The sequence below is a fragment of the Streptomyces atratus genome, from assembly GCF_014648655.1.
In the GTDB taxonomy this organism is placed as follows: Bacteria; Actinomycetota; Actinomycetes; order Streptomycetales; family Streptomycetaceae; genus Streptomyces; species Streptomyces atratus.
Genome location: NZ_BMRN01000015.1, coordinates 1,273 through 58,943 on the forward strand (window position 1 = coordinate 1,273; position 57,671 = coordinate 58,943).

Below are 57,671 nucleotides of genomic sequence, written 5' to 3' on the forward strand. Positions count from 1 at the left end.
CACAACCACAACACAACCCACCACCACACCACCCACCACCCAACCCTTCTCCCTCCTCACACCCCACGACCGCAACCACCTCCCCCACCACCTCGACGACGCCTACCCCATGGCCGAACTCCAGATCGGCATGGTCTACGAAATGCAACGCGACCCCGATCGCAACCCCTATCTGAACGTCGAGAACCTTCCGGTCGCCGGCCCGTTCGACGCTCCGGTCTTCCGGCGGGCTCTCGCGCTGGTGGTGAAGCGGCATCCCATTCTGCGTACGTCGTTGGCGCTGACCGGGTACAGCAAGCCGCTCCAGCTGGTGCACACGGACGCCGATGTGCAGCTGACGGTGCTGGATCTGCGAGGTCTCGGGGACGACGCGCAGCGCACTGCTCTGCGGGATTGCGTCCGCACCGAGCGGGCGAAGGTGTTCGACATCGGCGCCGCGCCGTTGTGCCGGATGACCGTCCATGTGCTGTCCGACGATGCTTTCCAGTGGACCGTCACCGACCACCACGCCATCCTCGACGGCTGGAGCCTCGCCTCCACCCTCGCCGAAATCATCGACACGTACCACACCCTCCTCGACGGCAGCACCCCATCACTCCCGCCACTCCGCTCCACCTACCGCGACTACATCGCAGCCGAACAAAACGCACTCACCACCTCCGCACACACCACCTACTGGCTGGACCTCCTCACCGACCGCCCCGACACCCGCCTCCCGCGCGATTCGGCCGAGCTGTCCGACGAGCCGGGCTACCGCAGCGTCACCACACATCTGCCCCCGCAGCTCCTCGCCGCGCTGGAGCACGGTGCCGCGCAGGCGGGTGTTCCGCTCAAGGCAGTGCTGCTGGCCGCCCATCTGCGTGCGTTGAGCCTGGCGACGGGGAGCCCGGATGTCGTCACCGGGCTGACGGCCAACGGGCGGCTGGAGGAGACCGACGGGGCCGAGGTGCGGGGGCTCTTCCTGAACACCGTGCCGTTCAGGCTGCGTCTGCCGGAGGGCAGTTGGGCCGATCTGGCGCGGGCCGTGTTCGACGCCGAGCGCGAGATGCTGCCGCACCGCAGGTATCCGATGGCCGCACTCCGGCGTGAGCTGGGTGGTGCGCCACTCTTCGAGGTCAACTTCACCTACAACAGTTTTCCGCAGTTCGGTGCGCTCGCCGAGGCGGGTGCGCTGGCCAAGGAGGGACCGGGCAGCGACGTTCCGGGCGTGGCCCCCACGAGCTTCCCGTTCAGCGTCACGCTCAGCCGGGAATCGGTGCTCGGCGGGATGTGGATGGAGCTGGAGCACGACACGGCGGAGCTGTCGGACGGCCAGGTCGCCCGGCTGCGGGACTACCACCTGCGGGCACTGGAAGCGGTGGCGGCAGACATCGGAGCAGACGCGTACGGGGCGCCGTTGCTGAGCGAGGCCGAGCAGGCGCTGCTCGACATGCTGAACTACACGACGGACGCCCGGGCGGCCGGCAGGGTTCCGGTGCACGAGCTGCTGCGGCGGCAGGCCGCCCGTACCCCGGACGCGCTCGCGATCGAGGACGGCGGGACACGGATCAGCCTGGCCCGGCTGGACGCGGACAGCGATTGCCTCGCCCGGCGGCTGCGCCGGGACGGGGTGCGTCACGGCGATCTCGTCGGCATCTTCCTGCGGCCCGGACCGGCCGCGCTGACGACCTTCTGGGCGGTGTGGAAGGCGGGGGCCGCGTTCGTCCCGCTCGATCCCGGGCTGCCGGAACACCGCCTGCACTCGATGCTGGCTCAGGCCCGGCCCGTTGTGCTGATCACCGACGACCCGAAGGCCGCCCCGAACGGTCACCGGCTGTTCGATCTTTCGGCCGTCACGCACGAGGCAGGGCAGGAGGAGACCGGTACGCGGTCCGGGGACGGCCCGGACAGTTCCGCGCTGCCGTTCGTGAGCGCCCGCGACCTGGCCTATGTGATGTTCACGTCCGGCACCACGGGCGGTCCCAAGGGCGTCATGATCGAGCACGGCAGCCTTGCCGCCTACGCGGTGGGGACGCCGCTGGCGCGCACCCGTTCGCTGGGCGCCGAGAAGCCGCTGCGGGTGGTGACCGGCACATCGGCGTACATCTCCGACTTCCTGCTGGCCCAGGTCCTCCTGGTGCTCGACGGTCACACACTGTGCGTGCTGAGCGAGGAGCAGCGGCGTGACCCCGGACATCTCGTCGCCCTCGCCCATGACCGTGAGCGGGCCGTGGATGTCATCGACACGACCACCGTCCAGCTTCAACTCCTGGTCGAACAAGGGCTGCTGGATGCGCCGTGGCCGCCCCGGCTGCTCGTCTTCGGCGGCGAGGCCTGCCCGCCCGACCTGTGGGCGGCACTGGGCGAGCGGTCCGGTGTGCGGGCGTTCAACAGTTACGGGCCGGCGGAGGCGACGGTCGAGGCGACCGTCGCACGGGTGGCCGGTGCCGGCGGGCCCGTCATCGGCCGGCCCTGCGCCAACACGCGAATCCATCTCCTGGACGCCGCAGGGCGTGAAGTGCCGCCCGGCACCGCCGGTGAGATCTGCGTCGGCGGCGCCGGGGTGGGCCGGGGCTACCTCGGCCGGCCCGGGGTCACGGCCGAGCGTTTCGTGCCGGACCCCTGGGGCCCGGCGGGCAGCCGTCTCTACCGCACGGGTGACGTCGGCCGTCTCACGGACTCCGGCGATCTCGAGTTTCTGGGGCGGGTGGATCACCAGCTGAAGGTGCTCGGCGAGCGCGTCGAGCCGGAGGAGGTCGAGGCGGTGCTGCGCGCCCATCCGGGCGTGGCCGGCGCGATCGTCGGCCGCCATCCGGACCACGAGGGGCTGCTGGCGAACGTCGTACCGGCCCAGGGCGGTGCCCCGGACCAGCGGGAACTGCGACGGCATGCCGCCTCCAGGCTTTCGTCGGCAGCGGTTCCGGCGCACTTCGTCGTGGTCGACGCGTTGCCGCTCACCCCGGCCGGAAAGCTGGACCGTGGCGCCCTGCTGACCGCCGGCCCCGGCTCGGGTCCCGAAGGAACCGAACCTTCCGAAGGAATCGGGGGTCCGGGCGAACCGGGCCGTGGCGCGGCGGAGTCGGCGTTCTCCCGGACGGAGCGTCGCGTGGCCGAGGTGTGGCAGAGGCTCCTCGGCCTCCGCGCCGGCCGGCAGGACGACTTCTTCGCGATCGGCGGGCACAGTCTGCTGGCCGTACGGCTCGCAGGTGAGCTGGGCGCCGCATTCGGCACCACGGTTCCGCTGCCCCAGCTGTACAGCACTCCCACACTGGCGGGTCAGGCCGCGTATCTCGACGACGCCCGGCACGCGCGGGAGCGCAGGGAACGAAGCGAAGGCCCGCGCAGCATCATCGGCCTCGGCGGCTCTCCCGGGCTCCAGCCGCTGGTGCTGGTGCATCCGCTCGGCGGCACGCTCTTCTGTTACCGGGATCTGACGGCCCGGGTCTCGGGGTCCTTCGAGGTCCTGGGGGTCCAGGGGGACCTGCTGGGCGGCGGGGACACGGCGGACTTCGCCTCGCTGGCATCGGGTTACGCCCGCGAACTGGCACCCCTGCTCCGTGGGCGGCGGCCCGTGATCGCCGGCTGGTCGGCGGGCGGTGTGCTGGCGCACGAGGTCGCCTCACGGCTGGCGGACCGGGGCATCGTGGCCGATCGTGTCGTCATCATCGACGCGGCTCCTCAGCAGGGCCCGGACACGGCGGCGGACGTGGCGGCGCTGGAGCGACTGCGTACCGATGTGGCACGGCTGGGACCGCGCCGGCTCCTCGCGGAGCATGCCGTCGACGATGTGCTGCGGCTGCTCGGCGTGGACGCGGAGGCGCTGGCCGAGCTGAACGGGCCCGTCGCCGCGTCACTCATGGAGTTCTGGCAGGGGATGCTGTCCGGCCTGGCCGGACACCGGCCCTCCCCCTACCCGGGCCCCGTGCACCTCGTGGTGTCCCGCCGGGGTGAGGAGGCGGCCGTCCGTGCCGCGATCACCGGATGGGAGCGGTTCGCCGGAACGCTGCGCGTCTCGTACGCCGACGGCGACCACTACCAGCTCATGCGGGAGCCCTGGATCGGGGATGTGGCCGGGGTGTTCGCCGGCCCTGACGATCCGACAGATCAGACCGCCGGGGGCGTGTCCGGCCGGTCCTGATCCGCCGTACGCATCCGAATCCGGCTGGACCCTTTCGAAAGGAACTCGACGTGCTGGTGCTCGGTGTCAGCGGACTCGACCGATCGTTGTCCGTCAAGAAGAACATGCTGCCCGGTCTGGACTGGCGGGAACAGCGTGTGGTGCAGGGCCTCGACTCGGCCGCGGCCCTGGTCGGGGAGCAGGGTGTGATCGCCGCCTCGGCGCAGGAGCGGCACGACGGGGTGAAGGGCACGGGCGCGTTCCCCGTCGACGCGGTCGAGGCGTGCCTGCGGATGGCAGGAGTGACCCTGGACGACGTCGACTTCGTCGCGCACGGCTTCCGGTACGAGCCGTCCGTCGCGTTCGAACGCGACGAGTTCGCCCGGCGCTGGTACCGGGAGGTGTACAGCGAGGACGTGCAGTACGAGGTGCTGCGCGCGCACTATCCGGACCAGGACTGGGAGCGCAAGTTCGTCCGGGTGGGCCATCATGTCGCCCATGCCGCCAGCAGCTACTACCTGAGCGGGTTCCCCGACGCGACGGTTCTGGTGGCCGATGGTATGGGCGAGGCCGAGTCCACGTCGGTCCTGCGGGGCAGCGGTGACGCGTTGCGAGGTGTGCGCAGCTACTCCATATCCGCGTCGCTGGGCATCCTCTACAGCGTCGTCACCCAGTACCTGGGGTTCCTGCCGGGGATGGACGAGTACAAGGTGATGGGCCTGGCGCCCTACGGGGACGCGAGCCGGTACGCGAATGTGGCGGACGAGCTGGTGCGCAGGGCGCCGGGCGGACGGCTGCTGGTCCCCGTCCTGGCGCACGACAAGTCGCCGACGGAGCGCGAGACGCACCGGGGGGCCATCCGGCGGCTGGAGGAGCTGTTCGGTCCGGCCCGGCATCCGGAGGCGTCGCTCGACCAGCGGCACATGGATGTCGCGGCAACCGTCCAGCGCAAGCTGGAGGAGAGCCTCCTGTATGTCCTGCGCGAGACGGCCGATGGTGCGGGCGGCTCCCGGAATCTGTGCATGGCGGGTGGTGTGGCGCTGAACTGCACTGCCAACGGAGTGATCGCCCGCAGCGGTCTGTTCGACCGGGTGTTCGTGCAGCCGGCTTCGGGGGACGACGGTACGGCCCTCGGCGCGGCTCTGTGGCAGCTCCAGCAGCACGTACCGGCGCCGCCGGCCCCGATGACGATGCCGTACTGGGGCGAGGAGTTCGACGACGCGGACATCGAGGCGCAGCTGCGTGGACTGGGCGCCGGATTCACCGTACGGAAGCTGGCCGAGGACGAGCTGCTGGCCGAGGTGTCGTCGTTGATCGGCGCGGGGAAGGTCGTCTCCTGGTTCCAGGGACGGATGGAGTTCGGCCCGCGTGCGCTGGGCAACCGGAGCATCCTCGCGGACCCGGCATCGCCCGGCATGCGTGCCCATCTGAACACCGTGGTGAAGCAGCGTGAGGAGTTCCGGCCGTTCGCTCCGGCGGTCCTGGCCGAGGAGGCGACCACCTACTTCGAGATCGAGCCGGGGCAGGAGTCGATGTACCGTCACATGCTGTTCGTGGCGCAGGTGCGGCCCGAGTACCGCGACAAGCTGCCGTCGATCACACATGTCGACGGCTCGGCGCGGGTGCAGACCGTCGACCGGGAGAGCGCGCCGAGGTTCTGGCGCCTGATCCGCCGGGTCGGTGACGACCGGGGCATCCCGATGGTGGTCAACACCTCGTTCAATCTGCGCGGCCAGCCGATCGTGCGGACGCCGGACGTCGCGGTCGCCACGTACGCCCGCTCGACGCTGGACGCGCTGGCGATCGGCGACTGGCTGGTGACCCGCGACCAGCCGTCGGCCGCCGGGACCGCAGGTGCGACCGATGAGTGAGCGGCCCACCCCTGCCGGGACACGTTCCGTGGCGGAGCTCCGTGAGGCCGTCGCCGCGATCTGGCGCAACGCCCTCGGCCTGGACGACGTCCGCGACGACTGCAACTTCTTCGACGAGGGCGGCGACTCCGTCCTCTCCGTGGAAGTGGCGATCTCGCTGCGCGAACTCACCGGCCAGGAGTTCGAACTGGACATCCTCTACGAGTACCCGGAGTTCGGCGCGCTGTCGGCGGCGTTGAGCGCAGGCCCCGATGAGGGTGGGCCGGAGACGAGGGAACTGACCGCCGCCGAGGAACGGCTGTGGACCGCCGAACAGCTCCACCCGGGGAGCGCCGTCTACCATCTCGCCGTCCGTTACCGCTTCCCCGGCGGTCTCGACGTCATCAGGCTGCGCGCCGCGCTCGACACGCTGGCGGCCCGGCACGAGGCGCTGCGGCGCGGCTTCGTGAAGCCCGCGCTCTCACTGACCGCGCGGAAGGCCTCCGTGGCCTGCCGGTGGGTGGACGCGCGAGGCGTGTCGGACGAGAGTGTGCGCGAACTCGTCGACACCGAGGTGCGCACACCGTTCGACCTCGGCCGGCCTCCGCTGTTGCGGGCCCTTGCCGTGGACCGGGGCGACGCGGGCAGTGAACTGGTCCTGACCGTGCACCACTTGGTGTGTGACGGGGTCTCGCTGGACCTCCTCGAAACACAGCTCCAGCAGCTCTACGAGGACGGCTCGGGCTCAGAGGGCACGGAGTGGGAGCGGGAGTCCGCCGGCCGGCAGGCCATGTCCGTACGGCCCCGGGATGCCGGGGCGGCGCTGGACCACTGGCGGAATATGCTCGCCGGCTGCCCCGGGGCGCTGTCCCTGCCGCACGATCTGGACCGTCCGGCGCGGCCCGGGGTCAAAGGCGCCGCCCATCGCATCCTGCTCACGGACGAGCAGGTGTCGACGATCCTGTCGTCGGCCGAGGAGGAGCGGCTCAGTCCGTTCATGGCGTGGGTGGCCGTCTATGTGACCGGTCTGATCGCGGTGACGGGCGACCGGGATCTGGTCCTCGCCGTGCCGGCCTCGTCGCGGGGTCCCGCCCAGGCGGGTGAGGTCGGCATGTTCGTCGATACGCTGCCGCTGCGGTTCACCGTCCGGCCGGGGGCCACGGCCCGTGACGTGGTGCGATTGGTGCGTCGTGTGGTGACCGGTGCCCTGGCCCATCAGCAGGTGCCGTTCCAGACGCTCGTCGAGGAGGTGCGGTCCGACGCCGACCGTTCGCGGGCCCCGCTGGCTCAGACCGCCCTCACCTACATGGACACCACACGGTGCGGGCTGCGGTGGGACGGTCACAGCGCCGAGCGTGAGCAGATCGGCACGGGTACCGCGAAGTACGAGGTGCTGTGGCTGGTCACGCGGACCGGTCGCGGAACGGTCTGCGAACTGGAGTACTCCACGGACCTGTTCACCGACGAGGCGGCGGCCGCCCTGCACCGACGCATGGTGGCGGCCGTCGGCGAGGCCTTCGCACAGCCGGACGCCCCGCTGCCGGAGTGCGGTACGGACGCGCTCGACGTGTTCGTACCGATCCACGAAAGGGTGCACCGCCGGGCCGTGGAGCACCCCGGCGCGGTGGCGGTGCGACACGGGCGCACGTCGCTGACGTACGGGGAGCTGGACCGGCGGGCGAGCGTTGTGGCCGCCGGGCTCCGGACGGCCGGGATCGCCCGCGGCGCGGTGGTGGCCGTGCCCATGGAGCGTGGCATCGCGTCGGTCACCACGTGCCTCGGCATCCTCTACGCGGGCGCCGCCTACCTGCCGGTGGACATCGCTCAGCCGGCCGAGCGCACCCGGCACATCGTGCGGACCGCGGCGACGGCGGCCGTGGTCACGGACGACGCCGCGGCCGAGTTGCTCGCGGAGGTGGTGCCCGCCCATCTGCTGGAGAAGCTGCTCGTCACCGACGAGGCCCCGGTGGCCCCGGCGGCGGTGACCGGCGCCGATGTCGCCTACGTGATCTGCACCTCTGGCTCGACGGGCCGCCCGAAGGCGGTGGTGGTGCCGCACCGTGCCGTCGTACGGCTGGTGCCGGACGCTGACTTCGTGACGTTCGACCCCGCCGACCGGGTCGCGCATGTGTCCAATCCCGCCTTCGACGCGGCGACGCTGGAGATCTGGGGAGCGCTGGCCGGCGGCGGCACCCTCGTCGTCGCGGACCGGGACGTCCTGCTGTCACCGCGGCGGATGCGTTCCTTCCTCACCGACGAGCGCATCTCCGTCATGTTCCTCACCGTGACGCTCCTCAACCAGATGGTGGACTTCGCACCGGAAGCCTTCCGGGATCTGCGGGTGCTGCTCTTCGGGGGTGAGAAACACGATGCACGCAGGCTGGGGAAGCTGTTCGCGGCCGCCCCGCCCGCCGCCGTGGTGAACGGCTACGGCCCCACCGAGAACACCACGTTCAGCACCACGCACCGGGTGACCGCCGAGGATCTCGCCGAGGGCGTGGTCCCCCTCGGCCGCCCGCTCCCGCGCAGCACGGCGTACGTCCTCGACGCATCCGGGCAGCGGGTCGGGGCCGGCGGGACCGGGGAACTGTACGTGGGCGGCGAGGGGCTCGCCCACGGCTACCTCGATGCCCCCGCGCAGACCGCCGCTGTCTTCGTCCCCGACCCGTTCGCCGCTCGTCCCGGACAGCGGCTCTACCGCACGGGCGACCAGGTACGGGTCCTGCCCGGTGAGCGGTACGAGTACGTGGGGCGGCTCGACGACCAGGTGAAGGTGCGCGGCCATCGCGTCGAACTCGCCGAGATCGAGGCGGCGGTACGGAGGCAGAACGGGGTGGCCGACGCCGTCGTGCACGCACGACCGACGGACGACGGCATGGAGATCATCGCCTTCGTGGCACCGGACACCGCCGGGGACGAACCGGAGGCGGCCCTGGATGTCACCGCGCTCGGGGACGGACTGCGCAGCGAACTGCCGCAGTACATGCTTCCGACGGTGATCGTCGTCGACCGCATCCCCGTCACCGCCAATGGAAAAGCGGACCGCGAAGCACTCCTGTCGGCGTCGGCCGAGGCCGGGGCCGGTGGTTGCGCTCCGGCGGAGTCCGCCGATCCATCACGCGACGGCGACCCGGTCGACAGCACGGTCACCGCGCTCTGGCAGGAGGTGCTCGGCACCGGGAGCGCCCGGCCGGCGGACAACTTCCTGAACGCGGGCGGACATTCCATCAAGGCCATGCGGCTGCTGGCCCTGCTCGGCGAGGAGCTGGACGTCACGGTCGATCTGGTCGACTTCTTCGAGAACCCCACCCTGCGCGGGCTCACCACCCTCGTACGGCAGGAGCTGACGGGAGGCGGGCTGTGAGCGCCGCTCCTTCTCTGGGCCGCTTCCTGCACTGGGCGCAGGTCCAGCCGGACGCCGTGGCGATCGTCGACGAGAGCGGCGAACTGAGCTACGCGGCACTGGAGTCCGCCGCCCGTGCCCGCGCGGCCAGGCTGTCGGCTGAGGGGGTGCGCCCCGGTACGCGGGTCGCCGTGGAGTGTGGTTACGGCACCGACTATGTGGTCGCCCTGCTGGCGACCTGGCTGCTGGACGCGGTGGCGGTGCCGCTCGATCCGGCCGCGCCGGCCGAGCGCCGCCGCCACCAGGTCCGACAGGCGGGCTGCGAGGCGACCGTTCCCTTTCCGTACGCCGACGGCATCGTCCGCGCCGCCGTCGCCGACGTGGTCTCCGGGCGGGCGGCCGGGACCGCCGGCCCGCCGGACGCGGGCGAGCCTGCCGCGTACATCCTGTTCACCTCGGGCTCGACCGGGCTCCCCAAGGGGGTGGAGATCGAGCACACCGGGCTGCTCACCATGCTGGACCACTTCTCCGGCGCCATGGGGCTGGGGCCGGGCGACCGGATGCTCGCGCACAGCAGCATCGTCTTCGACATGTCGGTGCCGGAGATGCTGGTGCCTCTGACGAGCGGGGGCACGATCGCCGTCGCTCCGTCGCGGTGTGCGCGCAACCCGGAGTTCTTCGCGAAATGGCTGCTCACCCAGGAGCCCGGCGCCGCGTACGCCACACCCAGTCAGCTACGGCTGCTGCTTCCCTTCCTGGCCGGTGAGCGGGCTTTCACCCACCTGGTCAGCGCCGGGGAGGCGCTGCCCGCCGCGCTGGCCGAGGAGTTGGACGGGGTCGTCGGTACCTTGTGGAACGGGTACGGCCCCACCGAGACGACCGTCTGCGGCCTGTGCACCGAGGTGCGTCCCCCCTACCGGGACCCGCTGCCGATAGGCGTACCGATCAACGGCCTGCGCGCCCAGGTGCTGGACGGGGCGCGACAGCCCGTGCCCGAGGGTGAGGTCGGTGAGCTCTGCCTCTACGGAGTCGGCGTGGCCCGCGGTTACGTCGGTGAGCCCGGCCTCACCGCCCGGTCCTTCACCACCGGCCCCGACGGCTCCCGTGCCTATCTGACCGGCGACATGGTGCGGATCGGTGCCGACGGACAGTACTTCTTCCACGGCCGGATCGACGACCAGGTGAAGATCCGGGGACACCGTGTCGAGCTGGGCGAGATCGAGTCGGTCGCCGAGCGCACCCCAGGCGTCTCGCAGGCGGTCGCCCTGCTCACCGAAGCGCTGCGTGGGCGGGCCGAGTTACATCTCGCCGTGGTGTGCCGGGCCGGGGACGGCGAACCCGTCGGACCGGGGGCCGCCGAGGCCGCGCTGCGCGAACGCCTGCGGCGGGACCTGCCGGTCCACATGCGGCCGGGACGCCTGTTGTTCTTCGACGAACTGCCGCGCAACGCCTCGGGGAAGACCGACCGCAACGGGGTGCGGCGAATCGTCGAGGAGCGCCTGAGACACCCCTGAGCAAGGCACACGCATACCGTCACCGGTCGTGCGCCCGAACAGATCCCTCCAGTCGATTCAACCGTCAGTCAGGAAAGGCAGCGGACTCATGAGCGAGCAGACGACCGGTACCCGGTACAGCGTGGTGCACAACGACGAGGAGCAGTACAGCCTCTGGGCCGAAGGGCGGCCGCTCCCGGCCGGCTGGCACCGTACGGACTTCAGCGGCGGGCGCGAGGAGTGCCTGGCCCACATCGACGCGGTCTGGACGGACATGCGCCCCAGGAGCCTGCGGGTGGCCATGGGCGAGAACTAGAACTCACCGACCGAGGGCCGGGGAGGGAACCCGTCGTCGTACGGGTGCCTTGCCCGGCCGTATCCCCAGCCAGCAGTGGAGGTCAGCCGTGTGGGCGCTTCTTCGCCGCAATGCGCAGTTCCGTCGGATGTTCGCCGGCGAGGCGGTCTCCAGTTTCGGGGACAGCGCCATGTTTCTGTCACTCGCCATCTGGGCGAAGGACCTCACCGGCTCGAACGCCGCCGCCGGTCTGGTCATGCTGGCACTCACCGTGCCGGGCCTGTCCGCGCCCTTGCTGGGGCACCTCGTGGACCGGGTGCATCGCAAACCGCTGCTGGTCAGGATGTACGGCGGCATGGCGGTTCTCGTGCTGTCGCTGCTGGCCGTCCGGGGCTCCGGCCAGTTGTGGATCATCTACGTGGTCGCCCTCGCCTACGGGGTGCTGGTCTCCACCCCCGCCCGGCAGGCGCTTCTGAAGGACCTGCTGCCGTCGTCCGATGCCGTCCAGGCCAGGTCGCTCCTCATCGCCACCAGGGAGGGCGTGCGCATCGCCTCCCCGGTGGCCGGAGCCGGGGTGTACGTGGCCTTCGGCGGCGTCGCGCTGGCTGCGCTGGGGGCGCTCACACTGAGCGCGGCCGCGCTGCTGATCGGTTCGGTCAAGGTGGTCGAGTCGGAACCGGACCCCGTCGAGGAGTCCTTCGGTACCTCCCTCTCCGCCGGCCTGCGGTATCTGCGCGGCACACCGCTGCTGTTCCGGTTGACGCTGGCGATGGTCGTCTTCCTCGGCGGCATCGGCATGCTGGAGACCGCGGCCTTCGCCGCCGTCGATCACGGCCTGGGGCGCCCGGCGGCGTTCGTCGGGGTCATGGCGTCGATCCAGGGCGCCGGTTCCGCACTCGGCGGTCTGATCTCCGGGACGGTGATACGGCGTCTGGGTGACGTCGGTACCAGTTGCGTCGGCTACGGGCTCGTCGCGGTGGGGCTGCTGCTGTGTGTCTCGCGCGACGTGGCGCTCTTCCTCGTCGGGACGACACTCATCGGTGCGGGCCTGCCGTTCGTGGCCGTGGTTCTGGGCGCGGCGGTGCACCTGTACGCACCGGCCCGGATGCAGGGGCGCGTCAACGCCACGGTCAACACCGCGAAGGACGGAGCGCAGACCCTGTCGCTCACGGCGGGCGCGGCGCTGATCGGGGTGCTGGACTACCGGGTCATGTACCTGGTGATGACAGTGACCACGGTGGCGTGCGCGGTCAGTCTGCTGGTCCGCTCGATTCCCGCTCCGCAGGTGGTGCCGTCGGTGGCGGACGCCCCGGCCGACGACGCGCCCGCACCGGGCGCGGCCCACGCGCGAGAGCAGGACAGCGCCGCGCCCGCGGGCGAGCCGCGGATGGGCTGAGCTCCGCCGTCCGGGCCCGCAGAACGAGCTGTGCCGAGCGCAGCGTGGAAGGCTTCCACGCCTAAGGGCGTACGGGACGGAGCCTGTGCCCCGGACGCCCGCGGGGCCCGGCGGCCGCCGTGTGGTCACCGCCGACCAGGCGGGCATGTTCGGCGTTGGCCTCAGCAGCAGCCGTAGCCGGACTGTTCCGCCGCTCCCCTACTCCACCGTGATCGCCTGCACCGGGCAGACGCGGGCAGCTTGCTTGGCCATCGGGTCATCCGCGTCCTCCTCGTGACCCGGCAGCAGTTCGCTGAAGCCGTCGTCGTCCTGGGTGAAGATCTTCGGCGCGGTCAGCGCGCACTGGCCGGCGCCGATGCACACATCCCTGTCGATACTGATCCGCATCACCACAGCATCCTTTCCAGGAGGAATCCGGTCACCACGCCACGGGCAGTTCGAGCATGCCCTGGATCGTGTCGCCGGGCTTGAACGGGATCTCGTCGACGGGTGCCGCCAGCCGCAGCTCCGGCAGCCGGTCGAAGAGGGTGCGCAGGGCGATCTCCAGTTCGGCCCGCGCGAGGTTCTGGCCGAGGCACTGATGGACGCCGAAGCCGAAGGCGACATGGTGGCGCGACGGCCGGCCGAGGTCCAGTTCGTCCGGCGACGGGTACGCGGCTTCGTCCCGGTTGATCACCGAAGTGGACAGTACGACGCCCTCACCTGCCCGGATGGTCACCCCACCCACCTCGATGTCCTCCGTCGCCACCCGTGAGATGCCGTCCGCGATGGACAGGAATCGCAGCAACTCCTCGACAGCGGCGGGCATCAGATCCTCGGACGTGCGCAACCTGTCCAGCTGGTCGGGATGCTGAAGGAGAGTGAACGTACCCAGCGAGATCATATTCGCGGTCGTCTCGTGGCCCGCTACCAGCAGGATCTCGGCCAGCTGGACCAGTTCGTCGCGGCTGATGGCCCCGGTGTCGAGCTGCTGGGTGATGAGCTCGTCGAGCAACCCCTCGCCCCGGTCGGACCGCTTGCGTTCGATCAGCGTACGGAAGTACTCGTCGAGCGCCGCCCGCGCGGCCTCGACATCCGCAGCCCCGGGACCGCGCAGCAACCTGCGTGACTGGGACTCGAAGAAGTCGTGGTCGGCGTACGGAACGCCGAGAAGCGCACAGATCACCATGGAGGGAACGGGCAGCGCGAAGGCGCTCACCAGATCGGTGGGCGGGCCCTGCTCGATCATGGCGTCCAGCAGCCGGTCCACGGTCTCCTGGATCCTCGGCCGCAATGCGGCGGTCCGCTTCACGGAGAAGCTCGGGATCAGCATCCGGCGCTGCGCGTTGTGCTCGGGGTCGTCGACACCGATCAGTTCGATACGCCGTTTGGTGCTCCGGGCCACCCGCTCGGTGAACACCGGGAACTCGGGGTTCTCCCGGTCGGCCGACAGTCGCCGGTCGACCAGCAGCGCACGCGCCTCGGCATGCCCGGTCACCAGCCACACCCGGCGGCCGTCGAAGAGTCTGGCGGGAGACAGCGGCTTCTGCCCGTCGTTCTGTGGCCGGTATTCCGCCGGCGGGTGGTACGGGCAGGTGCGGTCCTGCGGGAAGGAGACGGTCTCGGTGTCTGCCATAGCGGGCCTCGCAAAGAGGACGGAGGGGTTCCTACCGGTCTCCCCCACTAGATGCCTCAGTCACCTAACTAGTCTACGCAATGTTCAGCCAACTCGCCGGGTGTTGCGGCCCCCCGGAAGCCTAACGCCGCGACCTGCATCCCGCCCCGCGAACCACCGGCGGACACGGCCGCGCGGGCCGGCAGCCCGACGGCTGCTCCGGCCCGCGCCGCACCCCGCACCGCGCTCGTGCCGGCCGAGCCCGGTGGCGAAGATGTGCAGGTCAAGGTTGCGAGGAAGCGTCACGCTCGTGATCCGCGTGCCCTCCGGGAACCGGGGGCGGCGAGGGTGCCGCGTACCACGACGCCGACAGGGGCAACCGGGAATCCGTGGCCCGTATCAATGAGAGCGTCGACATCTGCGGGCAGGGCGGGCACACGTGCCCGCCGGGATTTGCCGCCCGACGGCACCGGCGTGTGCTGCGCACATGCTCAGCAGCCTGTCAGGTCGGCCCGCAGAACTGGCTTGGTCACCTTGCCCGAGGGAGTACGCGGCAATGCTGTGCGCAGGACGAGTTCGCGTGGGATCTTGTAGCGGGCCATCAGTGGTGTCATCCAGGTGCGCAGGCCGTCCAGGGTCAGTTCTGCGCCGTCGCGCAGTACGACGACGGCGACGACGGTCTCGCCCCACTGCGGGTGCGGCCGGCCGACGACCGCGACGTCGACGATGTCCGGGTGTCCGCGCAGGACCGCCTCCACCTCCTGTGAGGCGACGTTCTCACCACCGGTGATGATCATGTCCTGGATACGGTCCACCAGCGTCACGAACCCGTCGGTGTCGATACGGCCCAGGTCGCCGGTGCGGTACCAGTCCCCCGAGAAGACCTTCCCGGTGGCTTCCTCGTCGTCCAGATATCCCACCATGCGGGTGTCCGAGCGCAGCCAGATCTCACCGGTCTCGCCGGCAGCTGCGTCCTTTCCCTCGACGGTGACGACGCGCAGGTCGACGCCGGGCATGCCGCCCCGGCCGATGGAACCGGCCTTGCTGATCTGTTCGGCGGGCGACAGCGAGGAACCGACGGGGCCCATCTCGCTCATTCCATACACCTGGTGGAAGTTCGTACTCCCGTAGGCACTCATCAGGATGCGGGCTGAGTCGGCGTCGAGGGGACCGCCGCCGTACGCCCACGCACGCACGGAGTGCAGGTCGAACTCCTGGAAGTCCGGCACTGCCCGGAGCGGTGCCAGAAACGCGACGGGGGCTCCGAACACCGAAGTCACCCGCTCCTTCTGCATGATCTCCAGCATCCCCCGGGGTTCGTACTCACGCTGGAGAACCACGGTGCCGGCCATCAGAACTGTGCCCATCGTCCAGTTGTTCAGTGGCGATGCGTGCCAGATCGGCATGCAGATCAGGAAGCGCTCGTCGGGTCTCAGGGACAGGGTCACCGCGGTGTAGGTGGCGGTGAGGGCGATGCCGCGGTGCGTGTGCACACACCCCTTCGGCCGGCCGGACGTGCCGGAGGTGTAGAGGATCTGAGCGATGCCGGTGTCTGTCGTCCGGGCACCGTCCCACTCCTCGGCCCGCTCGATCAGCGATTCGAAGGAAGGCGCGTCGGACTCTCCTGCTCCCCCTTCTTCGTCCGGTCGGCTGATCAGCCATCGGACCTCGGCCGCGGCATCGGTTGCGCGGGCACCGATGGCCTCGTCCACGACGGCCAGCCGGGCGCCGCAGTGCCTCAGGAGGCGCTCCACCTCGGAGGTCCGGAGTTTGTGGTTGACGGGCACCAGGGTGGCGCCGGCGTGCCAGGCACCGAAGGCGGCGAGGAGGAAGGCAGGCGTGTTGTACGTCATCACCGCCAGCCGGTCGCCGGGTTTCAGCCCCGCATCCCTCAGCACACGAGCGGCCCGCCGGACAGCAACGGCCAGCTCCCGATAGGTCAACCGCTGATCACGGTAGACGACGGCTTCCTGGTCGCCGGCCTTGCGGACCGCGCTGTCCAGCATGGCACTGAGGTGCATTCCGGGCTCCTGATCGCATGCGGAAGTGTGAGGGTGGTGCTGCCGCACCGAAGATATGAATCCCTGTTCGGAGCATGCATCATCGGATGCCCATTCGTACAGAGCCGCTTCCCGAAGGCGAGTCACAAGGCGGCAGGGAGGGTGACAGAAAGATCTGAACAATGGTCCACTTCTTTCATGGCCTACCGCAAAACCCCCGCAGTGCAGGACCGGCTCGCCGCCGCGAAGGACCGCCTCATCCAGTGCGCCACCTCCGTCGTCGCCGACGTGGGCTGGGCGAATGCCTCCGTCACCGCGGTCGCCGCCGCTGCCGGAATGTCGGTCGGGTCCGTCTACCAGCACTTCCCCTCGAAGGGCGCCCTGGCCGTGGAGGTCTTCCGGCGCGCCTCGGCACGCGAGGTCGAGGTGCTCGGAGAAGTGCTCCGGGACGGCAGCGGCGACGCGGCGGAACGACTCGCGTGCGGAGTCCGTGTCTTCGCCCGCCGCGCCCTGCAACACCCCGGGCTGGCCTACGCCCTGCTCGCGGCCCCGGCCGAGCCCGCGCTGGGTGAGGCCCGTTCGGAATTCCGTCGCCGCTATCGCGCAGTGTTCACCGATGTGGTTCGCGAGGGCGTCGCCGCCGGACTGTTCCCCCAACAGGACGCGGAGGTCACGGCCGCCGCGCTGACCGGCGCTATCGGAGAGGTGTTGGTGGACCCGTTGTCCGCTCCCACCGGCGACGCGGCCGATCATCTGGTCGCCGAGTTGATGGCGATGTCACTGCGCTGCGCCGGCGCCCCCTCGGCCACCACCGGCTGACGGCACCCTCCCCGGCCGGCAGCGGATGGCGGATCAGGGCGGGCGCGGACGTCACGTGCTTCGTAGATTGGCGGGAACACCGCGAGCACCGGAAGGCCGGCACGGGACCCGTGACACCGCAGATCGATTACAGGGGATTGTTCGCAGCCACGCCCAGTCCTACTTGGTACTGGACCCCGACCTGGTGATCGTCGACGTCAACGAGGCGTATCTGCGGGCGGCCGGCCGGAGCAGGCAGGACCTGATCGGGCATCACCTCTTCGAAGCCTTACGGACAATCCGGCGGACCCCGACGCGGACGGTGTGCAGGTCTGGATCGCCCTCACCCTGACGTAGGCGTCCCGGGGCCCGGACCTCGGCTCCTGCCTCGGCACACCGGCCGGAGGTCCGCAGGTGACAGGGCCGAACGAGGCCGCCGGGGCCGCGTCACGGAGCCGATGGGCTGCTCGGCGGCGGGGCGGCCGACAGCGATTGTTCCGCCCAGATGACCTTGCCGTGGTCCATGTAGCGAGTCCCCCATCGGTCGGCGAACTGAGCGACGAGGAACAGCCCGCGGCCCCCCTCGTCCGTGGTGGCCGCCTGCCGCAGATGAGGCGAGGTGCTGCTGTGATCCGAGACCTCACAGATCAGGGAGCGGTCACGCAGCAGTCGTACACCGATGGGGCCCGTGGCATAGCGAATGGCGTTCGTGACCAGTTCGCTGACGATCAACTCCGTGGTGAACGTCTCCTCCACCAGATCCCACTCGTCCAGCTTGCGGGACACCTCGGCCCGCACCAGGGACACCGACGAGGGGTCGGAGGGTACCTGCAGCTGGACCACGTCCGAGGCGTCCAGCCTGCGCGTACGGCCGACAAGAAGCGCGATGTCGTCGCGGGCGCGCTCGGGCACGAGGGTGCGCAGAACCGCCTCGCAGATCTCCTCGGGTGTCCGGTCGGCGTTCTCGGCGGCTGTCCGGCGCAGGAGTGCCAGCCCTTCGTCGATGTCCCGGTGCCGGTCCTCGACGAGTCCGTTCGTGTAGAGCACGAGGCGGCTGTTCTCGGGCAGCAGCGCTTCGAGTGTCTCGAAGGGCAGGCCACCGAGCCCCAGCGGTGGGCCGCCGGGCACATCGGCGAATTCCGAGGTGCCGTCCGGGTCGACGATCACCGGCTTGAGGTGGCCGGCCCGCGCCATGGTGCAGCGCCCGGACACCGGATCGTAGATCGCATAGAGGCAGGTGGCGCCGGTGACTCCCGCGTCGGCGCTGTCGGCTGCCTCGTCCTGGTCGATCCGGGCGACCAGTGCGTCGAGGTGCCACAGGAGTTCGTCGGGCGGCAGGTCCAGGGTGGAGAAGTTGTGGATCGCCGTGCGCAGGCGCCCCATGGTCGCGGCGGCGTGCAGTCCGTGGCCGACGACATCGCCCACCACGAGCGCGACGCGGGCGCCGGGCAGCGGGATGACGTCGAACCAGTCCCCACCGACACCACCCAGTCCGGCCTGTGCGGGCAGGTACCGGTAGGCGACGTCGACGGCGCTCTGTTCCGGGACACCGTGCGGCAGCAGGCTGCGCTGCAGGGTCACCGCCATGTTGTGCTCGCGTGTGTAGCGGCGGGCGTTGTCGACGTTCACCGCGGCCCGGGCGACCAGTTCCTCGGCGACGGACAGGTCCTCGTCCTCGAACGGCTCGGACTGCGCCGAGCGCCAGAACAGGGCCACGCCCAGAATGGCACCGCGGGCGCGCAGCGGAATCGCGATCACCGAGTGGAATCCGTGCTCGACGAGCTGCCGGGCCCGTGCGGGGTCCTGCTGCTGCCACCCTGAGAAGGCCGCCAGATCCGTATCGAGGACCGCCTCGCCCCTGCGCAGGCCGGTCCCCAGGGGCGTGGTCGGCAGAAAGCGGATCATCGAGTCGACGGGGTGGAGCGGCGTGTCCTCCCGGATGCCGCTGAACGCGATCCGACGCCACTCGGCATCCACGCCCGTGGCCGTCGGCTCCTCGCCGCGCAGTACGGCCTCCGCCACGTCGACGGTGGCGAAGTCGGCGAAGTGGGCCCTCGCGAACTCCGCCAGCTCCTCGCACGTACGCACCACGTCGAGGGTGGTGCCGATCTCCGCGCCGGCCTCGTACAGCAGATTCAGCCGCCGCCGTGCCACATCGGCCCTGCCGGTGAGTGCCCGGAGCTCCGTGGTGTCGCGCAGTGTCGTCACGCTGCCGGGCGGGCCGCCGTCCCGGTCGGTCGGCCGCTGATTGACGGCGAGCAGGCGTTCGCCGACCGCAACCACCTCGTCGGTCACGGTCCTCCCCGAGGCCAGCAACTCCGCGGTGACCGGATCCAGCCCCAGCTCGGTCGGCACGCGCCCCTCCACGTCCGTCGGCAGGCCGAGCAGTCTGCGTGCCTCGTCATTGGCGAGCAGCAGCCGACCGTCGCCGTCGATGATGAGTACGCCCTCCCGCACCGCGTGCAGCACGGCGTCGTGATGCTCGTACATCCGAGCCATCTCGGCGGGGCCGAGGCCGTGGGTCTGGCGGCGCAGCCGTCTGCTCACCAGCGCCGTCCCTGCCGTGGTGAGCAGCAGGATCCCCGCGGCGGATCCGAACAGGAGGGGAAGCTGCTGCTCGACGACGCCGCCCACGCGCTCGATGGTGATTCCGGCGGACACCAGACCTACGACGGTGCCGTCACGTCCGATGACGGGCACCACTGCCTGTACGAGGGGGCCGATGGTCCCGGTGATTCTCTCGACGACGATGCCGCCGTTCAGCGCCGGCTCCAGATTGCCGACGAATTTCTTCCCGATCCGGTCGGGCAGGGGGTGGGTGTAGCGGATTCCGGCGCGGTTCATCACGACGATGAAGTCGACCCCTGAGAGTTTCCGGGCCCGCTCGGCCAACGGCTGCAGCACCGCGGTCGGGTTCGGGCTCTTCAGCGCTGCCTCGATGCCCGGTGAACTGGCAAAGGCCTCGGCGACAGCGACCGAACGCCTGCGGGCTTCTCTTTCGCTGTCGGCCCGGGCCTGCAGCACGAGCGCGGCGACGGCTGCGGCCACGAGCAACACGACGATCGCCACCTGCAGGAGAAAGAACTGACCTGCGACGGTTCGCATCTTGGGAACCGAGCGTCGGCGGCCGTACCGTCCGGGCATGCCTTCTTTCTACACCCTCCGCACACGCTGGGCGAGCGGTCCGGCACAGTGCGCAAGGGTCGTTCGTGTCGCGCCGACCGAGTTCCGCTCTCGGTCGGCGCGGCCAGTCCGGACTGGTCGTCATGGCCGAGCGGGTGCAGGTGCGGGAGATCGACGTTGACGAAGGTCGCAGGTTGCTGCGGATCGTGCGGCGCGGTTCGGGGTCGGTGGTGACCTGGCGCCGGCCGCGGGTGGTGCTGCTGTCGGCTCAGAAGATGCCGGTGGCGGACATCGCCGGGGTGACGTTCAGCAGCCCGGACCGGGTCCGGAAGGTGATCCACAACTTCAACGCCGACGGGTTCGACTCGCTGTATCCGAAGTACCGACGTCGAGATCGCCTACACCCCGACCAACAGCCCGTGACTGAAACGGATCGAGCCGCGGTTCACTGCGCTGCGCTACTTCGCCCTGGACGGCACCGACCGTCCCAACCATCGAGTGCAAGCCGGCATGATCCGCCGCTACATCGCCTGGCGCAACGGGCACGTCACCGACCCGAGGCTGCGCAACGTCGTCGCCAGAGCGAATGTCGCCTGACGAGCCAGCCGCTACGGCAGGCTCCAGGCGAGCACGACCGGCTGCTCGTGCTCCAGGCCCAGGATGCTGATGGTGCCTGGATGCGGGTGGCCGAACAGTCGGCTGGCTGACGGGTCCAGGCCGAGCCAGCGCGAGGTGAGAACACGCTGCAGGTGACCGTGGGCCACGATTGCGACGTCACCATCGCTCAGCAGCGGCCGCACCCGCTCCAGCACCGCGTCCGTGCGCGCGGCCACCTGATGGAGCTGTTCGCCCGGATGGTCGGCGTCGCCGGGGACGACGCCGTCGCGCCACAGATCCCAGCCCGGCCGCATCTGCTGGATCTGCGCCGCGGTCAGGCCCTCATAGCCGCCGTAGTCCCACTCGGCCAGGTCCGCGTCGGGCGTGACGCCGGACAGGCCCGCAAACTCGGCAGTCCGCAGCGCGCGGCTCAGTGGACTGCTGAATACGGCAACCAGGTCGCGGCCGGCCAGCTTCGGGGCGAGCGCCTCGGCCGCGGCCACGCCCGCATCCGTGAGCGCGAGATCGGTGCGGCCGCCGTGCCGGCCCGTCCGGCTCCATTCGGTCTCACCATGCCTGATCATTATCAACTCGCCCATGGCCGAGGACGATATCCCACATCGAATACCGGGCGAACGTCGCCTGACGCGGCACCAGACGCTGCGCCTGACAAGCGAAGGGAGCGTTCGGCAGCCATCGATCTCATCGAGCGGCACGAGGTGAGGCGACGGTCGGCCGGCGTCGAGTCGATCTGTCGGTTCAAGGAGCCGCAGCATGGCAAGCAGCACCGTACGGCCGGAGGACCAGGACCGGCTCCAGGGGCACGCAGTCTCCACGGAGCGCGCCGGAACCGCCTGGGTCATGGCGGTTCCGGACGGCCTTCGGAGTCACGTCTTTGAGCAGATTTCTATGCGTGTTGACGGACTGGCTCGGTCCAGTCGTGTCACGCAGCGTACTCTCGCCACGGGACGCCGGCCCGCTCCTGGCTTCTGCCATGAATCCCTGGCGGGCCCGCTGTTGCTCATGAAGATGTGCCTCGCGGAGCAGTAGGCCGGCGGGCGGACCACCAGCGGCGGACACACGACCCGCTGCGTTCACTGTTTCGCCGGGATCCCGGCCCCGGGCGCCATACCGACCGTCCGGCCGTCCCGCGTCCGGCCGCGTGGCCGGTGATCACGCCCGGCAGCAGATGCAGCGGCGGTCGGCCGGTCCTGGCTTCGAAGACATGCCGACTGCCCACTCCGTCCGCTCAGCTACCGTGTGCTACCAGCGCTCTTCCGGCTCCTGCCCTGCGACACAACGTCTCTCGGCGCAAACCGTGTTGGCGCCGGCCCATGTCCGTGTCCATGCCTACTGCAAAGCCTTCTCATGTCCGCACCGTGTGTGCGGACCGCGCGACGACTAATGGAGTGCACGTTGAGGACGACGTTCCGTTCTCGTATCACCGCCCGGTTCGGGCGCACCTACCTGTCCAGGATCCAGAAGTACGGGATCGGTTCTTCCACGATCAGGCTGCTGCCCGAAGACCTGCTGATGCTGCTGCGCAGGGATGGCCTGGACCCGGTGGACAAGCTGGCCGGGTTCCGGGCGAAGGCGCCGGTGTCCAAGGTCTCGCTGCCGTTCGGTATGGACGCCTGGGTGGTCACCGGCTACGAGGAGTCGAAAGCCGTCCTGGGATCGGCCGACGGGTTCAGCACCGACTTCGCCCACCTCGCCACGAACGCCGGGGTCGCAGCGGAGCAGAGCCCCGGCGGGCTCGGGTTCAGCGATCCTCCCGTGCATACGCGGCTGCGCCGCATCCTGACCCCGGAATTCACGATGCGCCGGCTGCGTCGACTCACCCCCAGGATCGATGCCATCGTCGAGGAGCGCCTCGACGCGATGGAAGCCCGTCAGGGCCCGGTCGATCTGGTGCAGGAGTTCGCGCTGCCGATCCCCTCCCTCACGATCTGTGAGCTGCTCGGCGTTCCCTACGAGGACCGCCAGGACTTCCAGCAGCTGGCCATGGACCGCTTCGATCTCTTCGGTGGGACGACCGCACCTTTCGGCGCCATGTCGGAGTCGCTGGCGTACTTCAGGAATGTGGTCAGGATGCAGCGCGAGGAACCGGGCGACGGGTTGCTCGGCATGATCGTGAAGGAGCACGGCGACAGCGTCGCCGACGAGGAACTCGCGGGCCTCGCCGACGGCGTGCTCACCGGCGGGTTCGAGACGACCGCCAGCACGATCGCCCTCGGGTCCCTCGTGTTGCTTCAGAACAAGGACGTCTTCGAGCGAATACGGACGGACGACGCAATGGCCGCGCCGTTCATCGAGGAGGTGCTGCGCTACCTCTCCGCGGTGCAGCTCGCCTTCCCACGGTTCGCCCGCGAGGACATAGAGATAGCGGGGGTGGTCATTCCCCGGGGCGACATGGTGCTCTGCTCACTGAGCAGTGCCAACCGCGACGCGTCGTACGTCATGGACGACGGACGCTTCGACCCGCACCGCAACACCTCGGGGCATCTCGCCTTCGGCTACGGAATCCACCGCTGCATCGGCGCCGAACTGGCGCGCATGGAACTGCGCTCCGCCTACCCGGCCCTGGCGCGGCGGTTTCCCCGGATGCGCCTCGCCGTCCCGCCCCAAGACCTGGCCTTCCGCAAGCTGTCGATCGTCTACGGCATCGAATCGCTGCCGGTGCACCTGCACTGAACGGGCGCACGCCCTCAGGGCACCCGCACAGAAACGGCGGGCCGTACATGGGCCGGCTCCCCCGGTCGGCGGCGCGGATGCCGTCCTCCTACCAGGTGACTGTGATCCGCTGAGGACTGCGGGATGTGGTGCCGCGTCGCCACTCCACTGCGTGGGCGGGTCGCGCGAGCCGGAGGCCGGGGAAGCGGGCGGCGAGCCGATGCAGGGACAGTTGGAGTTCGAGCCGGGCCAGCCAGGCGCCCAGGCAGTAGTGCGGGCCGGCTCCGAACGACAGGGTGGGGGCCTCCAAGGGCGCGAACAGGTCCGCGAACTGCCGGTCCGGGAACACATCGGGGTCACGGTTGGCCATGCCGCAGTCGGCGAGAACCACCGAGCCCGCCGGGATGGTCACGCCGCCGACCTCCGTGTCGGCGGCGGCATGGCGCGCGGTCCCCCGGTCGTCGCCGAGCGGAACCAGGTGCAGCAGCCGCTCGGCCACCAACCCGGCGGCCTGTTCGTCCGCGCCGAGACAGGGCCAGCATTCCGGCCGTTCGCCGAGCAGGTAGAGCAGGGAGTTGCCGAGCATCGTCATCGTGCTGTCGTGTCCGCCCACGACCAGCCCGCACACGAGGTCGACGAGTTGCCCCTCCGGGATTCCGCCCTCGTCATCGGCCGCCCGGACGAGCACACTGGTCAGATCGTCGCCCGGCACGCTGCGCCGCTCGGCCAGCAGCGCGCTCCCGAAAGCGGCGAACTCCGCCAGCGCCGATTCCATTTCCTCCTTGGGGTGGGAGCCGTCGGAGAAGGCGTACTGGCTCCAGTGGCGCAGCCGTTCCCGTGCCGGGGCGTCGAGACCCATCAGTCGGCTGATCACCTCGACCGGGAGCGGAAGGGTGAAGCGGGCCACCAGATCCACCGGAGGTGTGCTGTCGGCGAGTTCGTCCAGGCGCTGCTCCACGATCGATGCGATCCAGGGCCGCCAGCGGGCGACGGCCCTCGGCGTGAACGCACGCCGCAGGGTGCGGCGCAGGCGCAGATGGTCCTCGCCGTCCTGGTTGAACATCAGGTCGAGGCTGCCGACCAGACCGGATTCGCCCGACAGGGACGGGGAGTCCGGTGAGTGGAGCTGTGCACGTCCGAATCGGGTGTCGGTCAGAACCATGCGTACGTCGGCGTACCGGCTCACCAACCAGGCCCGAGTGCCATCGGGTAACGCGACGGGCCTGGGCGGTCCGGGTGGGTCGAACCTCAGACGGTGCAGAGGGAGCGATGACGAGCCGGTAATCGCGTCGGGGTCGTCGGAGCGGGGCACGGGACCTCCTGGCTTGCACGGGTACGGGAGGGGCTGCGGCTGGGCGGGCCGGCGAAAGGAAGGGGTTCGGGGGAAGCGGCAGTCAGAGCTCGACCAGCACCTTGCCCCGGCTCGCTCCCGTGTCCTGGTAAAGGCTCCGATAGGCGTCCGGGATGGTCTCGAAGCCGTGGTGGAGGGTGTGCCCGCAGCGGACCTCGCCCCTCCGGATCCTGCCGCCGAGTTCATCGTGGAGCGCGCGCCAGTTCTGCTCGGTGAACCATTCCAGCGAGAAGATGCCGCGCACGGATGTGCGGGGGAACATGATGTACGGCAGCAGTCGTGGCCCGGTGACCTCCCGGCCGACCTGGGTGGCCCACTGCCAGCACACGGCCACCTGACTGCCGACGTTGAGCATGGAGAACACGGCATCCGTCACCGTGCCACCGAGATTGTCGAAGTACTTGTCGACTCCGTCCGGTGCGGCCCAGGTGAGAGCGGACCGCACCGCTTCGCAGCTGTCCCCGTGGCGGTAGACGACGACCGCGTCGAATCCCAGCTCGTCGAGGTACTCCGCCTTCTCCGCCGTCGAGGTGGTGCCCACCACGCGGGCGCCCGCGAGCTTGGCCAGCTGGCCGACCAGCGAACCGACGGAGCCGGAGGCACCGCTGATCACGACGGTGTCGCCCGAGCGGACCGACATGAACTTGGTCAGAGTTCCCCAGGCCGTCATGCCGGGGCCGCCCATGACACTCAGCGCGGTGGGGAGCGGAAGCGCGTCGTCGTACCAGCAGGGGTCCAGGCGGCGGAAGGCGGGAAAGACCATCGGAAACGTCCCGGTCTGCCAGGGGGTGGCCGCACCGTTGCTGATGAGATGGGTGCGCCAGCCGCCGAACCCCTGCACCAGATCACCGGGCCGGTGGGCCGCCAGGGGACCCGCTTCCAGCACCTCCATGATCGAGTCGGCGCCCATGTGCGCACCGAGAGGGGTGTCCAGCGCGATGCCCTGGAGGTAGGGGTCCACCGATACGTAAAGCGTCCTCAGCAGCATCTCGTCCGGGGCGAGGTCGACGTCGAGATCCTCCTCGACCAACCCATAGACCCTCTCGACGTCGGGGATGCCTTCGATGTGCTCACGTACCACCCATTTCCTGGCCCTCATCCCATTTCCTTTCTCTCCACAGGAGACGAGCGGTCCCCCATGACGGACTGCGCGTCCGGTCGGGGCCCCACCGGAACGACCAGATGGGTGGGGGGCGGCCCGCTCTCGTCGACGGATGCGGTGAAGGTCCGGCCGTCGTCCCGGCAGATGAACTGCATGACGTGCCGGCCCGCCGCCGCCGCGCGGATCAGGCCGCCCGTCGTCGCCCATACGCCGGACTGGTAGAAGTTCCGCAGTCCCGGCAGGCCGGGGCCGTGCTTCTTGATGAGCGTCTCCAACGTCTCCCCGCTTTCCACGAACGGCTGCCAGCCGAGCACTGTGCCGTCGTAGTTGCCCGTGTAGCGGACCTGTGTGAGCGGGCTCGACACATCGCGCACTGCGATCGCGTCCGCGATGCCGGGGTGGCGCCGCTCCAGGAATGCGACGAGTACGTCGCGGGCCCGCCGCTTGGCCGCGTAGTACCCGCGACCATGACGTACCGGCAGCGTGTGGAGTTCCTGGCCGCCGCGGGTCCGCGTCGCCTGCTCCGGTCCTTCGTCCAGAGCCCGCCAGGGGGCGATGTCGCAGAAGTAGGTGACGTACGCGATGCTCGTCCCAGGGGGGGAGAGTTCCGGGTAGTGCCTGCTGCGGAACTGGACGTTGATGCTCGGGTGACGTATGCCGGTCAGGCCTGCCGCTTCCGCTTCGTCGAGCAGATAGGTCGTGCAGGGGTCGGCGTCGGGGAAGTCGCGGCGGAGGCCGAGGAAGAGTGTGAAGTATCCGGGGAACACCATGCCGGGTTCACGGATGGTCCGGGTGTAGAGGCGGTGGTACGCCTCGTTGAGGTAGCGGCCGCCGAGCAGATCCATCATCGTGGTGCGGCCGTCGCAGGCCGAGACGACGATGTCGGCGTGCAGTTCGCTTCCGTCGCTCAGCCGTACCCCCACTGCACGGTCGTCCTCGACCAGCACCTTTTCGACCTTGGCGTTGTAGGTCACCTGACCGCCGAGCCTGCGGTAGCGGCGCTCGATGGACTCGGCCAGTCCGAGCGATCCGCCCTCGGGGACGCCTGCGGAGAGATTCGCGTGCGAGGCGAGCTGAAAGTGGAACGGCAGCACCGGGAACGCCGGATGCTTCTCGTACAGGATGAAGTTGAACGCCTCACGCAGCAGGGGGTCCTTGAACCTCGCCGAGTAGTCGGTCATCAGTACGCTGATGGATTTGCGCACGACGTTGAAGTACGGGAGGAAGGATGCCAGCATCCGCCATCGTTCCAGCGTCGGCATCAGCCCGACCGGCTTGAGGAACGGATAGACGGCGAGGCATTTGCGGAAGGCGCGCAGTTGCTTGCAGAAGTCCCGGATCACAGCGGAGTCGGCGGGCGAGATGTCCGTCAGATGGGCCTGTAGCCGGTCGGGGTCGGAGTAGAAGTAGACGGCCCGGCCGCACCGGCCGCGCACGACGTTGAACACATCGAAATGCCGTACCTCCTTGCCCTGCAACGCGCCCAGCTCCAGCCAGATCTGGTGCATCTCATTGCCGGGGCCGCTGCCGAGGAGCCAGCTGACACAGGGATCCAGGGTGAAGTCGCCGCGGTCCCAGGCCGTGCAGCAGCCGCCCGGCAGTTCATGCATCTCCAGGACATGGGTGCGATAGCCGTTCATCCGGGCGTAGCAGCCGGTGGACAGACCGCCGAGCCCTGCGCCGATGATGATCATCGACTGTCGTTCGGAACGCGACACGAACCTGCTCTCCTCGGTTTTCATGTACGGGTGTCCCCGCGCGCGGACCATCTGTCGAGCTGCGGCAGACGGCCCAGCTTTCCGGGATGCCATGGCTCGCCGCCTTGGCTCTCGGACGCTGTGAACCCGCATCCCAGCTCGTCGCAGAGGTACTGGACGACGAAGCGGCCGGTCGACGCGGCACGGATCAAGCCGCCCATGCCGACCCACTGCCCGGCCATGGAGAATCCGCGCAGGCCCGGCAGGCGCATGCGGTCCTTGCCTACCAGCTTGGCCGCGATGTCGTCGGCCTCGGAGAACGCCTTCCAGGCCAGAATGGAGCCGTCGTAGTTGCCCGTGTAGCGCCGGGTCGTCGCCGGGGAGGCAACATCGACCAGCTCGATGCGCTCGGCCGTGCCTGGAAGGCGGCGTTCCAGGAAGTTCCTTACGAAGTCGGCCACTTGGTGCTTCTTCGCCCGGTACTCCTTGCGGTCGACGGCGCGCAGCGCCTTCCAGTAGGCGAAGTCGCTGAAGTAGGTGCAGTGGACCACCGACCTTCCGGGCGGGGCGAATCCGTCCGAGTAGCGGGAGCGCAACTGGACCACCAGACTGTTCTGCAGTGCGCCGGGCAGCTGGGCGGCATCCTCGGAAGAGAGCAGGTACGTGGTGCTGTGCGCCCGGTCGGGGCCGAGGTCGCCCCGGACCCCGACGAAGGCCGAGACCACTGCGGGGAACAGGGTGCCCGGACGATGCAACAGGTCGTTGTACAGCTTGTCGATCCGCGGACCGGTGAACCGGCCCTGCAGGAGACCGTGGATCGTGGTGTGGCCGTCACAGGCCGAGACGACATGGTCGGCGTAGTACCGTCTGCCGTTGCGCAGTTCGATGCCGATGGCACGCCCGTCCTCGACAAGGATCCGTTCGACCCGTGCCCGGTAGCTGATCTCACCGCCCAGCGCCTTGTACCGCTCCTCGATCGACCGGGCCAGGCCCAGCGAACCTCCTTGCGGGAAACCGGCGTTGTGATGATGGGCGCTGGCCATGTTGAACAGGTACGGGAGCAGCGGGAAGCCCTCCGGGTCCTGGAAGAAGATGTTGCGGAACGCCCGCCGCAGCAACGGATCCTGGAACCGGTCGGCGAACCGGTGCATCGGTGTCGCCGACGTACGCCAGAACAGACGGAACGCGGGCAGGACCGTGCGCAGCGTCGCCGCTCTCTCCCGCACGGTCCGCAGGGCGGGGGCGGTCAGGAACGGGTACAGCTCGATGCCGATGAATCGCCTCAGGTCCCGGCAGAACGAGCGGATCAGCCGGGCGTCGGCGGGCGAGAGATCGAGCAGGTGCCGCTCCAGCCGGTCCGGATCGTTGAAGAAGACCACTGACCGGCCGGTCTCGTCGACGACCCGGTTGAACATCTCGAAGTTGGTGATGGTCTTGCCGTCGAGCGCCCCCAGTTCGCGCCACACCTGGTGGGCGTCGTTGCCGTCGGCCGTGCCGATCAGCCACTCGATGCAGTAGTCGAAGATGTAGCCGTCGCGCGACCAGGCCGTGCAGCAGCCCCCGGGCAGCACATGCTTTTCGAAGATACGGGACCGCATCCCGTTCATCTGCGCGTAGCATCCGGTGGACATTCCGGCGACGCCGGCACCGATCACGATGACTCGGGGGCTGCCGCCCGCCTCCCGCTCCTCGGCGCTCCACGCGTCGCCCGCGTCACCGGCCATCGGCGCCGCCCTCCTCGATGATGCCGCGCACCAGCTCGGCGTTGCGGGCCACGTGCTTGGGGTCGAGCATGGCGGCGTGGATTCCGGAGCCGCGCAGCACCGCCGTGGCCGTGGTGGAGCTGCCGTGCCAGGTGCCGCGTTCACCGGCGGCGTAGAGCGCTGTCTTCTCCTGGTCCGTGACGATGCTGACGGTCGCGGACACCACACCGAGGTTCGGTGTGCGGCCGCAGAACGCCAGGTACTCCGCGGCGTGGTCCAGGGTCTCGCGGGCGACGATCTCCGACCCTGTGTGCTTGAGCAGGTGTTCGGCCAGTTCCGCCTCGAAGAACTCGAAGTGTTCGGGGCCGGGGACGTAGGGCTCCAGGATGCGGTGCGAGTCCAGGACGATCACATGGGCGACCTCTCGCCCCCGGCCTTCGAGCTCCTTGGTCACCTCGAATGCGAGGTTGCCGCCGAGGGAGTAGCCGAGCAGAAGGCATCTTCCCTCGGGCCGCAGGGACTCGACGAGGTCGGCGTAGCGGGCCACCTTGTTCTCGCCCGGGACGTAGTTGAAGGCGATCAGCCGGTACTCGGGCAACTGGGCGGCGAATGTCCGGTAGACGAGTCCGTGGCCGCCCGCCGGTGGGAAGCAGAACACTGTCGGCTCCCGATCGCTGTTGAAGCTCAGGCAGGGCAGGTCGTCCGAGCTGCCGCCGGTGGCGAGACGCTCCACCGTCGCGGCCATCCCGTGCAGGGTCGTGACCCGGTACAGGAGGCTGACGGGGATGCCGACGCCGAACTCCTGCCGCAGGCGGTGGATCAGCTCGATCAGCTTGATGGAGCTGCCTCCGGCCTCGAAGAACTCTTGCGCGGGGCCGACCCGCTCCAGCCCGAGCAGCTCCTTCCAGTGCCGCGCCATGCTCTCTTCGAACGGTGTGCCGAGCATCTCCTCCGGCTCGTCGTCGGCGTCGAACCGGGGTGTCGGCAGCCCCGTGACATCGACCTTTCCGTTGGCGGTCAGCGGCAGTTCCGGTAAGGCGATGAAGTGCGAAGGAACCATGTGTGCGGGCAGCAGTCCCGCGAGGTGCCGGCGTAGCGCGCGCCGGTCCAGCACTGCTCCGTCCGCCGGGACGCAGTAGGCGCAGAGCGCATCTTCTCCCCGGGCGTCGGGGCGCACCGTGACGACCGCCCGGGCCAGCTGGGGCCAGTGGGCGAGGTGTGCCTCGATCTCGCCGATCTCGATCCGATGGCCGCGGAGCTTGACCTGGTCGTCCACCCGCCCGAGCAGATGGACCCGGCCGTGCGCGTCCCAGCGCGCCGCGTCGCCGCTCCGGTAGAGGCGTACGGGTTCGGCACCCGGCGCCCGGCTCAGTGTCCGGGTCACGAATCGCCGGGCCGTCTGTGCGGGGTCGCCCGCGTAGCCGAGTGCGACGCCGTCGCCGCCGATCCACAGTTCGCCCGGCACACCGGGCGGCACCGGCTCACCGTGCCGATCGAGCACATGGAGCGTGCTGTTGCTCAGGGGGCGTCCGATCGGCACCGTGCGGCCGGGTTCCAGGTCGTCGACGGGTCCTTCGAAGCAGGCGCTGTCGATGGTGGCCTCGGTGACCCCGTAGGAGTTGATCAGACGGGTGTGCGGTCCGCACAGGTCGCGCAGCCTTCGGTATTCCCCGGCCTTCCACGCATCGGACCCGACGACCAGCAGACGCATGAAATCCAGCCGCAGGCCCTCGCGTTCGCAGTGGTCCATGAGACCGCGCACGACAGCGGGGACGAACTCCGCACAGTCGACGTGCTCCTCGCGCATGGTCCGGTACAGGCGTTCGGTGTCGAAGAGCAGATCACGGTCGACCAGTACCAGATTGCCGCCCGAGCACAGCGCGCGCACCAGGTCACCGGTGAAGACGTCGAACGACGGGGCCGCCATCTGGAGGTGGACCCGGACGTCACGGTCCAGCCTGTACTCCTGGAGCCAGGCTGCGTACGCCGAGGCCAGGTTCCGCCGGCTGACCTGGACGGCCTTGGGGTGCCCTGTCGAACCGGAAGTATGGATGACGTACGCAGGCGAGTCGAGGCCTCCCCGGTCCTCGGCGCCGGCCGCGGGCGCCGCCTCGTACAGCTCCCGCAGGGTCAGTATCTCGGCCGGCAGTCCTGCCATCCGGTCCCTGCGGGCATCGTCCTCGACGACGACCAGGGTGGCGGCCGCCGTCCGCACGGTGTGGCCGACGCGGTCGGCCGGGTGGTCGGGCGGGACAGGAAGGTAGGCGCCGCCCGCCTTGAGCACCGCGAGCAGCACGATGACGAGGTCTGACGACTTGTCCAGGCACAGCGCCACCACCGAGCCGGCTCCGACCCCCAGCCCCCGCAGCCGCCGGGCCAGCTCCCCGGAGCGACGGTCCAGTTCCGCGTACGTCAGCCGAAGGGCCGCCCCTTGACGCGCCGGGACCGTGACGGCGATGGCGTCCGGGCACCTGGCGGCGACCGCGCTGATCAGCTGATGCACCGGGCGGACGCCGTCCGCCTCGCGCCCCCCTGCTCCAGGGGGCAGGGCAGCGCGCCCGGCGCCGCTCCACTCACCGACCAGCCGCTCACGCTCCTGTGCGCCCAGCATCTCCAGCCGGGTGGTGGGGTGATCGGCCGGTGCCCGGGTCATGCTGTCCAGCAGTGTGGTGTAGTGCGATGCCATCCGCCGCATGGTCTCCGGCAGAAACAGGTCGGTGTTGTACTTGAGAACACAGTGGAACCGATGCTCCGCCTCGTCCTCGTAGACGGACAGGGTGACATCGAACTGTCCTTCCTCTTCGGGGAGTTCGATGTAATCAAGCCGGTAGCCGTACTTCTCGGTGGCGACCTTGTGGGTCAGCAGGATGAACATGGCCTGGAACACCGCGGAGCGGCTCGGGTCGTGCTGGAGCCCCAGCTCGTCGACCAGCAGGACGAACGGATACTCCTGGTTGTCCAGGCCGCCCAGCACGGTCGTACGGACCTGTTGCAGCAGCTGGGCGACTGAAGGCGCGCCGGACAGATCCGCGTGCAGCGGGAGCGGGTTGACGAAGTAGCCGTAGACGGAGGCGAACTCCTGCTCGGTCCGGCCGGTGACCGGGCTGCCCACGATGACGTGGTCCTGACCGGAATAGCGCTGCAGCAGCACGTAGTAGGCGCTGAGCAGCACCATGAACGGCGTCACGTCGTGCTCGCGGGCCAGGGCGTGAACGCGGGCGGTGAGCGCCGTGTCCAGTACGAAGAACTCCGATGCCCCGTTGTGTGTCTGCACGGCCGGACGGGGCTTGTCGACGGGCAACTCCAGGACCGGCACCTCGGCCGGCAGATGCGAGCGCCAGTAGTCGAGCATGCGCTGCGCCGCGGGACCGGCCAGGAAGCGGTTCTGCGCATTGAGGAAGTCCAGATAGCGTGCGGTGACCGGCGGCAGCGAGGGCGCGCGGCCCTGGCGCAGCCCCTCGTACACCGCGAGAAGCTCCTCGATGAAGGTGAACGTCGAGATCGCGTCGGAGACGATGTGATGGACCGCCTTCATGATCACCCAGCGGTCGTGGCCACGCTTGAAGAGTCGGAAGCGGAAGAGCGGGTCACGCTCCAGGTCGTACGGCCTGCGGTACTCGGCCACGATCGTACGGTGGATCTCCTCCCACTGCTGGTCCTGCACGTCGAACAGCGCGATGTCCGGGCTCCGGTCCGTCGAAACCTGCTGCAGCGGCCGTCCGTCCACCGTGAGGAAGTTGGTCCGCAGCGCGGGGTGGCGTGCGACCAGGCAGCGGACGGCCTCGAACATCAGGTCGGGGTCGAGAGCGACACGGACCTCGACCGCGCCTCCGATGTTGTACGCATAGCCCTCGGGGTTGAGCTGCCTGAGGAACCACAGGGCCTTCTGGTTCTGCGTCAGTGGGTGGCGGAACTCGTCCTCGAAGACCTCCACCGCCGCCGTGTCGTCACCGCCGGCTGCCGACGCCACCGACTCGGACAGGGCGTCGTGGAGCTGTGCGATCAGTTCGCCGGCCGATGTGCCGCTCAGCAGAGCCACCACGGGGGGAGCTACGCCGAGCTCGGAGCCGAGCCGGGCGCGCAGCTCCATCGCCAGGAGCGAGTCGAGTCCCAGCGCGTTGAGGCCGGCCTGCGGATCGATCTGATCGGGGTTCGTCCGCAGCACCGAGGCGGCCACAGCGGTGAACCGCCGGGTCACCAGGGCGAGGCGTTCCGTCGCGTCCGCGTTGCGGAAGGTGTCGAGAATGCCGTCGCTCGTCCCATCGGCCGTCGCGGCCGAGGCCGTCGCCGCGAGTTCGGCCACCAGCGGGGGCGGGGAGGGGTACCAGGCCAGGAAAACCGGCCAGTCGACGACGGTGGCGACGAGCAGCTGGGCCCGGTCCTGGCCGATGACGCGTTCCAGGACCGCCATGCCGACATCGGGTGCGAGCGAGCTCATCCCACGGCTGTGGAGATAGTGATCGACGAGCCCCAGCTCCTCGATCATGCCGGTGGCCCACGGTCCCCAATCGACGCTGAGCCCCGGCAGGCCGAGGGCCCGACGGTGCTGGGCCAACGCGTCCAGAAACGCGTTCCCGGCGGCATAGTTCGTCTGGCCCGCCGTGGTCATGAGCGAAGCGATCGAGGCGAACAGTACGAAGTGGTCGAGCGGTTCGTCCCGAAGATGCCGGTGCAGCAAGTACGCACCGACGGCCTTGGGATCGTGGGCGTCGGCGAAGGTCTGTCGGTCCATGTCCGCGACGAGTGTGTCGCGCACCTGCCCGGCCAGATGGAACACCCCGCGGACCGGCAGCGGGTCGGTGAGCCGGTGAGCTTCGAGCCAGGCCGTGAACGCGGCCTCATCGGTGATGTCGAGCGGTGCCAGGACCACCCGCGCCCCGAGCGCCTCCAACTCCTTGACGAATGCCGCGGCACGACTCTCGGCAGTGGCAGGATCGAGACCGCGCCAAGCGGAGCGCTCCGGCAGCACGGTGCGTCCGATCAGGATCAGACTGCGCGCGCCACGCCGTACGAGTGTCCGGCAGAGCAGCCGGCCGAGCGCCCCGAAAGCGCCGGTGACAAGGTAGTTCGCGTCGGTGCGCAGACTCAGCGGAAGGGGGCGGGTCAGCCCTTCGGCCCGCCGCACCCTGCTGGTGAGGCGGCCGACGCCACGCAGCGCGATCTCCTCCTCGTCATCGGTCAGGATCTCGCGCAACAGCGCCCGCGCCTCGGCCAGGCATCCCTCGTCTCCTCGCCGGCCGGGATCCAGATCGATCAGCTTGCCGCGGTAGGTGATCAGCTCCTGGTGTCTGAGCACCCGGCCGACCCCCCACGCGGGCGCCCCCAGAGGTTCGACGGTCTCGCCGGGTTCGACGTGCTGCGCGCCGCGGGTCACGATGTGCAGCCGGCCGCCGGCGCCGTGGCTGAGCAGCGTCCGGGCGAGCGCGATCAGTGAGTACGCCCCGGTGCCGCTGTGCCGTACGAGGTCCTGCCGCGAGGCCTCAGCAAGGTGCGGCAGGTCGAGATTCCACAGATGCACGATGGTGCCGAAGGACGGCAGGCCGTCCTCGCCGTCCCCGCCGTCCATACCCAGGTCGGCGAAGAGCTGCTCCAGGTCCGTGGTGGACCCCGGGACGACAGTGAATTCCCTTCCGTCGCCCCCCTTCTGGTACGAGTCCCCCGGACGCACGAGGTGGCAGCGCTCGCCGCGCCCGGCGAGCAGGGCGCCCAGGGCGTCGCCGACGCCTTGCCGATCGGCGAACACCAGCCAGTCGCTGCTGGTGGAAACGGGACTGCCGGAGTCGGCCTCGTCCTCGACGGCGTCGAAGGGCCTGTCGATCCAGACGGTCTCGGCGAGCCAGGAATCGATCGTGCCGAGTCCGACCGCCGTGGACGCCTTTTCCACGTCGGCTGCGCGGAAACCACCGACACCGCCCAGATGTACACCGCTGTCCGCGTAGACGGCGATGTCCCCGACGAGCTCGTCCCCGTCGCTGCGGGTCACCGTGGCATGCACCCAGATCGGCTGGTCTCCCACCGGGGCGAGGCACACCTCGTCGATCGACAGGGGCAGGCGGATGCCGGAGGTCTGCCGGTCCGTGCCGTCTTCGAGGAGCTGTGTCGTCAGCAACGACTGGAAGCAGGCGTCGAGCAGCACGGGATGGATGTGGTGTCGCGCCGCGTCGTCACCGATCACCGCAGGCGGACAGAGCCGGGCGAGCACCTCACCGGAACCGATCCACACCTCTTCGATGGCCCGGAACGCGGGGCCGTAGTCGTAGCCCAGGGCGGCCAGCGCCGTGTAGCACTCCTTGCCGTCCAGCCGGCGCAGGGTGCGTGCCCGGAGGGCGGCCGTATCGACAGGCGGGCCGGCCGGGCGCGGTTGCCCGGAGCGCACGACACCGCTCGCGTGCACTGCCCGGTCGCCCTCGCCCTCCCCTGCCGAAGCGATCGTGAACGCCGCGTTCTGCGACGAGAGCGTCAGACGCACGGCCCGGTCCTCGCCCTCGGGCAGGAAGAGCGCTTTGCGGAGTTCGATGTCCGTCAGTACGGCAAGAGTGCCGCCGGTCAGGGAGCGGACCGCCTGCGTGGCCATCTCCAGGTACCCCGCTGCCGGGAAGACCACGGTGGACTGGATGCGGTGGTCGTCGAGGTAGGGCAGCCGCTCGGTGTCCAGTGTCGTGTGCCAGGTCGGTTCGGTGTGTGTCGTGCGGCGGCCCAGCAGAGGGTGGTCGGCATGGCCGAGGCGGACCTGTGCCACGGGGCCGGGCTCCGTCCAGTAGCGGTCGCGCTTCCACGGGTAGCGGGGAAGGGCCACCGGAGTGCCCACCGGGTGCAGGGTGTCCCACCCGACGGGGACGCCGAGGTTGTGCAGCTCTGCCAGCGAGGCGGCGAAGCGCTCCGGTTCGTTCTCCTGGCGGCGGATCGACGGAAGGGTACGTACGTCCGTCCCCCGGCCGTCGAGGCATTCACGGATGGAGTGGCCGAGCACCGGATGCGGGCCGATCTCCAGGAACAGCCCGTACCCGTCGTCGGCGAGCCGGTCGACGGCCGAGCGGAAGCGGACCCGGTGGCGGATGTTCCTCCACCAGTAGCCGCCGTCCAGCTCACTGCCGTGCGCCGTGCCCTCCTGACCCGTCAGATACAGCGGAACCGTCGCTGCCCGGGGAGCCAGCCCGTCCAGTGAGGCCAGCAGTTCGTCCTTGATCGCCTCCATGCCCGCGCTGTGGTACGGGACCTGCACTGTCAGGAACTTGGCGAAGATCTGCTCGGAGCGAAGCCCGTCCGCCAGTTCGGCCAGTGCGTCCCGGTCCCCGGCCAGCGTGACGGCCGAGGGGCTGTTGACCGCGGCCACGGACACCCGGTCCCCGTACGCGCCCACCCGGAGCTGCGCCTCCTCCTCGGGCAGACTCACAGCGAGCATCGTGCCGGTACCGGTCAGTCTCTGCTGGAGCCGGCTGCGGTGCACCACGATCCTGACCGCGTCCTCCAGCGTGTAGACCCCCGCCTCGTAGAAGGCGGCGATCTCGCCGGTGCTGTGACCGACCACGGCGTCGGGCCGCACACCGTACTGACGCCACATGGCCGCGAGTCCCAGCTGGACGGCGAAGTTGGCCGGCTGCGCAAGCCATGTCTCGCCCATGCGCGATCCGGCTTCGTCGGCCGTCATCGCCTCGATCAGGGACCAGCCCGCCAGCTTGCGGACGGCCAGGTCGCAGCGGGTGACCGCGTCCCGGAACGCCTCATCGCCCTCGAACAGTTGGCGGCCCATGCCCCACCACTGCGGTCCCATTCCGGTGAAGACCCAGACCAGGCCGCGCTGTTCGACATCGAGCTGTCTGCCGTGGACCACCCGGGGGTGAGGTTCATCCCGCAGGAAGGCGGCGAGCCCCTCGTCCAGATCGGCCCGTGAGGAATACACGACGCAGAGCCGCGACTCAAGGTGCTGGCGGCGGCGTGCGAGCGTGTATCCGAGGTCGGGCAGCGACACCTCGGACCCCTGGACCCCTGCCAGCTCGCGGCGGATGCCCGCCGCCAGCTCCGGCAGGGCGTCCGGGGTCCGGGCGGTCAGCGGAAGGAGATTCCAGGCCCGTTCGCCGGGCGCGGTCGGCTGTGCTTCGCGCTCGGGTGCCTGCTCCAGCACGACATGCGCGTTCGTGCCGCCGAAGCCGAACGCGTTCACCCCGGCCCGTGCGGGGCCCTCGTGCTCCGGCCAGGCGGTCGGCTCGGTCGGGATCCGGTACGGGGAGGACTCCCGGTCGATGGCGGCGTTGATCCGGTCCAGGTTGATGTGGGGCGGGATACGGCGGTGCTTGAGGCAGAGAACGGTTTTGATCAGTCCGGCGATGCCCGCTGCCGCTTCGGTGTGCCCGATGTTCGTCTTGACGGACCCGACGTAGCACCTGGCACCGGGCCTGCGGCCCACGGCGAGTGCCCGGCTCAGTGCGTTCGCCTCGATCGGGTCGCCGACAGGTGTCGAGGTGCCGTGTGCTTCCACGTACTGCAGGGCGCCGGGGGTGATGCCGGCTCCGGCGCAGACGCGTTGGATGAGGGCGACCTGGGCGTCCGCGCTGGGCACGGTGATGCCATTCGTGCGGCCGTCCTGGTTGACCCCCGTGCCGAGGATCACCGCATGGATCGGATCGCCATCGCGCAAGGCGTCGTCCAGCCGTTTGAGAGCGACCATTCCGACGCCCTCGGCCCGTACATAACCGTTGGCCGTGGCGTCGAACGTACGCGAACGGCCGTCGGGTGACAGGAAGCCGCCCTTCGTCTCGGCGATGGTGTACTGCGGTGCCGCATGCAGCAGGACGCCACCGGCCAACGCGAGATCGGTCTCCCGGTTGTTCAGGCTCTGGCAGGCGAGGTGCACCGCCACCAGGGAGGAGCTGCACGCCGTGTCGATCGACAGGCTGGGACCCCGGAAGTCGAAGCAGTACGAGAGGCGGTTCGAGACCATCGTCATCATGGTGCCGGTGGCGGTGTGCGCGGCCAGTGAGGCAAAGCTCAGGTCGGAGAACTGGAGGATCTTGTAGTCCAGCGTGAACGCGCCGACGAACACGGCGGCATTGCTTCCGGCAAGCTCCGAGGGCCGCTGACCGCCGTCCTCCAGCGCCTCCCAGGCCACCTCCAGCAGCTTGCGCTGCTGCGGGTCCATTTGGTCGGCCTCACGCGGGCTGATACCGAAGAAGCCGGGGTCGAACTCGTCGAAACCGTCGATGTATCCGCCTCGGCCACCGATCAGACGTCCGGGTTTCTCCTTGTATCTGCTGCCCAGCGTCGTGACGTCGTAGCGGTCCGCCGGTGTCGGTGTGATGCAGTTTTTGCCGTCCATGAGGTTCTGCCAGTACGTGCGGTGGTCCGATGCACCGCCGGGCAGTCGGCAGCCCATGCCGATGATCGCTACTTTGTCGCTCACAGAGGCACTGTTCACGTCGGGCAAGGTCGTACTCCTCAGGTCGTGGCGCAGCGGCACGGCATGGATGCGGGAGGGCGGTGCGGTTTCCCGAAGAAGAGAGGCGGTCAGGCGGAACCGGGCCCGGCCCTCTTCGCATGGCGCCAGGGGTGGAGAAGGGTTGTGGCGATCTCGCCGGTAGGGGGGAACGACGCGGGATCGCCGATTCCGACCGCGATCGGCTCACGGCCGGGCCGCCAGGTGTAGCTGTCGAAGAGGTGGTCCCAGATCGACAGATCCGAGCCGTAGTGGCCCGCCTCGGACAGGTTGGTGCTGTGGTGCAGGCGGTGTTGTTCGGGGCTGGCGAGCACATGATTGAGCCGGCCGATGCGCACGTCGATGTTGGCATGGACGAAATAGCCCTGGGCAGCCACGAAAAGACCCACGACGAAGACGGAGCCGTGGGAGAACCCGACCAACGCCAGAGCCAGTTGCACTGCCCCCTGCGCAAGGACGATATCGAGAACGTGATTGACGCCGTTATTGGCGACGTTGACTTTCTGCGGCACATGGTGCACGCCGTGCAGTCGCCACAATATCGGGTTGGCGTGACCCAGTCGGTGCACAAGATAACTGGCCAGTGAACCGGTCAGCAGGGCTGCGGGTATTTCGGCCCAGAGATTGATCGCCGGTTCGTCGGGCGTCACCACGGAGACGGCCGCAGTGACCGCATATTGCGCCAGGGCGCTGGCCGTCATCGTCAGCAGGAAGTAGATGCCGTACCAACGCCATTCGCTGGGGCTCGGGTGCCAGGCGCGCTGATACGGAATCAGACGTTCGAGAACGGTGAGGTAGGCGATGGTGCCGATCAGGAAGAGCGGGCTCACGCGCTCCGGATCCCAGTCGAGACACAGCGTCGCCGCGGCCACCGAAACTGCGGCCACCAGCAGGAACGGATAAGCCAGCGCGCGAAGAACAACGCGCGCCGAGAGTGCGAGCGCTCTCTCCCGCTGCACCGGACCGGAATCATTCTCCGGATCGCCACCGGGCAGTGGTTCGCAATTTTCCATCCGCAGCACCTTTACGAAGGAACCAGTACAGAAGAATGCACAGACCGCGAGGGAGGAACTGACGACTTGCTGCAGGCGCGCCGGACCGACGCTTCGGACGTCAGTTGTCATGCATCGAAGAATTCGTACCTGGAGACTGATGTGAACCGCCTTACTGACCCGGCGAACCCGAGCGGGGCCGCCGCGCGAACCCGCCCTGTCTGCATTTCCCTTTCCGGCTCCCTCAACCGTCTGATTCAAGCCTCGTCGTGATGTGCCGGACCACCGGGGCAACATTCGCCACGCCGTCCAATTTTCAATTAACCAGGCGGACCAGCCGGGCGGAATGCGAATAATTCGACCTTTCACCAAGTGGGTTACCAGTAATACTGATAATCTATTGGGACTTTATAATTTCCCCCTTTCCAGGCGAGGATCCTTCGATTGGTCGGCGCGGGCCGGGGAGTCCTGGGAAAGGCCGCCCGGGCCGGAACGGCCTTCCCTGCCGGTTGGGATCCCGCTCGCCTCCGCCAGGACAGCGGCGTGGCTTCGGCCCCGGTCCTGACGATGCAGCGGGGCCACAGCGCTGTGCGGGCATCGTGATCGGACGGCCGGGCTCGCGGGACGGGATCGGGTCTGCCGTGGCTCATAAACGCCGGATCCAGGGCGGCGACCGTGTCGGAGAGCGTCTCAACCGGAGGTCCACCAGAGCCTGCTTCACCTGTCCGGCCCGGTCCGGGGCGGATCGGGTGACGACCTCGTGTTTGGCGAGAAGTCCGGGGTACTTCGCGGTCAGCCGGTCGTACACCTGCATGGCCGGGATGGAGCGCGAGAACGTGTCCTTGCCCGGGTCGATGAGCTTCAGGCCGAGCGCCGGCGCGGCCACGCCGAGCATGACCAGTACGGATACACACAGGGTGATCGCGGGATGCCGCTGTGCGGGCCGCATCAGGGCGCCGAACACCCGCCCGTTCTCGGGCTTCACCGGCTTCGCGGCCACCGGCTTGCCCCGGCGCGCCCGCCGGATGGCCTTCTTGGCGGCGCGGCGTTGCGTACGATGACCGATCTTCACCAGCAATGCGGGAAGCACGGTGAGAGAGCTGACGATGACGACCGCCACGACCAGGACGGTGCCCGTCGCCGGCGAGGAGAAGATGACGCCGGTGGCGAGACAGAGGGTGGCGGTGGAGACGATCACCGCGAGACCGGAGACCACGATGGCCCGGCCCGCTGTTGCCGCCGCGAGCTCCACCAGTGCTTCGGGACCGAGCCGGCCGTCGGCGCGGACCCGTTCCTCGCGCTCGCGCTTGAGGCAGAAGAGCGTGTAGTCGACACCCACTGCCAGACCGATGAGCAGGATCATGTTGGTCCCGACCCCGGGGTCCGGGAGGAGGTGGGAGGCCGCCATGTCCGGGCCCAGGGCGGCGGCGATCGAGGAGAGCGCCAGCAACAGCGGCGCGCGCCACGGATGCCTGGCGCCCCAACAAGCCATATGTACTGGGTGATTGAGGTCTCTCATGCCTCAAATGCTGGTCCGCGGGACCAATCCGCCGGCAGCCCCTACCGGTTGAACCGCATGTCCACCGGTCGGTGGACACAGGGACCTCGTCAGACGTCCCTGCGGCCGCCGAGGCCCAGGTGGATCGCGGTGCCTCACCTCACCGAAGGTCGGCCGACTGCGTACGCAGGGCAGCGGCGACGGACTCCAGGACCTCGATGGGGCGCAGCAAGTCTCCATATCCGATCGGTGGCCTGCCCGTACGGGCCATCTCCAGGAACGCTTCGAGACCCGGCACGCAGTAGTGGGCGTCGAGGGTGAGAGTCTGCTCGATCACGGTGTCCTGAGTGAGTGCCATTCCGTGGAAGGGGATCTGGTGCGTGTCGTTCGGTTTGACGAAGTTAACGAGGACACGGGTGCCGCCCGCAGTGAACGACGCGCTGACTGTGGTGTCGGTGGCGTCCGTGCGTACGTCGGAGATCTCACCGGGGGCGAGCCGGAGAGCCACGTCCACCGGGTGGATGCCGTAGAAGAAGATCCCGCCGTACTCGCCGTCGGGATCGGCGGGTCCGGACGTGACGACCACGTGCGGTTGCCCGCCCCGCGCGGTCCGGGCCACCAGCGCGTCGGTGTCGGGAATCCAGCGGAGCGCCGAGGATGACGTGAGCGGCGCTTCATGGGCGAGCGCGGTGTCGATCATGGCCTGGGCGTCCTCGACCGTGCAGGCCAGCGGCTTGTCGACGAATACCGGAAGCCCCTCGGCCAGGAAGGGGGTCGCCTGGTCGCGGTGGTGCGCGCCGTTCCGGTCCGCGACGATGACGGCGTCCACCAGTCCGAGCAGGCCGATGGGCTCGTCGACGATCTTTTCTATCGCTCCGGTGGACGCGAGCGTGTCGTTGCGCCGGCTGTGCCCGCCGCTGAGAGCCACGACGCGGGCGCCGCCGCCCGCCTCGTGGACGTTGAGGTGGCTGATGATGTGGTCGACATGAGTGTTCTCGGTACCAACGATCCCGATACGCATCAGGAGAGGCTACCTTCACGGCGACAGGCAGGTTGAGCGCACTCCCGGGCACAGGGAGGGCACCCCCGGTGCTGTGGCTGAGTTGAGCGTCCCGCAAGGGGCCAGGAACCCCGCGCAGCGCCGACGGAGCGGGGCAGCCGGCCCGACGGCCCCGACCGTACAGCCGCGCCGGACGTCAGTTGAGGGCGGCTGCCAGGATGGCGGCTGCATGGGCGATCAAAGGGTCGTCCGCCTCGGAGTCGGCGTCGTGCTTGGTGGACAGAACAGCCATCACGATCGGCCCTTGGCCGGGCGGCCAGACGATACCCACGTCGTTCGTGGTGCCGTAGCTGCCGGTGCCGGTCTTGTCGCCGACGGACCAGTCCTCGTGGAGGCCGGCGCGCAGGCGTTTGCCGCCGGTCGTATTGGCCAGCAGCCACCCGGTCAACCTCTTCCGGTCCCCCGCCTCCAGCGCGCCCCCGAGGACGAGCTGCGCGTAGGTCTTCCCAATGGCGCGAGGGCTGGTGGTGTCGGTCACACGCCCTGGTTCCGCCGAGTTCAGCTCCGGCTCCCAGCGGTCGAGCCGGGTCACCGAGTCTCCGATCGACCGGCAGAAGCGAGTGACGGACGTCGGCCCGCAGAGCCTTTCCATCAGAAGGTTCGCCGCAGTGTTGTCGCTGTACGAGATGGCCGCGCCGCACAGATCCTCAACCGTCATCCCATGCGCAAGATTCTCGGGCAGACCGGTCACCGGCGCGCCCCCCGACCTCTTGATGTCCTGCTTCGTGTAGTGAATGACTTCCGAAAGGAACGTCCCGTCATGGTCGAGGTCCCTCAGGACGGCCCCGACGGCCAACGTCTTGAACGTCGAGCACATGGGGAAGCGCTCTTCCTCCCGGTGGAGGACGCTCCTGCCCGTCACCGTGTTCCACCCGAACACCCCCAGCCGGGCGGCATGCTCCCGTTCGAGGTCGCGCAACTTCCGCACCGCCTCGCTCCCCGGGCCGGAGGTCTCCGCGGCCGATGACGTGGGAACGGCGGCCAGCGCCGCCCCCAGGCCACCTACAAGCACTGCACGGCGTGACGCACCCCTGCTTGATTTCAAGATCTCCTGCCTTCCTGCTCGTGCGGTCGTACTGCCTGCACACGACGCTTCCTGGCAGACCAACGGTTGCACCACGAAGCAAGCAGGTCCCGTCCAGGCCCTGTTCCCGTACGGCTGCCGCAACCCGGCAAACGGCTCTCCGTAGCGGATCAGAGGTATGCCTGCCCGGTTCCTCGATGGGTGCCGTTGCGAGGTCACGACGTCACCTGAGGGATGGGCGCCTCCTGGGAGACGACGGACCCCGGTCTGCGTGATCCCCCCGCGCCCGGCCCCGGCGACCCCGCACAGGCCGGGGTCCGTCAGGCCCGGCCCGCGCTCAGCCGGCCGAGCAGGTCGTCCGTCATCGGATCGCCGTCCGCTTCGACGTCCTCGTCGATCGCACCCAGATCGAGACGGTACACGCGGGTGCGGTCGCGGCCGTGGCGGCGCATGAACAGTCCGCCGCCCCGCCGTCGTCGCCGACCAGCACCCAGTCCGGCGCGTACCGGGGCACCTCGAAGGTCTCGTAGCGGCCGTCGGCGACATGGGTCCGGGTTGCCGAGCCGATGAGGGGGCCTCGTTGATCTGACGGGTGGTCTGCGCGGCGACCCCGGGGTCGACAGCGGCGTAGGAGGTGTAGGCATTCAGGCCGGTGGCAGGGACATCTCAGTGCGTCGCGGGCACGCCTGTCGACCGGATCACCGCCACAAGCACGCGTGGCCCGCCGAAGAGGCCGGAACCCTGCCTGGGGCGATGCGCTCCTCTCGCCGGGGGACGGACCGGCCGGCTGAGCCCGGTGCGGCTCAAGGGCGTTGAGGACCGCTTCGCGATCACTCAGCAGTGGCGAGTCGGTCGTGCGGCTGGACGGTGACGAGGGCGATCCCCGCGCAGCACACCGCGAGGAGGCCCGGGCGAAGGCTTGCACCGACTTGCGTGCCCTGTGGGAGCCTCACTCCGGCCAGGGGGAGTCCAGGATGGTGTCCACGAAGTTGCCCCGCTTGAACCCGGGGACGTAACGCTCCAGAACATCGGCCTTCACATTGCCGAAAGTGGTGTCCGGTTTGGCTTCGATGCCTTCGGTGAAGGCCCGGAGAATGCGCTGTTTGAAGTCGGGGCGGGGATGGAGGGCAACGATCTGTGCACGGTCCGCGTCGCTGATGTCGGCGTACCCGATGCCGAGCACGTCGTACTCCACCCCCGCGGTCACGAGGGCGACCTCGGGTTCCATGAACTGTGGAACTCCCGGCGTCGTGTGGAGCGCGATCGCCGTCCAGACGCGGCGGATGCTGTCCTCGGGCACGCCGTGGCTCTGCAGAAATCTCCGTGCCTCGTCGGCGCTGTCCACCTCGAACCGGCGCCCGCTCCCGCGGAACTCCTCGTTGAGGCCCAGGTCATGGAACATGGCTCCGACGTAGAGAAGCTCCGGGTCGAAGCTCAGCCCCTTGTTCTGCCCCTGCAGGCTGCCGAAGAAGTAGACACGGCGGGAATGGTGGTAGACGAGGTCGTCGGTCGCGTCACGCACCAGCTCGGTGGCCGCGGCGGCCAGCTCGGTATCGGGCACCGTCACTCCGGTAACGACAGGAAGGTCGGCACTTCTGGGCATGTGAACTCCTTTGGTCGTACGACGTGTCGGATCTGCCCGTCCGATTCTTCACCCTGCATCTCTCCCCCGCCCGGTCAACCACCGGCTGCCGCGTCCCTGTCCGCCAGGGAGAAATGGAGATGGGCCAGGTCGTGCGGGATCGGGCCGTCAGGACGGAACAGGGGCGCGATCTCCCCCTCGGCGGCCGCGGCCGGAGCGTCCGTGAGGCGAAGGCGGGTGCGCAGCCGCCCGTAGAAATCGTGCGGGCCGAGCCTGATGACGCGCAGACGACGCGGAGCCGCGTACACCCCGAGCCAGTCTCCGGCGTCCAGTACGCCGCGCAGCTGGCCGTCGATCGTGACCGCGCCCTGTCCCGAGTTGGGCAGGACCCGCACCGCGACCGGTTCGTCCGGCGCGACGACCACTGTGCGGTTGAAGGTCATGTGCGGTGCGACGGGTGTGAAGAGGACGGCGTCCATTCGTGGTGAGACCACCGGACCGCCTGCGGCGAAGCTGTAGGCGGTCGACCCGGTGGGGGTGGCCATGATGACGGCATCGGCCGAGTACGAGGCGAGGAGCCGACCGCCGATATAGACGCCGAGACTCACCTGCCGGTCACGCGCGAGCTTCTCCACGACGACGTCGTTGAGGGCCGTGACATCCAGCGCCACGCCCCAGCCCTCCGCCGCGGCCTCCGCCTCCAGGTCGACATGGGGAGGCGGCAGCATCGGACGTCGTCCGTAGCCCATCAGGGCGTCGATGTCCTTGGGCACTTCAAGTACGCGGGAGGTCCTCATCGTCAGCGTCATGCGCTCCTCGACGTCCGCCCGCCCGCGGTGGACGGCGTCGAGCGCCCGGACGACGTCCTCGGCCGGCACCTCGGTCAGGAAGCCGACCCGGCCCAGGTCGATCCCGAGGACGGCGACGTGGTTCTTGGCCGCGATCCTGGCGCCGCGCAGAAAGGTGCCGTCGCCTCCGAGCGTCACGATGAGATCGGGATTGCCCGCGACATGGGCCTCCTCCCGTCCGCCACGCCGGCGCGCGTCGTCGCGCCACACGTCGATGTCCGTGCACGGAACGCCTTCGCCCGCACACCAGTCGCGTACCACGCGCGCCGCGGCAACGGCCTCGGGACGGCCCTGGTGGACAACGACTCCCACCCGCTCGACACTCATCTCGCTCCGGCTCCCGTACTCCGACGATGTCGCGATGTCCTGGTCCCACCTTGATGGTCCATGGGTGTGCCGGCTTCGTCGCCGGGCCGACAGACCGTTCCCGGTCAGGCGATCGGGCCCCCGGGAGGGCAGCGTGATCGGGCCGCTGCGGGGCACAGCGTGGTCCGCCCACCGCGCGGCAGAATGAAGGGGAGAGGTTCGACTGCTCTTCATGCACGGGACGCGGCCGAGTCCACCCGGTGGCTCCCAGGGGTGCGACGCCCCACACCCGTGTGCTCGTCACTTCTGTCCGGAGGACAGTCATGATCGCAGTCCAGGCGTCCAGGCGCAGCCGACGCTCCCCCACCGCGCTGGCCGGGGTCGTGGCTCTCGCCGCCGCCTCGATCGGTCTCTGGGCCACCACCGGTTCCACCGCACAGGCCGCAGGTCTCCCGGCCCCCGATCATGCGGTGGTCGTGGTGATGGAGAACCACGCCTACACCCAGGTGATCGGCGCCTCCGGCGCCCCGTACATCAACAACACTCTCAAGGAGGGTGGCGCCGACCTCACCCGGTCCTTCGGGCTGACCCACCCCAGCGAGCCGAACTACTACATGCTGTTCTCCGGCTCCAACCAGGGCCGCACCGACGACAGTTGCGTGAGCGTCGGTTCCCTGTCCGCGCCCAATCTCGCCTCCGAGCTGATCGCCGCCGGGAAGACCTGGGCAAGCTACAACGAGACGCTGCCCAGCCAGGGTTCGACCGTCTGCAGCAGCGGTGACTACGCCCAGACGCACAACCCCTGGTTCGGTTTCTCCAATGTGCCGACCAGCACGGCGAAGACCATGAAGCAGTTCCCGGCCGACTTCACCGCCCTGCCGAAAGTCTCGTTCGTCGTGCCGAACCTGTGCAGCGACATGCACGACTGCTCGGTCTCCACCGGTGACACGTGGATCAAGAACAAGCTGGGCGCCTATGCCGACTGGGCCAAGACCCACAACAGCCTCCTGGTCGTCACGTTCGACGAGGACAACAAGCTGTCGGGGAACCGCATCCCCACCGTCTTCTACGGTCAGCACGTCACCCCCGGCAGTTCCAGCGCTGCCACCTACAACCACTACAACGTGCTCCGCACCCTGGAGGACCTGGCCGGTCTGACGGCGCACGCCGGCAATGCGGCCTCGGCGTCCGACATCTCCGGCATCTGGAACTGACGTCTGTGTATCTCGCAGACTCCCGCAACGCCGAAGCCGCCGCCAGGGCACCCGCCCGGGGCGGCGGCCGGCCGCAGTACCCGGCACTGTCCTTGCTCTCGGCGCCGTCAGCCTGATCACGGACATCTCCTCGGAGATGGTCACTGCTGTCCTGCCGCTGTACGTGGTCATCGCCTGCAAGAAGCACGTCCCGGGAGCCTCGCCCGACGCCCCGTGGCGGCTGTATGTGCTCGATCTGCGCCGCATGTCGCAGACCGCGACCGCCGAGCAGCGCAACATCGGCGACCAGGCGGTGTGGGCGGACGACTCCACCCTCGTCCATGCTCTCCCCGGCGACTACGGCTCGGACCTGTGTACCGTCCCGGCCGACGGCACCGGTGCGGCCCGCCGGCTGATGACCTCCGCCGTCGCCCCGGCCTGTCCGGGGTGACGGCTCAGCGGGCCGTGCAGAGCGCGGGACGCGGGTCCGGTCATACGGGTCAGGACTGCGCGTCCTCCGGAATACTGACCAGCCAGCGGGTCTCCCGGCGGGGCCGCAGATACAGCGCCCAGTAGAACGTGGCGACCGCTGTGATCCCGCCGGTCCACAGCAGGTACTCGGTCTCCTGCTGGGTCAGGATGTACGCGAGCACAGCGATGAGCAGTACGGGAATCGCAGGCCACAGGGGCATGCGCCAGGCCGGTGCCTCGCGGTGCGTGCCGCGGCGGCAGAGCAGGGCGGCGACCGCGACCAGGAGGTACATGCCGGTGACGGAGACGCCGGTGACGCCGTACAGGGTGTCGAGGTTGACGAAGCAGAGCGCCGCGCCGGGGACGCCGACGACCAGGGTCGCCACCCACGGGGAGCCGAACCGGCCGAGTCGGGACAGGGCGTTGTTGATCGGCTCGGGCCACGCCTTGTCACGGGCGGAGGCGAACAGGACCCGTGAGTTCTGGATGACCATCACGATGCCCGCGTTGATGATCGCGAGGGCCACGCAGAGGCTGACGAACGTACCGACGGCCGAGTTCGACCAGGCGGCGACCATGGTGTTGAGGTCGCCCGAGGTCAGGGCCGCGAGGTCCGGGGCGCCCAGCGTGATGGCGATGACCGGGACGAGGATGACCGCAGTGGAGATGGCGAGGGTGGCGAGAACGGTGCGGGCCACGTTGCGCCGCGGGTTCTCCAGTTCCTCCGAGAGGTAGACAGCCGTGGAGAACCCCTGGGTGATGAAGAGCGCGATCGCGAGCCCGGAGACCACCATCATCGCGGTGACCGTGGAGGTCGTGCTGCCCGACGAGGCGACCGACCCGTGCACCAGCGCGGAGGCCCCGCGCTCGGAGTGCGCGAAGCCCAGAACGGCGACGACACCCGCCGCGATCACTTCGAGGACGAGGAAGATCCCGGTGATCCACGCGTTGGCGCGCAGGTCCAGGAGACCGGCGAGGGTGGCGAGGACCATGACCCCGGCGCCCGCGGCGGGAGCCGGAATGTGCACGACGGGAGCGAGATAGTCGGCCGTCCCCATGGCGATGACCGGGGGCACGATCATCACGACCAGCAGGGAGAGCACGAAGACGAGCCACCCGGCCAGCCGTCCCGCCATGGTCGACACCATGGCGTACTCACCTCCCGCGCTCGGTATGAGGGTGCCCAGCTCCGAGTAACAGAAGGCGACCGCGATACAGAGCAGCGAGCCGATGGCGATGGTGAGGGCGGTGTACGTGCCCAGGCTGGAGAACAGGTCGGGTACGACCACGAAGAGTGTCGAAGCGGGCGTCACGCAGGAGAGCGTGAGCAGCGTCCCGCCCACGACGCCGATGGAACGCCTGAGCTTCTGTGGAGTGGGGCCGGTCGCTGGGGCGAGCGCCTGGGGAGCGCTGAGCGTTTCGGTCATCGTGCGATTCCGATCAACAGGTGCGGTGTCTGAGCGCGGGAGCGGTATCGCCTCCAGACGAGGACGTGGTGAGTGGTTTCGTCGCTCCCAGCGCGACATGCAATCCTGACGAGTTCCGCAGGTCAAGAGGTGTTAACCTTCGGAATTCGTTGTTTCGGCGAGCAGATCTGACGATTTGGCGTTAAGAGTGCGTCATTTTATGGGGATCGACGGGTGCGGGAACCGCAGCAGGATCCGGTGCAAAATTTCACCCATTCCAGATTCCGGAAGGGTGCGGGCGTCCCGTAGCGCCGCGATGCGCGAATGGCCGCGGGTCGCGCATCCGTGGTCTTGATGCCAGCCTGGAGGCATGGCTTGGGCGTCATGGACGACTCGCGGTGTGTTCTCCGGGCACGGTGGCGTGCTCACGGACGAGATCGGCGTCCTGTCCGGAGACCTGACCGTTCACACGACCTGGGCCGATGACACGGCCCAGGTCACCGTGCAGTACACGGGTGCGATCGACTGGTTCACCATGTCGGGCAGCCCAGTGCCGTGCTGCTCGGAGGACGACAGCCGACGCCTTCACGAGGCGGTGGTGGAGTCCGTCCGGGAGGGAGCGGCGGCCACGGTTCCACGGCCTCCGCCACGGAAGCCGGAGCAGCCGACGGAGAGCGCCCAGGAGTGAGGGCTACGTCGGCGGGCGCGCGCCGGGCGTTGCGGTCCGGATCACCGGGTGGCAGCCCGGTTCAGGCGGTGTGGCAGTCCGTGGCGATGGCGAAGACATGGAGCGCCGGGGACTTGGAGCCCCTGCACTGAGGCCCGGACGGCAGGGTGCTCGACTTGAGCTGTCCGGACAGGCCGACGTCCACTCCGACTGTGCAGAGCTTTGCGGTACGTGCGCTCTGTGCCCGGCCGCTGCCGTTGACGTTGCCTCCGTCGGCCGCGATCACCGCTCCGTTCGGCACGGTCGTGATGCTCCGGTCGGGGACGGTGATCGGGAGTGCGCTGCTGGTCTTGCCGGTGTAGGTGACCGTGCCGGTCGGGCCGAAGGCCAGGCGTACGTGGCGGTCATGAGAAGGCCGACGCGGGACGCATGACCGGTCGGGGGGCGAGTTGGCCGTGGGCGAGGGCGTTGTCCTCGGTTCCGACGAAGTCGGTCGGCAGGTTGAAGGTGAGGCCGTCGGAGCCGACGCTGCCGCCGGCACCGGCGGCCGCGAGGCCCTCGGCGAAGAGGCTGGATCGCGCTCCGTCGACATCCCCCGGCTGGGGGTTGCTGTCGTCGCTGACGGCGATGTTGTCGAAGGCCTGGGTGAGGTCGTGCAGAGCGACGGCGGTGACAGCCGTCACCCGTACCCGGCGAGATCGGACGTATAACGGGTGCCCCGGGCGGCTCCCTCAGCCGTTCGGCAGTACCGCGACGCCTGGGGTTCGTCGAGGCCGGACGTGAACAGATGGCACCCGCAGCCCCTCGGATGCCCGCACAGACGTGATCTGGCGCTTGAACTTCCCTGACGGCCGCGGGTGAGTCTCAGCGGGCAAGCAGGGCACGGCTTCGGCTCAGGACCCGGTGCGCGCCCACCCTCAAGTCCCGGATCGCTAGGATCTCTTGCGTGACAAGAGCATTCAGCGGCTGGACAGAGCAAGCGTTCGAGCTGCTCCTGCAGTTGGAGGGCACGCCCTCGCAAGAAGCTCGCGAGAAGCGTCGAAAGGACCGGGAGCGTCTCGTACGGCAGCCCATGATCGCGTTGCTGAACGATGTGGCCGACGCGGACCAGGCGTACGAAGACTTCTCCGTCTGGGGGTTCCGCAAGGACCCGTGGTGGTGGCAGCACCAAGTGGCGGTGATCCGGATCGCACGCAACGTCGAGATCGGTCTCCGCTTCGACCTCGACGGGCTCCGGATCAAGGGCGGCTGGAGCTACCCGGACCCGGGGCAGGTCCCGTTGTTCCGTACGGCCGTTGCCGCGCAGGGCAGTGGCCCCGAGCTGGTGCGCGCCATCGAGGCGCTGGGGGCTCAGGGGTACGAGATCACCGGTGACACCATGAAGCGCATGCCGCGCGGCCATGACGCCGGCCATCCCCGCGCCGACCTGCTCCGGTACCGCTCGGTCTCCGCTGCCCGTCCGCTCGGTGGGGACTGCGCGCAGCACACGTCGGCGTTGGTCGACGCCGTGCTCCGAGCGGCGCAGGAGTTGGAGCCCCTGCTCTCCTGGCTCGCCGGCCATGTGACCGTTCCCGGCTCCCGCCGACGCCCCGCATGACGTCGCCTCCGCATGCTGTCCACGCGGGTGAGCGGCCGAAAGGCGGTCCCTGACCGACGGGTGCGGCCCCTTTCGAGGGGCCTGTTCGGCCCCTCGCCACCCGTCGGTACTGAACCGCCATCGGCGTTGCTGTGCGTCAGTAGGCCCCGAACACGTTGTCGATGGAGCCGTACTTGTCGGCGGCGTAGTTGCACGCTGCGGTGATGTTGGCGATCGGGTCGTAGCTGTCCAGCGACGTACCGGGCACGTGGTAGGCCCGGAACGTGGGGTCGATGATCTGGAGGAGGCCCTTGGACGGCGTGCCCTTGGCAGCGTTCGAGTCCCAGTTGTTGATGGCCAGGGGGTTGCCGGAGGACTCGCGCATGACGTTGCGGTGGATTCCGTCGTAGCTGCCGGGGATACCGTGCTTGGCCATGACGGCCAGCGACTTCTTGATCCAGCCGTCCAGATCGTTCGTGTACGTCGCGGGCGTCGCGGCCGGTGCGGCAGCGGAAGTCTTGGACTCGGCCTGGGCACCGATTGTCAGCTTCATGCCCGGGCGAATATTTGCGGGGTTGTCGCCGACGATCTCTCGATTGTCCTCGTACAGCTTCTTCCAGCCACCGCTGAGCGAATGCCCCCGCGCGATCTTGGAGAGGGTATCGCCGGCGATCACGGAATAGATGGTGGGCGCGGCCTTCTGCCCGGTCTTTTCCTTGACGGTGGCGACGGTCGACGCCGCAGCCTTGGGCTGCGCCGGCGCGGCCGAGGCGAAGCCGGCACCGACCAGCGGAAGCACGAGAGCGGCTCCGCCCGTGGTCGCGACGATGAGACCGCGGGTCAGCGAAATGGACTTACGACGACGGTGGTTAGCCGTTGCAGACATAGTGAATTCCTCTCCGTCGCCTACGGGGTGAGCTGTCGGGTTCGGACTGGAGATGTCCGGCCGCACGCGAATGCGGCTTCACCCCGAGCCGTTCCGGATACCGGATCGGCGACTTACCTGGGTCCCCCGTTCCTGCCGTACATGAGTGGTCGGATTGCCGGACGGCGGCAGGATTCGGCGTTCCGTCCGGATTGACGGTGACCGTAGGCGAGAAACGCCGAAAGGAACAAGCCCCTATTTTGGATCACAATTCATTCACAAGATCGAATCGCAGAATTCGCAGTAATCCACTTCACACTGCGCAGCCAAATTTCCGCACACAGAAGGGAACCGGGCAGCGCGCCACGGCGCCTTGAACTCTGAATGTGACTCACACCACGAGATTCGCAAACAGGGCAATTCGGTCAGCCTTCAAGAGTCACGACTCACCCTAAATGCCTCTTTATTAGCCAACGGATCACTTCTAAGCAAACAGCCCATATTGGGACATTCCTGTAGCACTCGGGATACCTCTCGGGCCGACCGCACCGACAGGGCTCCATGACCTCCCGCCTCCCGGCCGACCGGTCCGCGGGCCGCTCGTCGCGCTCCCCCGCACGACATCGTGGCTTTGCCTTTCGCCATCCGGGTCGTTATCGTTTTCAGCGTCCCTGTTGTCTCCGATAGAGGTGGACGTTGCGCATCTGAGGTTCGCGATCATCGCGCCGTACGGCTTCAGCTGTACGCCCGTCACGCAGTAGCAGTGTTCAGTCCTGCCCGTGACCCCGCGTGGATGCGACCTCGGTGCATGAGCCGTCCCTCGATCTTTCGGACCGCCGCACCTCCCTCTCGGTTCGGTCGCTGCGTGGTGCTCGCATACGAAGCCCCCCATTCACCGTGCTTGCGACTGCGAGGATCACCATGGCGACACCCACCGCCCCCAGCGCATCTCTGACCTGCTCCGCCCTGTCCTTCCAGTGGCCGGACGGCACGACCGTCTTCGACGGGCTCTCCCTCAGCATCGGCCGCGGCCGCACCGGTCTCGTCGGGACCAACGGCGCGGGCAAGTCGACACTTCTGCGACTGCTGGCCGGCCAACTGCGCCCCTCCCAGGGCTCGGTGACCGTCGGTGGCAGCCTCGCCCACCTCCCTCAGAACATCACCCTCGACACGACGCTGCGTGTGGACGAGGCCCTGGGCATCGCCGGGCGGCGCAATGCGCTGCGCGCCATCGAAGCCGGGGATGTGGACGAGAAACACTTCGAGACGATCGGCGACGACTGGGACGTCGAGGAACGAGCGCTCGCGACACTGGGGTCACTCGGACTCGGCGATGTCGAACTGGACCGCACCGTGGGCCAGATGTCCGGCGGGGAGACCGTCCTGCTGCGCCTGGCCGCACTGTTGCTGGACCATCCCGACGTTCTCCTGCTGGACGAACCGACCAACAACCTCGATGTGTTCGCTCGCCACAGGCTCTACGAGGCCGTCGATTCCTGGCGCTCCGGTGTCCTGGTCGTGGTGAGCCACGACCTCGAACTGCTGGAGCGCGTGGACCGCATCGCCGAACTGCGCTCCGGTTCCGTGAACTGGTACGGAGGCGGCTGGTCCGCCTACGAAGAAGCCCTGGCCACCGAACAGGAAGCCGCCGGGCGGATGCTGCGGGCCGCCGAGGCAGACGTACGCCGGCAGAAGCGCGAGCTGGAGGAGACCCATGTGAAGCTGGCGCGCCGTCAGCGGCACGGCAGGAAGATCGAGGCCGAGCGGCGGCTCCCGAAGATCCTCGCCGGCGCGCGGAAGCGGTCCGCGCAGGAGTCGGCGGGCAAGCTTCGCGGCCTGCAGGAGGACCGGCTGAGTGAGGCGCGTGAACGACGCGAAGAGGCCGCGGACGCGATCCGCAACGACGCCGAGATCCGGGTCAGCCTTCCCCACACCGCCGTTCCCACCGGACGCACCGTGCTGAGCCTGCACGAACTGCGTCCCCGGTTCGGCAGGCTGCACGAGGGCGACCTCCATGTGCACGGTCCCGAACGGATCGCGCTCGTCGGGCGCAACGGCGCCGGCAAGACGACACTGCTGCGCACCCTCGCCGGCGAGTTGGCTCCGCTGTCCGGCGAGGCCAGGACGTTCGTACCGCTGCGGTTCCTTCCACAGCGGCTGGATGTGCTGGACGAGGAACTGAGCGTCGCGGCGAACGTCGCCCGCATGGCTCCCGGGGTCACCGACAACCACATCCGCTCCCAGCTGGCGCGCTTCCTGTTCCAGGGGAAACGCGCGGAACAGCCGGCGGGCACCCTCTCGGGCGGGGAACGCTTCCGTGCCGCGCTCGCGGCGACGATGCTCGCCGCACCGGCCCCGCAGCTGCTGATGCTCGACGAGCCGACCAACAATCTCGACATCGCCAGCGTGCGACAGCTGACCAGCGCACTTGAGTCCTACGAGGGTGCGCTGCTGATCGCCAGCCACGACCTGCCGTTCCTCGAATCGGTCGGCATCACCCGCTGGCTGCTTCTCGCGGAGGAACTCCGGGACACCACCGCGGAGGAGGTGGGCGACCTGCTCGCAACACCGGAAGCGGACTGAGCGGCCGCGTACGTCCGACAGGCCGGGCTTGTCCGGCCTGTCGGACGTACGGGAGGGGGTGCGGGCCTTCAGCATGACGAAGGTCCGCACCCCTGCCAGGGGTCAGAGCCTGGCGATGATCTTGTTCATCTTCTCGATCTCGGCGGTCTGGGCCGTGATCACGGCGCCGGCGAGCTTCTTCGCGTCGGCGTCGCTGCCGTTCTTCTGCTCGTCCTCGGCCATGGTGACCGCGCCCTCGTGGTGGCCGATCATGAGCTGGGCGAACCTCTTGTCGAAGTCCTTGCCCTTGGCGGCTTCGAGGTCGCCCATGTCCTTGTCGGACATCATCCCGGGCATTCCCGAACCGTCCGAGCCGTGGTCCATGCCGGGCATGTCCCCCATCGAGGACGAGGCCGAGGGCAGCGGCTTGCCCCAGGACGTCAGCCAGCCCTTCATGGTGTTGATCTCGGGGTCCTGGGCCTTCTCGATCGCGGCGGCCAGCTCCTTGATCTCGGGGTCGGCGGCGCGGCCGTCGGCCAGCTTCGCCATCTCGATGGCCTGCTGGTGGTGCGGGATCATCTGCTGCGCGAACTTCACGTCCGCGTCGTTGAACGCACTGCCGGGGGTGGCAGGCGCGGAGGCGCCGGCGGAACCGTGGTCCATGCCGGGCATGGACGAGCCGTCGGTCTTGGATCCTTCGGAGGAGCCGCAGGCCGCCAGCGTCAAAGCGAGTGAGGCGACGATGCCGGCGGCCGCGAGCGCGCGGCAGCGGGCAGGGGAGGTCAGAGAAGCGGACATCACACGTTCTTTCCAGGTGGACGCGCCACGTCCGTGGCGCGCGAAAGGGGCAGGATCATCGGGCCGGTCCGGCCTGATGGCCGGAAGCCGGCGGACACCTGTCACGTCCGCGCGATACACACCTGGAGCAGTAGATCCCTGCCGGCGAACGGCGGACCCCGCCGTGCCGGTCCGCGCACCGCCGTCCGTCGCCGCCCGAGCCCCCATACGGCCAGGACCACGAGGCCCAGCGACATGAGGAGCGGCAGCAGGCGGTCGCGGGCGTGGGTGGATACGCACGACTCGCCGTTCATCCCGGGCACGGCGGCGGCCGCCTGGGCGATGCTGTGCGCATCCGTCAAGGAGCTGTGCGCATCCGTCAAGGATGTGTGGCCGGCACCCGTCGTCGTGGGCATGGGCGCGTCCGAGGCCATGGCCATTTTGCCGTGGCAGCCCTCGGCGGCGCTCGCGGGGGCCCCATGCATGAGGAAGAGTCCGCACAGGACGGCACACAGCACGAGCAGCCGGGACGCTCCCGGCGTGCGCGTCCGCCTGCGATCCACGGCTGCCTCGAATTCTCGGTCGTACGGGTCCTGCGGTACGAGCCCGAGGATACCCCCACAGGGTTTCCCCGTCCGGTCGCGCCCCTTCCCGTCGCACCCCGCACCGTCCGGACACCTTGCTCGGCACCGCGCCCCCGGAACTCTGCATACATACGGGCTGTGGCCCCGCTCGTGCGGAGCGCCCTGCTGGGAGTGTGCGATGACCACGCCGACGGCGTCGGCGGGTTTCAGCGGCTCACCCGGCACTCCGGGCTCGCGTCCAGGCGGCGTCGCGCAGCAGGCGCAGGCCGTTGAGCCCGACGATGACGGTGGAGCCCTCGTGCTCGGCCACGCCGAGGGGCAGCGGAAGAGTGCCCGCCAGGTCCCAGATGCCGAGGCCGGTGATGAAGACGGCGGCGATCACCAGGTTCTGCACCACGAGGCGACGGCACCGGCGAGAGAGCGCCACGACGGTGGGGATCGTGGCGAGTTCATCGCGGACGACGATCGCGTCGGCGGTCTCCAGGGCGAGGTCGGAGCCCGCTCTGCCCATGGCGATGCCGCTGTGGGCGGCGGCCAGCGCCGGGGCGTCATTGACGCCGTCCCCGACCACGAGGACCTTCCGCCCGGCGCGCTCCAACTCCCTGACCGCGCGCACCTTGTCCTGTGGCAGCAGCCCGGCCCGCACGTCGCCGATCCCCACTTCGGCGCCCAGTCGTGCGGCGGCGTGTCCGGCGACGGAGCTCGCCGACGCGGTCGGCATGGAGCAGTCCGCCTGCTCCCATCAGCTTCGGCTGCTGCGCAACCTCGGCCTGGTGACCGGTGAGCGCCGGGGCCGCTCGGTGATCTACGCGCTGTACGACAACCACGTCGCCGAACTCCTCGACCAGGCCCTCTTCCACGTCGAGCACCTGCGCCTCGGCCTGCACGACACTCCTGCGGAGGAAGCGGCGGGAGCCGGCGGTGCGGTGGCTGCCGCCGCCCGTTGAAGCCGGAGACACGCGGACCGGCGGAGCCCTCCACTCAACGCGCGCCCGGTCAGTCGGTGCCGCGGTCCTGCGCGAGGACAGCTTTCAGAAACTCCCCGAGGATCTCGTCGAAGGCGTCCGGTCGTTCCATGTTGGGGTAGTGCGCGGTGGCCTCGACCGTTGCCTCACGCCCGTCGACGACTGTCCGTACGAGGCGTCGGGCCATGCCGATGTGGTCATCCGAGTCGATACCGCCCTTGACGGCCAGTACCGGGATCGCGATCCTTGCCGCTCGGGCCCAGGTGTCCGTCACGGGCACGAGCCAGTCGGGTTCGTCGCCGCGGTGCTTGGCGACCGTCCGCACGGTCATCTCGCGCAGCCGCTGCACGACGGTGCGGTCGACGTCGTCGAGTGTGCGGTGCGGGCCTGCGGCGAAGAGCATGAAGGCATCGATCCAGCCTTCGGGGTCGCCGGCGGCCAGGGCGCGGGCCTGTTCGGTCAGGATCTCCTCGGACCAGGGATCGTGGAACTCGGGCTCACTCGTTCCAGCCCCGCTGACGACCAATGCACGTACCAGATCGGGGTGTTCGAGCGCGGTGTCAACAGCGGTGGCCGCGCCCATCGACACTCCGACGAGCACCGCGGGACCCGTGTCGAGGTGGCGCAGCAGAGCGGCCAGGTCGTCCGTATGACGGAATGGCCCGCCCGCGTTGGACGATCCGCCGTGCCCACGGGCGTCCGGCACGATCACCCGGTGGCTCCGCGCGAGGACCGGCACCTGGTCGTCCCACAT

37 protein-coding genes, 7 pseudogenes and 1 riboswitch (1 of these 45 running past the window's edge) are annotated in these 57,671 nt (G+C 69.3%); of the genes and pseudogenes, 19 read left to right on the top strand and 25 right to left on the bottom strand.

What is annotated here, in order from left to right:
* The 6 genes from IEZ15_RS23495 to IEZ15_RS23520 all read left to right on the top strand — a co-directional run.
* The coding region (locus tag IEZ15_RS23495) for a non-ribosomal peptide synthetase (protein WP_194535967.1) at nucleotides 1-4,117 on the top strand (4,117 nt) is incomplete at its 5' end.
* A gap of 50 nt (nucleotides 4,118-4,167) precedes the next feature.
* On the top strand, nucleotides 4,168-5,967 hold the full coding sequence (locus tag IEZ15_RS23500) for a carbamoyltransferase family protein (protein WP_189279236.1): 1,800 nt from the start codon (nucleotides 4,168-4,170) through the stop codon (nucleotides 5,965-5,967).
* Nucleotides 5,960-9,310: a non-ribosomal peptide synthetase gene (locus IEZ15_RS23505; protein WP_189279237.1), complete on the top strand. Its 3,351-nt coding sequence runs from the start codon at nucleotides 5,960-5,962 to the stop codon at nucleotides 9,308-9,310. Before IEZ15_RS23500 ends, IEZ15_RS23505 begins: the two co-directional genes overlap by 8 nt.
* Nucleotides 9,307-10,803 (top strand): amino acid adenylation domain-containing protein, encoded by a 1,497-nt coding sequence (locus IEZ15_RS23510; protein WP_114248156.1) that lies wholly within the window; start codon nucleotides 9,307-9,309, stop codon nucleotides 10,801-10,803. Before IEZ15_RS23505 ends, IEZ15_RS23510 begins: the two co-directional genes overlap by 4 nt.
* Nucleotides 10,804-10,891: 88 nt before the next feature.
* Nucleotides 10,892-11,098 (top strand): MbtH family protein, encoded by a 207-nt coding sequence (locus IEZ15_RS23515; RefSeq protein ID WP_093897039.1) that lies wholly within the window; start codon nucleotides 10,892-10,894, stop codon nucleotides 11,096-11,098.
* Nucleotides 11,099-11,186: 88 nt separating this feature from the next.
* A complete protein-coding gene (locus tag IEZ15_RS23520; RefSeq protein ID WP_189279238.1) occupies nucleotides 11,187-12,473 on the top strand; it encodes an MFS transporter in 1,287 nt (428 codons plus the stop codon).
* 198 nt (nucleotides 12,474-12,671) lie between these two features.
* Here IEZ15_RS23520 and IEZ15_RS23525 read toward each other — a convergent pair whose 3' ends face one another.
* The 3 genes from IEZ15_RS23525 to IEZ15_RS23535 all read right to left on the bottom strand — a co-directional run bounded on the left by IEZ15_RS23525 (nucleotide 12,672) and on the right by IEZ15_RS23535 (nucleotide 16,088).
* Nucleotides 12,672-12,860 carry a ferredoxin gene (locus IEZ15_RS23525; protein ID WP_114248154.1) on the bottom strand — a complete coding sequence of 63 codons (189 nt, stop codon included), beginning with the start codon at nucleotides 12,858-12,860 and terminating at the stop codon, nucleotides 12,672-12,674.
* A 31-nt stretch (nucleotides 12,861-12,891) separates the two neighbouring features.
* On the bottom strand, nucleotides 12,892-14,088 hold the full coding sequence (locus IEZ15_RS23530; protein ID WP_114248153.1) for a cytochrome P450: 1,197 nt from the start codon (nucleotides 14,086-14,088) through the stop codon (nucleotides 12,892-12,894).
* Nucleotides 14,089-14,558: 470 nt separating this feature from the next.
* A complete protein-coding gene (locus IEZ15_RS23535) occupies nucleotides 14,559-16,088 on the bottom strand; it encodes a class I adenylate-forming enzyme family protein (protein WP_189279239.1) in 1,530 nt (509 codons plus the stop codon).
* Between the two features lie 177 nt (nucleotides 16,089-16,265).
* Here IEZ15_RS23535 and IEZ15_RS23540 point away from each other — a divergent pair, with 177 nt between their 5' ends.
* Both IEZ15_RS23540 and IEZ15_RS23545 read left to right on the top strand, forming a co-directional pair.
* Nucleotides 16,266-16,886, top strand: a complete 621-nt coding sequence (locus IEZ15_RS23540) for a TetR/AcrR family transcriptional regulator (RefSeq protein WP_189279240.1) — start codon at nucleotides 16,266-16,268, stop codon at nucleotides 16,884-16,886.
* Nucleotides 16,887-16,911: 25 nt separating this feature from the next.
* Nucleotides 16,912-17,217 (top strand): PAS domain-containing protein, encoded by a 306-nt coding sequence (locus IEZ15_RS23545; RefSeq protein ID WP_229846064.1) that lies wholly within the window; start codon nucleotides 16,912-16,914, stop codon nucleotides 17,215-17,217.
* Between the two features lie 95 nt (nucleotides 17,218-17,312).
* Here the strand turns inward: IEZ15_RS23545 and IEZ15_RS23550 are convergent, their stop codons facing one another.
* On the bottom strand, nucleotides 17,313-20,009 hold the full coding sequence (locus IEZ15_RS23550) for a SpoIIE family protein phosphatase (RefSeq protein WP_189279241.1): 2,697 nt from the start codon (nucleotides 20,007-20,009) through the stop codon (nucleotides 17,313-17,315).
* Between the two features lie 122 nt (nucleotides 20,010-20,131).
* On the opposite strand from IEZ15_RS23550, the pseudogene IEZ15_RS47115 reads away from it, so the two are divergent.
* A pseudogene (locus IEZ15_RS47115) lies at nucleotides 20,132-20,374 on the top strand (helix-turn-helix domain-containing protein); the annotation flags it as partial.
* A gap of 222 nt (nucleotides 20,375-20,596) precedes the next feature.
* Here IEZ15_RS47115 and IEZ15_RS23560 read toward each other — a convergent pair.
* Nucleotides 20,597-21,184 (bottom strand): histidine phosphatase family protein, encoded by a 588-nt coding sequence (locus IEZ15_RS23560; protein WP_189279242.1) that lies wholly within the window; start codon nucleotides 21,182-21,184, stop codon nucleotides 20,597-20,599.
* Nucleotides 21,185-21,359: 175 nt separating this feature from the next.
* Between IEZ15_RS23560 and IEZ15_RS23565 the strand changes: the two genes are divergently transcribed.
* The gene (locus IEZ15_RS23565) at nucleotides 21,360-21,635 is read left to right on the top strand and encodes a hypothetical protein (protein ID WP_189279243.1); all 276 of its coding nucleotides are present in this window, start codon (nucleotides 21,360-21,362) and stop codon (nucleotides 21,633-21,635) included.
* Nucleotides 21,636-21,989: 354 nt separating this feature from the next.
* Nucleotides 21,990-23,279 (top strand): cytochrome P450, encoded by a 1,290-nt coding sequence (locus IEZ15_RS23570; protein ID WP_189279244.1) that lies wholly within the window; start codon nucleotides 21,990-21,992, stop codon nucleotides 23,277-23,279.
* A gap of 88 nt (nucleotides 23,280-23,367) precedes the next feature.
* Here the strand turns inward: IEZ15_RS23570 and IEZ15_RS23575 are convergent, their stop codons facing one another.
* From IEZ15_RS23575 to IEZ15_RS23630, 12 genes and pseudogenes are all read right to left on the bottom strand, one after another.
* Nucleotides 23,368-24,420: a cytochrome P450 gene (locus IEZ15_RS23575; protein WP_229846066.1), complete on the bottom strand. Its 1,053-nt coding sequence runs from the start codon at nucleotides 24,418-24,420 to the stop codon at nucleotides 23,368-23,370.
* A 232-nt stretch (nucleotides 24,421-24,652) separates the two neighbouring features.
* A complete protein-coding gene (locus tag IEZ15_RS23580) occupies nucleotides 24,653-25,708 on the bottom strand; it encodes an MDR family NADP-dependent oxidoreductase (protein ID WP_189279245.1) in 1,056 nt (351 codons plus the stop codon).
* Nucleotides 25,705-27,453, bottom strand: coding sequence for a phytoene desaturase family protein (locus IEZ15_RS23585; protein WP_373302605.1), 1,749 nt, complete (start codon nucleotides 27,451-27,453; stop codon nucleotides 25,705-25,707). The genes IEZ15_RS23580 and IEZ15_RS23585 overlap by 4 nt, the downstream gene beginning before the upstream one ends.
* Nucleotides 27,450-29,132 (bottom strand): phytoene desaturase family protein, encoded by a 1,683-nt coding sequence (locus IEZ15_RS23590; protein WP_189279246.1) that lies wholly within the window; start codon nucleotides 29,130-29,132, stop codon nucleotides 27,450-27,452. Before IEZ15_RS23590 ends, IEZ15_RS23585 begins: the two co-directional genes overlap by 4 nt.
* Nucleotides 29,122-38,481 carry a non-ribosomal peptide synthetase/type I polyketide synthase gene (locus IEZ15_RS23595; protein WP_229846082.1) on the bottom strand — a complete coding sequence of 3,120 codons (9,360 nt, stop codon included), beginning with the start codon at nucleotides 38,479-38,481 and terminating at the stop codon, nucleotides 29,122-29,124. Before IEZ15_RS23595 ends, IEZ15_RS23590 begins: the two co-directional genes overlap by 11 nt.
* 131 nt (nucleotides 38,482-38,612) lie before the next feature.
* The gene (locus tag IEZ15_RS23600; RefSeq protein ID WP_189279334.1) at nucleotides 38,613-39,554 is read right to left on the bottom strand and encodes a sterol desaturase family protein; all 942 of its coding nucleotides are present in this window, start codon (nucleotides 39,552-39,554) and stop codon (nucleotides 38,613-38,615) included.
* Nucleotides 39,555-40,221: 667 nt separating this feature from the next.
* A pseudogene (locus IEZ15_RS23605) lies at nucleotides 40,222-40,989 on the bottom strand (MMPL family transporter); the annotation flags it as partial.
* Between the two features lie 202 nt (nucleotides 40,990-41,191).
* The gene (locus tag IEZ15_RS23610; protein ID WP_189279248.1) at nucleotides 41,192-42,052 is read right to left on the bottom strand and encodes a Gfo/Idh/MocA family protein; all 861 of its coding nucleotides are present in this window, start codon (nucleotides 42,050-42,052) and stop codon (nucleotides 41,192-41,194) included.
* 175 nt (nucleotides 42,053-42,227) lie between these two features.
* Nucleotides 42,228-43,139: a class A beta-lactamase gene (bla, locus tag IEZ15_RS23615; RefSeq protein WP_229846083.1), complete on the bottom strand. Its 912-nt coding sequence runs from the start codon at nucleotides 43,137-43,139 to the stop codon at nucleotides 42,228-42,230.
* Nucleotides 43,140-43,435: 296 nt separating this feature from the next.
* Nucleotides 43,436-43,567: a hypothetical protein gene (locus IEZ15_RS46440; protein ID WP_268250413.1), complete on the bottom strand. Its 132-nt coding sequence runs from the start codon at nucleotides 43,565-43,567 to the stop codon at nucleotides 43,436-43,438.
* Between the two features lie 497 nt (nucleotides 43,568-44,064).
* On the bottom strand, nucleotides 44,065-44,718 hold the full coding sequence (locus IEZ15_RS23625; protein WP_189279249.1) for an HD domain-containing protein: 654 nt from the start codon (nucleotides 44,716-44,718) through the stop codon (nucleotides 44,065-44,067).
* Nucleotides 44,719-44,792: 74 nt separating this feature from the next.
* Nucleotides 44,793-45,872 (bottom strand): NAD(+)/NADH kinase, encoded by a 1,080-nt coding sequence (locus IEZ15_RS23630; RefSeq protein WP_189279250.1) that lies wholly within the window; start codon nucleotides 45,870-45,872, stop codon nucleotides 44,793-44,795.
* 302 nt (nucleotides 45,873-46,174) lie between these two features.
* On the opposite strand from IEZ15_RS23630, the gene IEZ15_RS23635 reads away from it, so the two are divergent.
* The 3 genes and pseudogenes from IEZ15_RS23635 to IEZ15_RS23645 form a co-directional block, all read left to right on the top strand.
* Complete coding sequence (locus IEZ15_RS23635) at nucleotides 46,175-47,065, top strand: alkaline phosphatase family protein (protein ID WP_189279251.1); 891 nt, start codon at nucleotides 46,175-46,177, stop codon at nucleotides 47,063-47,065.
* A gap of 5 nt (nucleotides 47,066-47,070) precedes the next feature.
* Nucleotides 47,071-47,234, top strand: a pseudogene (locus IEZ15_RS23640) (MFS transporter); the annotation flags it as partial.
* A pseudogene (locus IEZ15_RS23645) lies at nucleotides 47,235-47,495 on the top strand (TolB-like translocation protein); the annotation flags it as partial.
* 49 nt (nucleotides 47,496-47,544) lie between these two features.
* Here the strand turns inward: IEZ15_RS23645 and IEZ15_RS23650 are convergent.
* Nucleotides 47,545-48,942 (bottom strand): APC family permease, encoded by a 1,398-nt coding sequence (locus tag IEZ15_RS23650; protein WP_114248138.1) that lies wholly within the window; start codon nucleotides 48,940-48,942, stop codon nucleotides 47,545-47,547.
* Nucleotides 48,943-49,291: 349 nt separating this feature from the next.
* Here IEZ15_RS23650 and IEZ15_RS23655 point away from each other — a divergent pair, with 349 nt between their 5' ends.
* Nucleotides 49,292-49,609 (top strand): hypothetical protein, encoded by a 318-nt coding sequence (locus IEZ15_RS23655; protein WP_114248137.1) that lies wholly within the window; start codon nucleotides 49,292-49,294, stop codon nucleotides 49,607-49,609.
* A 61-nt stretch (nucleotides 49,610-49,670) separates the two neighbouring features.
* Here the strand turns inward: IEZ15_RS23655 and IEZ15_RS23660 are convergent, their stop codons facing one another.
* Both IEZ15_RS23660 and IEZ15_RS23665 read right to left on the bottom strand, forming a co-directional pair.
* Nucleotides 49,671-49,889, bottom strand: a complete 219-nt coding sequence (locus IEZ15_RS23660; RefSeq protein ID WP_189279252.1) for a hypothetical protein — start codon at nucleotides 49,887-49,889, stop codon at nucleotides 49,671-49,673.
* Between the two features lie 103 nt (nucleotides 49,890-49,992).
* The gene (locus IEZ15_RS23665; protein ID WP_189279253.1) at nucleotides 49,993-50,271 is read right to left on the bottom strand and encodes a hypothetical protein; all 279 of its coding nucleotides are present in this window, start codon (nucleotides 50,269-50,271) and stop codon (nucleotides 49,993-49,995) included.
* A 263-nt stretch (nucleotides 50,272-50,534) separates the two neighbouring features.
* Between IEZ15_RS23665 and IEZ15_RS23670 the strand changes: the two genes are divergently transcribed.
* Nucleotides 50,535-51,185: a DUF2461 family protein gene (locus IEZ15_RS23670; RefSeq protein ID WP_189279254.1), complete on the top strand. Its 651-nt coding sequence runs from the start codon at nucleotides 50,535-50,537 to the stop codon at nucleotides 51,183-51,185.
* A gap of 136 nt (nucleotides 51,186-51,321) precedes the next feature.
* Here the strand turns inward: IEZ15_RS23670 and IEZ15_RS23675 are convergent, their stop codons facing one another.
* Nucleotides 51,322-52,050 (bottom strand): LysM peptidoglycan-binding domain-containing protein, encoded by a 729-nt coding sequence (locus IEZ15_RS23675; protein WP_189279255.1) that lies wholly within the window; start codon nucleotides 52,048-52,050, stop codon nucleotides 51,322-51,324.
* 2 nt (nucleotides 52,051-52,052) lie between these two features.
* Nucleotides 52,053-52,238, bottom strand: a riboswitch (cyclic di-AMP (ydaO/yuaA leader).
* Between the two features lie 712 nt (nucleotides 52,239-52,950).
* On the opposite strand from IEZ15_RS23675, the pseudogene IEZ15_RS47120 reads away from it, so the two are divergent.
* A pseudogene (locus IEZ15_RS47120) lies at nucleotides 52,951-53,565 on the top strand (ATP-binding cassette domain-containing protein); the annotation flags it as partial.
* 120 nt (nucleotides 53,566-53,685) lie between these two features.
* Nucleotides 53,686-54,427, top strand: a pseudogene (locus IEZ15_RS47125) (ATP-binding cassette domain-containing protein); the annotation flags it as partial.
* Between the two features lie 287 nt (nucleotides 54,428-54,714).
* Here IEZ15_RS47125 and IEZ15_RS23685 read toward each other — a convergent pair.
* From IEZ15_RS23685 to IEZ15_RS23695, 3 genes are all read right to left on the bottom strand, one after another.
* Nucleotides 54,715-55,389 (bottom strand): DUF305 domain-containing protein, encoded by a 675-nt coding sequence (locus IEZ15_RS23685; protein ID WP_189279257.1) that lies wholly within the window; start codon nucleotides 55,387-55,389, stop codon nucleotides 54,715-54,717.
* A gap of 101 nt (nucleotides 55,390-55,490) precedes the next feature.
* Nucleotides 55,491-55,853: a hypothetical protein gene (locus IEZ15_RS23690; protein WP_229846068.1), complete on the bottom strand. Its 363-nt coding sequence runs from the start codon at nucleotides 55,851-55,853 to the stop codon at nucleotides 55,491-55,493.
* 313 nt (nucleotides 55,854-56,166) lie between these two features.
* Complete coding sequence (locus tag IEZ15_RS23695) at nucleotides 56,167-56,673, bottom strand: HAD-IC family P-type ATPase (RefSeq protein WP_189279259.1); 507 nt, start codon at nucleotides 56,671-56,673, stop codon at nucleotides 56,167-56,169.
* Here IEZ15_RS23695 and IEZ15_RS23700 point away from each other — a divergent pair.
* A pseudogene (locus IEZ15_RS23700) lies at nucleotides 56,648-56,899 on the top strand (ArsR/SmtB family transcription factor); the annotation flags it as partial. The gene IEZ15_RS23695 and the pseudogene IEZ15_RS23700 overlap by 26 nt on opposite strands.
* A gap of 49 nt (nucleotides 56,900-56,948) precedes the next feature.
* On the opposite strand, the gene IEZ15_RS23705 reads toward IEZ15_RS23700, so the two are convergent.
* Nucleotides 56,949-57,671, bottom strand: the 3' portion of a protein-coding gene (locus IEZ15_RS23705; RefSeq protein WP_189279260.1) for an alpha/beta fold hydrolase. The gene runs 117 nt beyond the window's last position; the window shows 723 of its 840 coding nt (coding positions 118-840); its start codon lies beyond the right edge, outside the window; its stop codon occupies nucleotides 56,949-56,951.

Coding starts and splice junctions, on each gene's coding strand:
- IEZ15_RS23505 (WP_189279237.1), top strand. CDS start 5,960: ATGAGTGAGCGGCCCACCCCTGCCGGGACACGTTCCGTGGCGGAGCTC.
- IEZ15_RS23515 (WP_093897039.1), top strand. CDS start 10,892: ATGAGCGAGCAGACGACCGGTACCCGGTACAGCGTGGTGCACAACGAC.
- IEZ15_RS23525 (WP_114248154.1), bottom strand. CDS start 12,860: ATGCGGATCAGTATCGACAGGGATGTGTGCATCGGCGCCGGCCAGTGC.
- IEZ15_RS23530 (WP_114248153.1), bottom strand. CDS start 14,088: ATGGCAGACACCGAGACCGTCTCCTTCCCGCAGGACCGCACCTGCCCG.
- IEZ15_RS23535 (WP_189279239.1), bottom strand. CDS start 16,088: ATGCACCTCAGTGCCATGCTGGACAGCGCGGTCCGCAAGGCCGGCGAC.
- IEZ15_RS23540 (WP_189279240.1), top strand. CDS start 16,266: ATGGCCTACCGCAAAACCCCCGCAGTGCAGGACCGGCTCGCCGCCGCG.
- IEZ15_RS23545 (WP_229846064.1), top strand. CDS start 16,912: ATGGCGGATCAGGGCGGGCGCGGACGTCACGTGCTTCGTAGATTGGCG.
- IEZ15_RS23550 (WP_189279241.1), bottom strand. CDS start 20,009: ATGCCCGGACGGTACGGCCGCCGACGCTCGGTTCCCAAGATGCGAACC.
- IEZ15_RS23560 (WP_189279242.1), bottom strand. CDS start 21,184: ATGGGCGAGTTGATAATGATCAGGCATGGTGAGACCGAATGGAGCCGG.
- IEZ15_RS23565 (WP_189279243.1), top strand. CDS start 21,360: ATGGCAAGCAGCACCGTACGGCCGGAGGACCAGGACCGGCTCCAGGGG.
- IEZ15_RS23570 (WP_189279244.1), top strand. CDS start 21,990: ATGGAGTGCACGTTGAGGACGACGTTCCGTTCTCGTATCACCGCCCGG.
- IEZ15_RS23575 (WP_229846066.1), bottom strand. CDS start 24,420: ATGGTTCTGACCGACACCCGATTCGGACGTGCACAGCTCCACTCACCG.
- IEZ15_RS23580 (WP_189279245.1), bottom strand. CDS start 25,708: ATGAGGGCCAGGAAATGGGTGGTACGTGAGCACATCGAAGGCATCCCC.
- IEZ15_RS23585 (WP_373302605.1), bottom strand. CDS start 27,453: ATGAAAACCGAGGAGAGCAGGTTCGTGTCGCGTTCCGAACGACAGTCG.
- IEZ15_RS23590 (WP_189279246.1), bottom strand. CDS start 29,132: ATGGCCGGTGACGCGGGCGACGCGTGGAGCGCCGAGGAGCGGGAGGCG.
- IEZ15_RS23595 (WP_229846082.1), bottom strand. CDS start 38,481: ATGGGCTGCCGACTGCCCGGCGGTGCATCGGACCACCGCACGTACTGG.
- IEZ15_RS23600 (WP_189279334.1), bottom strand. CDS start 39,554: ATGGAAAATTGCGAACCACTGCCCGGTGGCGATCCGGAGAATGATTCC.
- IEZ15_RS23610 (WP_189279248.1), bottom strand. CDS start 42,052: ATGCGTATCGGGATCGTTGGTACCGAGAACACTCATGTCGACCACATC.
- IEZ15_RS46440 (WP_268250413.1), bottom strand. CDS start 43,567: ATGCGCCGCCACGGCCGCGACCGCACCCGCGTGTACCGTCTCGATCTG.
- IEZ15_RS23625 (WP_189279249.1), bottom strand. CDS start 44,718: ATGCCCAGAAGTGCCGACCTTCCTGTCGTTACCGGAGTGACGGTGCCC.
- IEZ15_RS23630 (WP_189279250.1), bottom strand. CDS start 45,872: ATGAGTGTCGAGCGGGTGGGAGTCGTTGTCCACCAGGGCCGTCCCGAG.
- IEZ15_RS23635 (WP_189279251.1), top strand. CDS start 46,175: ATGATCGCAGTCCAGGCGTCCAGGCGCAGCCGACGCTCCCCCACCGCG.
- IEZ15_RS23650 (WP_114248138.1), bottom strand. CDS start 48,942: ATGACCGAAACGCTCAGCGCTCCCCAGGCGCTCGCCCCAGCGACCGGC.
- IEZ15_RS23655 (WP_114248137.1), top strand. CDS start 49,292: ATGGCTTGGGCGTCATGGACGACTCGCGGTGTGTTCTCCGGGCACGGT.
- IEZ15_RS23675 (WP_189279255.1), bottom strand. CDS start 52,050: ATGTCTGCAACGGCTAACCACCGTCGTCGTAAGTCCATTTCGCTGACC.
- IEZ15_RS23685 (WP_189279257.1), bottom strand. CDS start 55,389: ATGTCCGCTTCTCTGACCTCCCCTGCCCGCTGCCGCGCGCTCGCGGCC.
- IEZ15_RS23690 (WP_229846068.1), bottom strand. CDS start 55,853: ATGCATGGGGCCCCCGCGAGCGCCGCCGAGGGCTGCCACGGCAAAATG.
- IEZ15_RS23695 (WP_189279259.1), bottom strand. CDS start 56,673: ATGCCGACCGCGTCGGCGAGCTCCGTCGCCGGACACGCCGCCGCACGA.